General features: G+C 64.4%; 43 protein-coding genes and 1 pseudogene (2 of these 44 cut by a window edge). 25 read left to right on the forward strand and 19 right to left on the reverse strand.

All coding sequences use genetic code 11. From position 1 onward, the window contains the following. Window positions 1-1,181 carry the 5' portion of an ABC transporter substrate-binding protein gene (locus tag IVB54_RS09000; RefSeq protein WP_085351926.1) on the reverse strand. The gene continues 34 nt to the left of window position 1, outside the view, so 1,181 of the gene's 1,215 nt are visible here — the first part of the coding sequence; the start codon lies at window positions 1,179-1,181; its stop codon lies off the left edge, out of view. Window positions 1,182-1,533: 352 nt separating this feature from the next. Here IVB54_RS09000 and IVB54_RS09005 point away from each other — a divergent pair, with 352 nt between their 5' ends. From IVB54_RS09005 to IVB54_RS09060, 13 genes are all read left to right on the forward strand, one after another. Continuing rightward, window positions 1,534-2,835, forward strand: coding sequence for an MFS transporter (locus IVB54_RS09005; RefSeq protein WP_204512143.1), 1,302 nt, complete (start codon window positions 1,534-1,536; stop codon window positions 2,833-2,835). A gap of 195 nt (window positions 2,836-3,030) precedes the next feature. Further along, window positions 3,031-4,380, forward strand: a complete 1,350-nt coding sequence (locus IVB54_RS09010) for an extracellular solute-binding protein (protein ID WP_247295053.1) — start codon at window positions 3,031-3,033, stop codon at window positions 4,378-4,380. Between the two features lie 55 nt (window positions 4,381-4,435). Next, complete coding sequence (locus tag IVB54_RS09015; RefSeq protein WP_085361515.1) at window positions 4,436-5,353, forward strand: ABC transporter permease; 918 nt, start codon at window positions 4,436-4,438, stop codon at window positions 5,351-5,353. Further along, entirely contained in the window at window positions 5,350-6,252 is a 903-nt protein-coding gene (locus tag IVB54_RS09020) for an ABC transporter permease (protein ID WP_018454025.1), read from the forward strand. Before IVB54_RS09015 ends, IVB54_RS09020 begins: the two co-directional genes overlap by 4 nt. An 8-nt stretch (window positions 6,253-6,260) precedes the next feature. Next, window positions 6,261-7,367 (forward strand): ABC transporter ATP-binding protein, encoded by a 1,107-nt coding sequence (locus IVB54_RS09025; protein WP_085395710.1) that lies wholly within the window; start codon window positions 6,261-6,263, stop codon window positions 7,365-7,367. A 21-nt stretch (window positions 7,368-7,388) separates the two neighbouring features. Next, the gene (locus tag IVB54_RS09030; RefSeq protein ID WP_247295051.1) at window positions 7,389-7,880 is read left to right on the forward strand and encodes a (2Fe-2S)-binding protein; all 492 of its coding nucleotides are present in this window, start codon (window positions 7,389-7,391) and stop codon (window positions 7,878-7,880) included. Window positions 7,881-7,882: 2 nt separating this feature from the next. Further along, on the forward strand, window positions 7,883-10,270 hold the full coding sequence (locus IVB54_RS09035) for a xanthine dehydrogenase family protein molybdopterin-binding subunit (RefSeq protein WP_247295049.1): 2,388 nt from the start codon (window positions 7,883-7,885) through the stop codon (window positions 10,268-10,270). Window positions 10,271-10,281: 11 nt separating this feature from the next. Continuing rightward, window positions 10,282-11,079 (forward strand): xanthine dehydrogenase family protein subunit M, encoded by a 798-nt coding sequence (locus IVB54_RS09040; protein WP_247777169.1) that lies wholly within the window; start codon window positions 10,282-10,284, stop codon window positions 11,077-11,079. A 17-nt stretch (window positions 11,080-11,096) separates the two neighbouring features. Continuing rightward, complete coding sequence (locus tag IVB54_RS09045; RefSeq protein ID WP_085352025.1) at window positions 11,097-12,587, forward strand: amidase family protein; 1,491 nt, start codon at window positions 11,097-11,099, stop codon at window positions 12,585-12,587. A gap of 240 nt (window positions 12,588-12,827) precedes the next feature. Further along, window positions 12,828-13,289, forward strand: coding sequence for an Hsp20 family protein (locus IVB54_RS09050; RefSeq protein WP_018454031.1), 462 nt, complete (start codon window positions 12,828-12,830; stop codon window positions 13,287-13,289). A gap of 133 nt (window positions 13,290-13,422) precedes the next feature. Next, window positions 13,423-13,755, forward strand: coding sequence for a hypothetical protein (locus tag IVB54_RS09055; protein ID WP_085395707.1), 333 nt, complete (start codon window positions 13,423-13,425; stop codon window positions 13,753-13,755). Further along, on the forward strand, window positions 13,755-13,880 hold the full coding sequence (locus IVB54_RS41435) for a hypothetical protein (protein WP_018454033.1): 126 nt from the start codon (window positions 13,755-13,757) through the stop codon (window positions 13,878-13,880). The genes IVB54_RS09055 and IVB54_RS41435 overlap by 1 nt, the downstream gene beginning before the upstream one ends. A 27-nt stretch (window positions 13,881-13,907) precedes the next feature. Further along, complete coding sequence (locus IVB54_RS09060) at window positions 13,908-15,020, forward strand: trypsin-like peptidase domain-containing protein (protein ID WP_018454034.1); 1,113 nt, start codon at window positions 13,908-13,910, stop codon at window positions 15,018-15,020. A 105-nt stretch (window positions 15,021-15,125) separates the two neighbouring features. Here IVB54_RS09060 and IVB54_RS09065 read toward each other — a convergent pair whose 3' ends face one another. Next, window positions 15,126-16,025 (reverse strand): LysR substrate-binding domain-containing protein, encoded by a 900-nt coding sequence (locus IVB54_RS09065; RefSeq protein ID WP_018454035.1) that lies wholly within the window; start codon window positions 16,023-16,025, stop codon window positions 15,126-15,128. Window positions 16,026-16,223: 198 nt separating this feature from the next. On the opposite strand from IVB54_RS09065, the gene IVB54_RS09070 reads away from it, so the two are divergent. Next, window positions 16,224-17,021, forward strand: coding sequence for a fumarylacetoacetate hydrolase family protein (locus IVB54_RS09070; protein ID WP_085361511.1), 798 nt, complete (start codon window positions 16,224-16,226; stop codon window positions 17,019-17,021). Between the two features lie 186 nt (window positions 17,022-17,207). On the opposite strand, the gene IVB54_RS09075 is transcribed toward IVB54_RS09070, so the two are convergent. Further along, window positions 17,208-18,059 carry a CoA ester lyase gene (locus IVB54_RS09075; protein WP_162496395.1) on the reverse strand — a complete coding sequence of 284 codons (852 nt, stop codon included), beginning with the start codon at window positions 18,057-18,059 and terminating at the stop codon, window positions 17,208-17,210. Continuing rightward, complete coding sequence (locus tag IVB54_RS09080) at window positions 18,059-18,562, reverse strand: MaoC/PaaZ C-terminal domain-containing protein (RefSeq protein WP_018454038.1); 504 nt, start codon at window positions 18,560-18,562, stop codon at window positions 18,059-18,061. The genes IVB54_RS09075 and IVB54_RS09080 overlap by 1 nt, the downstream gene beginning before the upstream one ends. Window positions 18,563-18,741: 179 nt before the next feature. Here IVB54_RS09080 and IVB54_RS09085 point away from each other — a divergent pair, with 179 nt between their 5' ends. After that, window positions 18,742-19,908 carry an acyl-CoA dehydrogenase family protein gene (locus IVB54_RS09085; RefSeq protein WP_007613843.1) on the forward strand — a complete coding sequence of 389 codons (1,167 nt, stop codon included), beginning with the start codon at window positions 18,742-18,744 and terminating at the stop codon, window positions 19,906-19,908. A 69-nt stretch (window positions 19,909-19,977) separates the two neighbouring features. On the opposite strand, the gene IVB54_RS09090 is transcribed toward IVB54_RS09085, so the two are convergent. From IVB54_RS09090 to IVB54_RS09100, 3 genes and pseudogenes are all read right to left on the reverse strand, one after another. Then, entirely contained in the window at window positions 19,978-21,564 is a 1,587-nt protein-coding gene (locus IVB54_RS09090) for an AMP-binding protein (protein WP_247295044.1), read from the reverse strand. Between the two features lie 33 nt (window positions 21,565-21,597). Then, the gene (upp, locus tag IVB54_RS09095; RefSeq protein ID WP_018454040.1) at window positions 21,598-22,233 is read right to left on the reverse strand and encodes a uracil phosphoribosyltransferase; all 636 of its coding nucleotides are present in this window, start codon (window positions 22,231-22,233) and stop codon (window positions 21,598-21,600) included. A gap of 214 nt (window positions 22,234-22,447) precedes the next feature. Continuing rightward, window positions 22,448-22,915: pseudogene (locus IVB54_RS09100) on the reverse strand (hypothetical protein). Between the two features lie 488 nt (window positions 22,916-23,403). Here IVB54_RS09100 and IVB54_RS09105 point away from each other — a divergent pair. The 6 genes from IVB54_RS09105 to IVB54_RS09130 all read left to right on the forward strand — a co-directional run bounded on the left by IVB54_RS09105 (window position 23,404) and on the right by IVB54_RS09130 (window position 31,552). After that, window positions 23,404-23,493 carry a K(+)-transporting ATPase subunit F gene (locus IVB54_RS09105; protein WP_018454042.1) on the forward strand — a complete coding sequence of 30 codons (90 nt, stop codon included), beginning with the start codon at window positions 23,404-23,406 and terminating at the stop codon, window positions 23,491-23,493. Between the two features lie 31 nt (window positions 23,494-23,524). Next, window positions 23,525-25,228 (forward strand): potassium-transporting ATPase subunit KdpA, encoded by a 1,704-nt coding sequence (gene kdpA, locus IVB54_RS09110; protein ID WP_247777170.1) that lies wholly within the window; start codon window positions 23,525-23,527, stop codon window positions 25,226-25,228. A gap of 49 nt (window positions 25,229-25,277) precedes the next feature. Further along, the gene (kdpB, locus tag IVB54_RS09115; RefSeq protein ID WP_247295038.1) at window positions 25,278-27,392 is read left to right on the forward strand and encodes a potassium-transporting ATPase subunit KdpB; all 2,115 of its coding nucleotides are present in this window, start codon (window positions 25,278-25,280) and stop codon (window positions 27,390-27,392) included. A gap of 110 nt (window positions 27,393-27,502) precedes the next feature. After that, on the forward strand, window positions 27,503-28,105 hold the full coding sequence (locus IVB54_RS09120) for a K(+)-transporting ATPase subunit C (RefSeq protein WP_018454045.1): 603 nt from the start codon (window positions 27,503-27,505) through the stop codon (window positions 28,103-28,105). 37 nt (window positions 28,106-28,142) lie between these two features. After that, the gene (locus IVB54_RS09125; RefSeq protein ID WP_247295034.1) at window positions 28,143-30,866 is read left to right on the forward strand and encodes a sensor histidine kinase KdpD; all 2,724 of its coding nucleotides are present in this window, start codon (window positions 28,143-28,145) and stop codon (window positions 30,864-30,866) included. Then, window positions 30,863-31,552 (forward strand): response regulator transcription factor, encoded by a 690-nt coding sequence (locus tag IVB54_RS09130; RefSeq protein WP_018454047.1) that lies wholly within the window; start codon window positions 30,863-30,865, stop codon window positions 31,550-31,552. Before IVB54_RS09125 ends, IVB54_RS09130 begins: the two co-directional genes overlap by 4 nt. Window positions 31,553-31,696: 144 nt before the next feature. Here the strand turns inward: IVB54_RS09130 and IVB54_RS09135 are convergent, their stop codons facing one another. After that, on the reverse strand, window positions 31,697-32,581 hold the full coding sequence (locus tag IVB54_RS09135) for a Ku protein (protein ID WP_018454048.1): 885 nt from the start codon (window positions 32,579-32,581) through the stop codon (window positions 31,697-31,699). Window positions 32,582-32,697: 116 nt separating this feature from the next. On the opposite strand from IVB54_RS09135, the gene ligD reads away from it, so the two are divergent. Further along, complete coding sequence (ligD, locus tag IVB54_RS09140; protein WP_085361508.1) at window positions 32,698-35,385, forward strand: DNA ligase D; 2,688 nt, start codon at window positions 32,698-32,700, stop codon at window positions 35,383-35,385. A gap of 103 nt (window positions 35,386-35,488) precedes the next feature. On the opposite strand, the gene IVB54_RS09145 is transcribed toward ligD, so the two are convergent. After that, a complete protein-coding gene (locus IVB54_RS09145; RefSeq protein WP_007595743.1) occupies window positions 35,489-35,653 on the reverse strand; it encodes a DUF3309 family protein in 165 nt (54 codons plus the stop codon). A 184-nt stretch (window positions 35,654-35,837) separates the two neighbouring features. On the opposite strand from IVB54_RS09145, the gene IVB54_RS09150 reads away from it, so the two are divergent. After that, window positions 35,838-36,155 carry a polyhydroxyalkanoic acid system family protein gene (locus tag IVB54_RS09150; RefSeq protein ID WP_085351913.1) on the forward strand — a complete coding sequence of 106 codons (318 nt, stop codon included), beginning with the start codon at window positions 35,838-35,840 and terminating at the stop codon, window positions 36,153-36,155. Window positions 36,156-36,158: 3 nt separating this feature from the next. Here IVB54_RS09150 and treY read toward each other — a convergent pair whose 3' ends face one another. The 6 genes from treY to IVB54_RS09180 are packed head-to-tail and all read right to left on the reverse strand — an operon-like array spanning window position 36,159 to window position 50,162. Further along, complete coding sequence (gene treY / locus IVB54_RS09155) at window positions 36,159-38,945, reverse strand: malto-oligosyltrehalose synthase (RefSeq protein ID WP_247295031.1); 2,787 nt, start codon at window positions 38,943-38,945, stop codon at window positions 36,159-36,161. A gap of 1 nt (window position 38,946) precedes the next feature. Beyond that, window positions 38,947-40,701 carry a malto-oligosyltrehalose trehalohydrolase gene (treZ, locus tag IVB54_RS09160; RefSeq protein WP_247295029.1) on the reverse strand — a complete coding sequence of 585 codons (1,755 nt, stop codon included), beginning with the start codon at window positions 40,699-40,701 and terminating at the stop codon, window positions 38,947-38,949. After that, window positions 40,698-42,776: a glycogen debranching protein GlgX gene (gene glgX / locus IVB54_RS09165; protein WP_085351910.1), complete on the reverse strand. Its 2,079-nt coding sequence runs from the start codon at window positions 42,774-42,776 to the stop codon at window positions 40,698-40,700. The genes treZ and glgX overlap by 4 nt, the downstream gene beginning before the upstream one ends. Before the next feature lie 3 nt (window positions 42,777-42,779). Next, window positions 42,780-44,918: a 1,4-alpha-glucan branching protein GlgB gene (gene glgB / locus IVB54_RS09170; protein WP_247777171.1), complete on the reverse strand. Its 2,139-nt coding sequence runs from the start codon at window positions 44,916-44,918 to the stop codon at window positions 42,780-42,782. Further along, the gene (gene treS, locus IVB54_RS09175; RefSeq protein WP_085351909.1) at window positions 44,911-48,204 is read right to left on the reverse strand and encodes a maltose alpha-D-glucosyltransferase; all 3,294 of its coding nucleotides are present in this window, start codon (window positions 48,202-48,204) and stop codon (window positions 44,911-44,913) included. Before treS ends, glgB begins: the two co-directional genes overlap by 8 nt. A gap of 11 nt (window positions 48,205-48,215) precedes the next feature. After that, entirely contained in the window at window positions 48,216-50,162 is a 1,947-nt protein-coding gene (locus IVB54_RS09180; RefSeq protein ID WP_247295027.1) for a maltotransferase domain-containing protein, read from the reverse strand. 204 nt (window positions 50,163-50,366) lie between these two features. Here IVB54_RS09180 and malQ point away from each other — a divergent pair, with 204 nt between their 5' ends. Both malQ and IVB54_RS09190 read left to right on the forward strand, forming a co-directional pair. Then, window positions 50,367-52,328 (forward strand): 4-alpha-glucanotransferase, encoded by a 1,962-nt coding sequence (gene malQ, locus IVB54_RS09185; RefSeq protein WP_204512130.1) that lies wholly within the window; start codon window positions 50,367-50,369, stop codon window positions 52,326-52,328. A 42-nt stretch (window positions 52,329-52,370) separates the two neighbouring features. After that, window positions 52,371-54,173: a glycoside hydrolase family 15 protein gene (locus IVB54_RS09190; protein WP_247295025.1), complete on the forward strand. Its 1,803-nt coding sequence runs from the start codon at window positions 52,371-52,373 to the stop codon at window positions 54,171-54,173. A gap of 1 nt (window position 54,174) precedes the next feature. Here IVB54_RS09190 and IVB54_RS09195 read toward each other — a convergent pair whose 3' ends face one another. The 4 genes in view from IVB54_RS09195 to zwf are tightly spaced (at most 34 nt apart) and all read right to left on the reverse strand, a layout consistent with a single transcriptional unit that may run on beyond the window. Then, window positions 54,175-54,987 (reverse strand): HAD family hydrolase, encoded by an 813-nt coding sequence (locus tag IVB54_RS09195; protein WP_085351905.1) that lies wholly within the window; start codon window positions 54,985-54,987, stop codon window positions 54,175-54,177. 34 nt (window positions 54,988-55,021) lie between these two features. Continuing rightward, window positions 55,022-55,552 carry a gluconokinase gene (locus IVB54_RS09200; protein WP_026232661.1) on the reverse strand — a complete coding sequence of 177 codons (531 nt, stop codon included), beginning with the start codon at window positions 55,550-55,552 and terminating at the stop codon, window positions 55,022-55,024. Continuing rightward, complete coding sequence (gene pgl, locus IVB54_RS09205) at window positions 55,539-56,288, reverse strand: 6-phosphogluconolactonase (protein WP_247295023.1); 750 nt, start codon at window positions 56,286-56,288, stop codon at window positions 55,539-55,541. The genes IVB54_RS09200 and pgl overlap by 14 nt, the downstream gene beginning before the upstream one ends. Next, window positions 56,285-57,671: the 3' portion of a glucose-6-phosphate dehydrogenase gene (gene zwf, locus IVB54_RS09210; RefSeq protein ID WP_018454061.1), read on the reverse strand. Its footprint extends 125 nt past the window's final position; 1,387 of the gene's 1,512 nt are visible here — the last part of the coding sequence; its start codon lies beyond the right edge, outside the window; the stop codon is at window positions 56,285-56,287. The genes pgl and zwf overlap by 4 nt, the downstream gene beginning before the upstream one ends.

The raw sequence follows: 57,671 nt of genomic DNA on the forward strand, positions 1-57,671 counted from the left end.
ACCGGGCGGAAGGCGTCCTCGCCCTTCACCGTCTTGATGATCTCCAAATAATCCCACGGTTCCTTGGACTGCTCGGGTGTTTTCACCTTGGCGAGATACATGTCGCGAATGACGCGGCCGTCCTCGCGCAAGCGTCCGCCATGAACGAATGTATCCTCGATCGGCAGCTCGCGCATCTTGGCCATCGCCTTGGCGGGATCATCGGTGCCGGCGGCCTTGATGGCCTTGAGATAATGCAGCACCGAGCCGTAGACGCCGGTCTGAATCATGGTCGGCATCACCTTGGTGCGCTCGTAGAATTTCCGCGACCATGCGCGGGTCGCCTCGTCCATGTTCCAGTACGAGGCCGTGGTCATGTAGGTACCCTGCGCGGATTTGAGGCCGATCGCGTGGACATCGGTGTCGAACATCAGGAGGCCGACCAGCTTCTGGCCACCCTGCACCAGGCCGAACTCGCCGGACTGCTTGATGGCATTGTCGGTGTCCTGGCCCGCATTGGCGAAAGCGACGACGTCCGATTTCGAGCTTTGCGCCTGGAGTGCAAAGGACGAGAAATCGGCCGTATTGGTGGGGTGCTTCACGCCGCCCAAAACCTTGCCGCCCATCTCGTTGATGAAGCGCGTGGCATCCTTCTCGAGCTGCTGCCCGAAGGCGTAGTCGGCGGTGATGAAGTACCAGGATTTTCCGCCTTCCTTGATCACGGCGGAGGCCGTCACCTTCGACAGCGCGTAGGTATCGTAGGTGAAGTGCACGGTGTTCGGGCTGCAAAGCTCGTCGGTCAGCGAACTCGCGCCGGGCCCGGAGAGCAGCGCAATCTTGTTGCGCTCGCGCACCATATTGTGGACGGCGATCGCGATGCCGGAATTGGGGATGTCGACGACGGCATCGACCTTGCCGTTGTCGAACCAGCCGCGCACAATCTGCACGCCAACATCGGTCTTCATCTGGTGATCGGCGCTGATGATCTCGATCGGCTTGCCGAGCACGGTGGGCCCGAATTCCTCCAAGGCCATTTTCGCGGCCTCCACGGAGCCCGGCCCGCTGTTGTCGCGGCCCCAGCTCGACAGATCCGTCAGCACGCCGATCCGCACGGCGTCGTCGGAGATTTGCGCGTTCGCAACGGTGGTCATGGCAGCCGAAGTCATGGCCGCGAGCATGGCGCAGGCCAAAAACCCTCTCATCGTCGTTCCCTCTCGTTTATGGGCGCGCTTGGCGCGGCCGGTTATTGTGGCAGCAAGTTAGATATTAGCAAATAAGTTTGTCAATGGAGAATAAAGGCTCCGCGTCGTCTTGGCGAAGGCCGGGACCCATACCGCGTGATCTCTCGAAGTCGGGCGGTCGCAGTACCGGGGCGCCGGTCTTTGCCAAACTCCTCCCTGTGATTATGGGTCCCGGCCTTCGCCGGGACGACAGTGAGGAGGCAGTGGCGCGAAAATCTCGCATTCTGATCTTGGGAGAACTAACACTCCCGCAAGTTGCAACCGCCACAACGATTGGCCATCATGTCGCCCAGGAATCTTGGGGCGGATGGCAATGACGGCAGCATCGGGAGTCTCCACTGCGGCGGAGAAATCGACGACGGCGCATGTGGTGTGGGCAGCCGCGCTCGGCACCGCGATCGAGTGGTACGACTTCCTGATCTACGGCACGGCGGCGGCGCTCGTGCTGAACAAGCTGTTCTTCCCGAGTTTCGATCCCATGGTCGGCACGCTGGCGGCGTTCTCGACCTATGCGGTCGGCTTTGTCGCGCGGCCGATCGGCGGTGCGATCATCGGGCATTACGGCGACCGGCTCGGCCGCAAGAAGATGCTGGTCGCGACCATGTTCGCGATGGGACTGGGCACGTTCCTGATCGGTTGCCTGCCGACCTACAGCCAGATCGGCGTCTGGGCGCCAATCTTCCTCGTCATTTTGCGCTTCGTCCAGGGCATCGGGCTCGGTGGGGAGTGGAGCGGCGCGGTGGTCATGGTGGCCGAGCACGCCGGCAACCGCCGCGGCTTTTACGGCAGTCTGGTGCAGATCGGCTTCCCCGTCGGCGTCGCCGCGTCCACCGGCATTTTCGGTCTGATGACGCAGCTGCCCGAAGCGGACTTCCTGAGCTGGGGCTGGCGCGTGCCGTTTCTGATCAGCATCCTGCTCGTCGGTGTCGGCTTCATCGTGCGGCTGAAACTCGCGGAGACGCCGCACTTCAAGGAGGTGCTCGAGCGCAAGGAGGTGCTGGCGCAGCCGGTGCTGGAAGTCCTGCGCCGCGACTGGCGCAGCTTCCTGCTGGCGATCGGCATCACGGTGTCCGAAGTCGGGCTCGCTTATCTCCTCACTGTTTTCACCGTGGTCTATGCCACGACGCAGCTCGGCCTTCCGCGGCAGGTGATCCTCAACGCGGTGGTCTATGCCGCGCTCGTCGAGCTCGCGACGCTGCCCCTCGCAGGCTGGCTGTCCGACATCTTCGGCCGCAAAGCGCTGTATCTCGCCGGCGGCGTGTTCTCGGTGGCGCTGGCGTTTCCGTTGTTCTGGTTCCTCGACACCAGGGAGCCTGCGCTGATCACGCTCGCGCTCGTCGTGACGATGACACTGACGCATGCGCTGTTGTTCGGGCCGAAGGCGGCCTTCATGCCGGAGCTGTTCCGTACCCAGGTGCGCTATAGCGGCGCATCGCTGGGAGCCAACGTTGCCGCCGCGCTCAGTGGCGGCTTCTCGCCGCTGATTGCGACGGCACTGCTTGCATGGGCCGCCTCGTACCGGCCGGTGTCGGTGTATATCATCGCACTGTCGGTCATCACCATCATCGCAACGTTGATAGCGCCGGAGACCGCGCGGGACTCGCTCAGGTCCTGAGGGCCGCCTTCATCTTATGCGCGTTGCCAAAAGCCGGTGCAGCGGGGCGAATCATTAGCCGCGTTTATGCAGCGAATTTTTACTTCCAATTTTACTTCACGACCTCCCGCCCATAGCCTCCCTCGCAATTGATCACATCCGCAGCCGGTCAATGGCGACCGGTGCGCACGTTCATTGTAGCCAACGAGGGTTGCCATGCTTGACAGGGACAAGGGGACATCCACTGCCAATCCGGCGGGGACGAGCGACAAGTCTGCGAAAAAGCTGAGCAGGCGCACGCTGTTGAAGGGCGCCGCGGCGGTGGCCGGCGCGGCTGCAGGATCGGACGCGATCCGCGGATTCCCAACCATCTGGGCGCAGGAGATCAAGGACATCGAGCTGCGCCATGTCGGCGTGTCCTATTCGGTGGTGAAGGCGATCGGCGACCAGGCGGCCAAGGATCTCGGCTTCAAGGTGACGATGCAGAACCTCGACACTTCCGCCGCCATCAACCGCTTCATAAGCCAGCCAAATACGGTCGATATCGCCGATCTCGAGGGCTGGCAGGCCAAGCTCGCTGCCAAGCGCGGCGTGATCCAGGGCATCGAGGTCAAGAAGGTCAAGGAGTTCGACAACATCCTGCCGATCTTTACCAAGGGCGAGATCGACGGTCACAAGATCCCGCGCCAGGGCATCTCGCCCTACGAGGCCATGTATATCGCCAAGCCCGATTCGACCGATTTGAGCGACGGCGTGACCGAATGGGCGACCTTCCTGCCGCAGGTCTACAACGCCGACTCCATCGGCTATCGCCCCGACCTCGTCGGCCATGAAGTCACGGAATGGAAGGATCTGATCGATCCGAAATTCAAAGGCAAGGCCGCGATCCTCGACGTGCCCGCAATCGGCATCATGGACGCCGCGCTCTGCTTCGAAAGCGCCGGGCTGATCAAGTACGGAAACAAAGGCAACATGACCAAGGAGGAGATCGACTTCACCTGCAACAAGCTGATCGAGCTCAAGAAGCAGGGCCAGTTCCGCGCGACCTGGACCACCTTCGACCAGTCGGTGCAGCTGATGGCGGCGGGCGAAGTGGTCATCCAGTCGATGTGGTCGCCGGCGGTTGCCGCGGTACGCGTGAAGGAAATCCCCTGCGTCTACGCGCCGGTCAACATCAAGAACGGAAAGGAAGGCTATCGCGGCTGGTGCAACGGCATGGGCCTGATGAAACATCTCTCCGGCAGGAAGCTGGACGCGGCCTACGAATATCTCAACTGGTATCTGTCGGGCTGGCAGGGCGGTTTCGTCGCGCGCTACGGCTATTACAGCCCGGTCCCTTCGACTGCGAAGAAATTCCTCACGGCGGCCGAATGGGCGTTCTGGTACGAGGGCCAGCCCGCGCCCGAGGTGGTCAACGACCCCTATGGCGTGCCGATGGAGAAGAGCGGCACCAAGCGTGACGGCGGCTCGTTCCTCGACCGCGTCAAGAACATCTCCTGCTGGAACACGCTGATGGACGAAGCCGCCTACATGAACAAGCGCTGGAACGACTTCAAGGTGGCCTGAAACCTGCTTTCCCTGACGTGAACGAAGCGCCGGCGCGGCGATGCGCCGGTGCCAAATGACCGACTTCGAGGCGTTTGCCGACATGCAGCCAAGTCTTAGTCCAGCTCAAACCCCACCACGCGCAAATCTCGCCGGCTGGCTCTACGTGTCGCCGCTCGTGCTGGTGCTTGTACCGTTCTTCGTGGCGCCGATCCTGGTCGTGCTGGCCGCGAGCTTCTTCGCCACCGACGGCTTCGGCGGGCTGACGCCGGGCTTCACGCTCGCAAGCTATGTCGAGGTGCTGCATTCGGCGCTGACGCTGAAGCTGTATCTGGCGACGATCAAGTTCACGTTGCTGACCTGGATCTTCACGCTGATCATCGGCTTCTTCGTCGCATACTTCCTGGTTTTCCACGTCCGCAACCAACTACTGGCGATTGGCCTGTTCCTGCTCTGCACGGTGCCGTTCTGGACCTCGAACATCATCCGGATGATTTCCTGGATTCCGCTGCTCGGCAAGGAAGGCCTGATCAACCAGGCGCTGCTGGGACTCGGTGTGATCCGCCAGCCGCTTGAGGTGCTGCTGTTCTCCGACCTTGCGGTGGTCATCGCCTATGTCCATCAGCTCACCATTTTCATGATCGTGCCGATCTTCAATTCCATGGCACGGATCGACAAGAAGCTGATCGAGGCCGCGATCGATGCCGGCGCCAGTCGTTTCGACATCATGCGGCTGATCGTGGTGCCGATGTCCAAGAGCGGCATCGCCCTCGGCACCATCTTCGTCGTCTCGATCGTGATGGGCGATTTCTTCGTGGTCAAGGTGATGTCCGGCGGCGGCTCGGCCTCTGTGGTCAGCGCCTTCTACGAGGATGTCGGCGTGCTGCAATATCCGACCGCGGCGGCGAGCGCAGTATTGCTGACGCTGGTGCTGGTCGCGATCGTCTCGCTGATCCTGCGCACGGTCGACATCAGGCAGGAGATCACGCGATGAGTGCGGTTCTCGCCGACATGCCCAAGGCTGATGTGTCAAAGGCGATCGCGCCGGTGACAAAGGCGATTGCGCCGAGCAAGGGCGGTCGGCCGTGGACGTTCTATGTTCTGGCGACACTGTTCGCGTTCTATGTGATTGCGCTGTACGGCCCGATGTTCTGTATCTACGTCCTGTCGTTCCAGGACATCCGTGGCGGCCTCGTGTTCCCGATGAAGGGCACTTCGCTGCACTGGTTCGTCGATCTCTTCACCCAAGTGCGGACCGGCGACGTCAAGGGCTCGTTCGATCGTTCGATCAAGCTCGCGATCATCGTCACTATCATCACAGTGGTGGTGTCGTTCCTGGCCGGGCTCGGTTTTCGCAAGCGCTTTCGCGGCGACACCGTCGTGTTCTACATGATGATCGGCAGCCTGGTCGCACCGGGACTCGTGCTCGGCCTCGGTACCGGTCTGTTGTTCCAGGCCCTCGGCCTCAATGCGAGCTGGTACACCTCGGCGCTCGGCGCGCAACTGTCATGGACGCTGCCGTTCGGCGTGCTCGTGATGTTCGCGGTGATGTCGCGCTTCAACCACGTCTGGGAGGAGGCGGCCTACGACCTCGGCGCCAGCCGTTGGCAGTCGATCCGGCTGGTGATGATCCCGGTGCTGGCACCCGGCCTGGTGGCGGTCGCGCTGTTCGGCTTCACGCTCTCCTACGACGAGTTCGCCCGCAGCCTCCAGACCGCGGGCTCGCTCAACACGCTGCCGCTGGAGATCTGGAGCATGACGCTGAACGTCACCTCGCCTTCGCTCTATGCGCTCGGCACCGTGACTACCATCGTCTCCTTCATTGTCATCGGCGCGAGCCTGGGCAGCATCGTGCTGATCCAGAAGAAGCGCGGCAGCAGCACAAAGGGTTGAGCTGGGAAATGAAGAGCGATCGCGGCGATATCGAACTGGCGGGCGTCTGCAAGAGCTTTGACGGAGTCGGCAATGTGGTCGACGGCGTCAACCTCAAGATCGCCGACGGCGCCTATTGCTGCTTCATCGGCCCCTCCGGCTGCGGCAAGACCACGATACTGCGCATGATCGCCGGCCACGAGGACCCGACCGCCGGCGAGATCGTGATCGGCGGCCAGAACGTCGTCGGGCTCGCGCCGGTGCAGCGGCGCACCGCGATGATGTTTCAGTCCTACGCGTTGTTCCCGCATCTCACCGTGCGCGAGAACATCGCCTTTGCGCTCCGCGTGCGCGGCATGTCGAAGGCCGATCGCCTCCGCGCAGCCGATGCCATGATCGAGAAGGTGCATCTGACGCAATTCGCCGACCGCCTTCCAGCGCAGCTCTCCGGCGGCCAGCAGCAGCGCGTGGCGCTGGCGCGTGCCGCGATCACCGAGCCGAGGGTCCTGTTGCTCGACGAGCCGCTGTCCGCGCTCGACGAACAGCTCCGCGTGCAGATGCGTCAGGAGCTCAGGCGAATGCAGCAGGAGCTCGGCATCACCTTCGTCCACGTGACCCACACCCAGCTCGAGGCGATCGCGCTCGCCGATCTCGTGGTGGTGATGGAGCAAGGCAGAATCAAGCAGGCGGGCGCGGCACGCGATGTCTACGCCCATCCGCATGATCGTTACGTCGCCGAGTTCATGGGCGGGCAGAACGTGCTGTCGGGACGGGTCGAGAAGGTCAACGGTTCGACCTTTACGCTCGCACAGGCCGCGCCTGATGGCATCGAGGTCCCGCTTCAGGCGCGGTCCACGGTCAGCGTCGGCGACAAGATCGACATCGCCGTGCGCCGCGACGATGTCGCGCTGGTCCGGCCGGGCAGGGCGCTGCCGCCGGGCTGCTCCACCTCGCTGCCGAGTCGCGTGCTCGCGATCGAATACCAGGGCTATTTCGTCAAGGTCATGCTCGACACCGTGCCGGACGACGCGTTCGTGGCCTACGTGCCGGAAAAGACTTTCTTCGCGGATCCCTTCACCGTCGGCGATGTCGTGATGGCCACATGGGCCACCGGCAGCGCGCTTCCACTCGCCTAAAGACCCGTCGCGCACAGGAGTATGATCGTGCAGATATCCTTCACACTCAACGGACGGCCGACAACTGTGGATGTCGAACCGGCGACGCTGGTCGCCGAGCTGCTGCGCGAGCGGCTCAACCTCACCGGCACCCATATCGGCTGTGACACCAGCCAGTGCGGCGCCTGTGTCGTGCACCTCGACGGCCTGCCGGTGAAGAGCTGTACGCTGCTTGCGCCCGCGCTCGACGGTGCGACGCTGCTCACCATCGAGGGCCTGCAAGGTGTGCCGGGTTCGAACCGGCTGCATCCGATGCAAGAGGCATTTCGCGAGCATCACGGTCTGCAATGCGGCTTTTGCACACCCGGCATGCTGATGACGGCGGTGGCGCTCGCGGCCGAGAAGCCGAACCTGACGGAGGTCGACGTCCGTCACGGCCTCGAAGGCAATATCTGCCGCTGCACCGGCTATCAGAACATCGTCATCTCGGTCATGGCAGGCGCCGCCGCCATGAACGTGGCCAAGGGAGAGTGACCATGGGCCATGTGATCGGGATCGGCGCTTCACCTAAACGGAAAGAGGACCAGCGCTTCCTCACCGGACGCGGCAGTTACGTCTCCGACATCAAGCGTCCGGGCATGACGGCGGGTGTGTTCGTGCGCTCGCCGCACGGACACGCGATCCTGCGCGGCATCGACAAGAGTGCGGCCCTGGCATCGCCCGGCGTCATCGCGGTGCTGACCGGCGAGGATGCCGCCGCCGACAAGCTGGGCTCGCTGCCCTGCGGCTGGGGTATCTCGGATGCCAAGGGCGTGCCGATGAAGGAGCCGCCGTTCCCGATGCTGGCGCAGGGCAAGGTGCGCTTCGTCGGCGACATGGTGGCTTTCGTCGTCGCGGAGACGCCGGCGCAGGCCGGCGCGGCAGCCGAGCTGCTGACAGTCGATTACGAGGTGCTGCCCTCGGTGGTCGGCGTGCTCGAAGCCGTGCGGCCCGGCGCGCCGCAACTGTTCGACGACGTTCCGAACAACATCTGTTGCGATTGGGAGCTCGGCGACAAGGCCGCGGTCGAGACCGCCTTCCGGAAGGCGGCCCATGTCGCAAAGCTCAGCCTCGTCAACAACCGGTTGATCGGCAACCCGATGGAGCCGCGCGCGGCGATCGCCGAATACGAGCCCGGCACGGATCGCTTCACGCTTTGGACCACCAGCCAGTTCCCGCATGTCGTGCGCTTCCTGATGGGCGCGCTGGTGCTGAACATTCCGCAGCACAAGCTACGCGTGGTCGCGCCCGATGTCGGCGGCGGCTTTGGCGTCAAGCAGTTCCACTACGGCGAAGAGGCCGTGATTACCTGGGCCGCCAAGCGCGTGATGCGGCCGATCAAATGGGTCGCGAGCCGGTCGGAAGGCTACGTCTCCGATCGCCACGGCCGCGATCACGTCACCGAGGCCGAACTCGCACTGGACGAGACCGGAAAATTTCTGGCCTTCCGTGTCAACACGCTCGCCAATATGGGCGGCTATCTCTCGACCTTCGGACCGAACATCCCGACCAATCTCTACGGACCGCTGCTCGGCGGCGTCTACACCACGCCAGCGATCTACTGCAACGTGAAGGTGGTGTTCACGAACACGGTTCCGGTCGACGCGTATCGCGGCGCGGGCCGACCCGAGGCGACCTTCGTGCTGGAGCGCATCGTCGACGTCGCAGCCAGCGAGATGGGCATCGACCGCGTCGAGATCCGCCGACGCAACATGATCCCGAAGGGGGCCTACCCGTATCAGACGCCGGTGCTGGTGCAGTACGATTCCGGCGATCCGATGGGGTGTCTCGACGGCGCTCTTGTCGCGGCCGACGTCAAGAACTTCGGTATCCGCAAGGCGGAGTCGGCGCGCAGGGGCAAATTCCGTGGACTCGGCTACTCGACCTATGTCGAGGCCTGCGGCCTCGCGCCGTCACGCTTCGCGGGGCGATTGGGCGCGCGTGGCGGGCTCTATGAGAGTGCCACCGTGCGGGTGCATCCGACCGGCCAGGTCACGGTCATGATCGGCACGCACAATCACGGCCAGGGCCACGAGACGACGTTCGCGCAGATCGTCTCGGAAAAGCTCGGCGTCGCGTTTGACAATGTCGACATCGTGTTCGGCGATACCGATCGCGTGCAGTTTGGCATGGGTACCTATGGCTCGCGATCGCTGGTGGTCGGCGGCGCGGCGCTGTCGAAGGCGACGGACAAGGTGGTCGCGAAAGGCAAGAAGATCGCGGCGCATCTGCTTGAAGCGGCCGAAGTGGATATCCAGTTCGAGGCCGGAAAATTCTCGGTCGCGGGCACCGACCGCATGAGGACGTTCGAGGAGATCGCGGGCGCCGCCTACGTGCCGCACGACTATCCGCTCGAAGTGCTGGAGCCGGGGCTCGAAGAGCAGGCTTATTATGATCCCGTCAACTTCACCTATCCCGGCGGCTGCCACATTGCCGAGGTCGAGATCGACCCGGAGACCGGCACGGTGACGCTGGTCAATTACACCGCGGTGGACGACGTCGGCACTGTCATCAACCCGATGATCGTGGAGGGCCAGTTGCACGGCGGCATCGTGCAGGGCGTCGGTCAGGCGCTGTACGAGAACGCGGTCTATGACGAGGGCTCGGGCCAGCTGCTATCGGGCTCGCTGATGGACTATTGCATGCCGCGCGCCGACCACATGCCGATGATGAACATCGCGACCCATTCGACGCTGTGTACGCACACGCCGATGGGCGTGAAGGGCTGCGGCGAGGTCGGCACCATCGGTTCGCCGGCCGCCGTCATCAACGCGGTGGTCGATGCGCTGTCGCATCTCGGCGTCACCCATGTCGACATGCCGGCAACGCCGAACCGGATCTGGCGCCTGCTGCAGAACGCGTCGCTGCCGGTCGCTGCGGAATAGGGAGGATGACAATGAAGCCGTTTGCCTATCACCAGCCGGACCGGATTCCCGACGCTGCCAAACTGCTGACCTCGATCGAAGACAGCAAGCTCCTCGCCGGCGGCATGACGCTGATCCCGACGCTGAAGCAGCGGCTCGCCAGTCCGCCAGCCCTAGTCGACCTGTCGAGGCTCGGAGATCTGAAGGGCATCACCAACGACGGCGGCACCATCACCATCGGTGCAATGACGCCACATGGCATGGTAGCAGCCTCGAAGCTGGTGCAGACGAAGATCCCGGGTTTCGCCGCGCTGGCCTCGATGATCGGCGATCCCGCCGTACGCATCCGCGGCACTATCGGTGGCTCCGTCGCGAACAACGATCCGTCGGCCGATTATCCGGCAGGTGTGCTCGGATTGGGCGCGACCATCGTCACCAGCACGCGCGAGATCGCGGCCGACGGGTTCTTCCGTGGTCTGTTCGAGACCGCGCTTGAACCTGGCGAGATCATCACGGCGATCCGCTTTCCCGTGCCGCTCAGGGCGGGCTACGCCAAGTTCAAGGCGCCGGCGTCGCGCTATGCGCTGGTCGGCGTGTTCGTCGCGAAATTCGCCGATGGTGTTCGCGTGGCCGTGACCGGCGCGGGCTCCGGCGTATTCCGCGTTCCCCCGATGGAAGAAGCACTGTCGCGAAATTTCGATCCGTCCGCGATCGCGGCGATCAGGATCGACACCGACGGTCTCACCTCCGATGTCCACGCCGAAGCCGACTACCGTGCACATCTCGTCACGGTCATGGCCAAGCGCGCCGTCGACGCGGCGCTCAGCTAGCTCTTTTAGGGTTGATGATGACTGATGGTTCCGGCCGAACGGCCTTCCCGCCGGTGCCGACTGGCCTTGGCTCGCTTTCCGCAACCGAGATCCTGGCCGGCTACCGGCGCAAGGCGTTCACTCCGCGCGATGTCGTCGACGACACCATTGCCGCACTGGAGGCGACGAACGAGGCCTGCAACGCGGTGGTGACGCCGATGTACGGGCAGGCGAGGGCGGAGGCCGACCGTCTCACCAGGGAGATGCGCGCCGGCGAGACCAAGGGAGCGCTCGCCGGTGTCCCCGTCACGATCAAGGACCTGGTCTTTGTCGCGGGCGTGCCGGCCTATGGCGGCTCACCGATGAACAAGGCGTTCGTGCCCGATGTCGACGCGGCGGTTGTCTCAGCGCTGAAGGAAGCGGGTGCGATCGTCACCTGCAAGACCACGACCTGCGAGTCCGGTTACAAGTTGACGGCGGACAGCCCGGTCACCGGCACCACGCGCAATCCCTGGAACCCGGGTCGCACCAGTGGCGGATCGAGCGGCGGCGCGGCGGCGGGCGTTGCCGCCGGCTGCGGTCCGATCGCGATCGGAACCGATGGGGTCGGCTCGATCCGCGTGCCCTCGTCCTTCTGCGGTGTGTTTGGCCTGAAGCCGACCTTTGGCCTGGTGCCCCGTTCGCCCGGCTTCTCGCCACCGTCCTGGGGCTCGCTCGCGCATACTGGGCCGATTACGCGCACGGTCGCGGATGCCGCGCTGACGCTGGAGATCATCGCTGCTTACGATCTGCGCGATCCCGCGAGCCTGCCGGTGGCGGCGCGTCGGTTCGATACGAAGGCCGCGCCGTTGAACGGCATTCGCATCGGCGCCAGCGTCGATCTCGGCTACGCCGCGGTCAGCCCCGATGTGCGCGCGGCGTTCGGCAAGGCGCTGGCCATTCTCGATGCCTGCGGCGCGCAGGTCACCATGGATGGTCCGGGCCTCGATCCCGGGATCCTGGAGCACACGCTGAAGCCGATCGCCTTTACCGAACAGGCGGGCGCGGTCTCGAGCAAGACCACGGCCGATCTCGCCAGCTCCGAAGCAGATTATCTTGACGTCATCAGTGCCGGCAGGCGCTACAGCGGCACGGACTATATCGAAGCAGGGTATCGCCGCGCCCAGGCTCGCAGCAGCTTCCTGAAGCTGTTCGAGCGCGTCGATGCGCTGGTGACGCCGACCGTCGCGGTGACCGCGTTCGAGGCCGGCCGCCTCGGCGTCGACACGATCGACGGCGGCAATGTCGATCCGCATCTCGGCTGGTCGCCCTTCACCTGGCCGATCAATCTCGCCGGCCTTCCGGCCGCGACGCTGCCCTGCGGCTTCGATCGCGATGGGCTGCCGATCGGCTTGCAGATCGTCGCTCCCTGGCTCGACGAGCCCACGATCTTCCGCATCGCCGCTGCGTTCGAAGCGGCCCAGCCATGGGCGGCGTTCTGGCCGCAGCTGGCGTTGCGCGAACCGGATCGTGCCCGCGCGAAGGCGTGAGCCGAACCCGGCCTGGAGCGGGCCGGCCGCGTCCTGCCGGTCGGCCTCTGCGCCCGAAAAATTTTTCGAGGGGCCCTCTTGAAGTCGACTTGCGTTCTTCTAAGTCATTTTCGCCGCGAGAGCGGTGTGCCGGGTGCCCGCGAGGGGCCCGGAGCGGGCGCCGGGCCGGTGTCTTTGGACCCGTCTAAAACCCTGTCCTGCGCTCCTTCGTATCCATCTTGCTCTTTGGAGGACTTGGTTATGAGGACCACGTTTGACTTCGCGCCCCTGTGGCGCTCCACCGTCGGCTTCGATCATCTGGCGGGTCTCGTCGACAGCGCGCTGCGCCAGGCGAGCGAAGACAACTATCCCCCCTATAACATCGAACGCTCCGGCGAAGATCACTACCGGATCAGCCTCGCTGTGGCGGGCTTTGGCGTCAACGATATCACGGTGACGGCCGAACAGAATGCGCTGACCGTCGAGGGCAAGAAGCCCGAAGGTGCGACGGGCGAATATCTGTACCAGGGTATCGCCGCACGGCCGTTCCGGCGCGTGTTCAACCTGGCCGATTATGTCCAGGTGAAGCAGGCGTCCTTCCAGGACGGCCTCTTGATCATCGACCTCGTCCGTGAGGTTCCGGAAGCGATGAAGCCGCGCCGGATCCAGATCGCGGGCGCGGCCTCTCCTGCAACTCAGATCGAGCAGAAGAAAGCAGCCTAAGCGCTCGATCGAGGGGAATGGTGGAACGCGGCGCTCAGATATGCGCGCCGCGCTCCCACATGCATGAGAGAACGGCCATTCGATCATCAGCACATCCATCCCTTCGAAAGGAGCGTCAGGGGAGGCCCAACCGATGACAAACGTGAATACGAATTCCGGAAATCTCAACCCGCTGTTTCATCCCGCGGTTCACTACGGTTCGCCCGCGGATGTCCTGAATGCAAAGGAGCTCTCCACGCCGGAGAAGCGGATCATTCTGTCGTCATGGGCGTCCGACATGTACGCCGTCGAATCCTGTCCCGCTTTGCGTGAAATTCCCGGCATGAACCGTACGATTCGGCTCGCCGATATTCTCGCGGCCCTGCGCCGGCTCGACGGCGACAATGACGACGACCCGCCGCGCGGCGGCGGCGTCCCGATGCGCTTGCGGCGGCCTTGGGCCGCCGCAGAACGGCGAGGCGCGTGATGCTCACGCAGGCCGTTCTTGCTCTGGTGCTGGTCGGCCAGGTCTCCGCGGCCTGGGCCATTCCATTTCTAGCCTTGCAAGGCTGGCTCGACGTGCCGCCAGACAAACGTGAAGCGGCTCTCTGATTTCAATCTCAGACGATGCGACTGGTCATGAAGACGATTGCTATGCGTTCGTTCTCGCTTGCGTTGCTGGTGCTGATACTGACGGCGTCACATCCCGCCGCAGGCCAGATCCCCGATCTGAAGCCGGGCGGCTCGGTGCCGACTTTGGCGCCTCTGGTTCGGCAGGTGACGCCGGCGGTGGTCAACATCTCGGTGCACGGCCGGGTACGCGAGGACAATCCGCTCTATCGTGACCCGCTGTTCCGCGAATTCTTCGACGTTCCGAGGCAGATCGAGAAGGAAGTCAGCGCGACCGGCTCCGGCGTGATCGTCGATGCCCGGAGCGGCTACGTGCTGACCAACAACCACGTGGTCGAAGGCACCTCCGCCCTCCAGATCACGACCAAGGACGGCCGGCAGTTTTCCGCAAAGGTCGTCGGCCGCGACTCGCCGACGGACGTCGCCGTGCTCCAGATCCAGAATCCGACCGGACTGAAGGCGCTTCCCCTCGGTGACAGCGACGCACTGGAAGTCGGGGACTTCGTGCTCGCGATCGGCAATCCCTTCGGCCTCGGCCAGACGGTGACGTCGGGCCTCGTCAGCGCCCTAGGCCGAACCGGCCTCGGCAAGCAGGGTTATGAAGACTTCATTCAGACCGACGCCGCTATCAATCCCGGCAATTCCGGCGGCGCGCTGGTCAGCCTGCAGGGCGAACTGGTCGGCATAAATTCGGCCATCATCTCGCCCGCTGGCGGCAATGTCGGTATTGGCTTTGCCATTCCCGTCAACATGGCGCGCAAGGTGATGGAGCAGATCATCGCCACCGGCAGGGTCGAGCGCGGTCGCATCGGCATTTCGCTGAAGGACCTCCACCCGTCCGTCAACAAGGGACGCACCGAAGGCGCGCTCATCGCCGAAGTTGCCGCGGATTCGCCGGCCGAGAAGGCTGGCCTGCACAAGGGCGACATTGTCACCACGGCGGAGGGCCGCCCGATCCGCACCGCCGCGCAGCTGCGCAATACCATTGGTCTTGCGCGGGTCGGCGACGAGGTGAAGCTCGCTCTGCTGCGCAACGGCACACCGCTCACGGTCCTCGTCCGAGTGGCTCCAGCAACCGAGCCGCGCAATGCCAATGCAGGAAGCAACCGCCTCGTTCGCTAGGCCAATCAAAGAGGATATCACCGCAGCAAGCCGGTCGCTCTTTGTCTGCGATCGTGGACCCGGGACGCAGTTTGGGACGACCGCTGCGCGAACGTCCGGATGGCTTTATCCCAGCTCGATCGGCTCGCCGCGGCCGCTGAGCTCCTCGTCGAGGCGCAGATAGTGCGCGAGATAGTCGTGCAAGGCGGTCGCCGCCTTCGAGGTCGCGCCGCTCGACTTGTAAAGCAGCAGCTCGATCTTCGGCAGCGGCGGCAGGCCCTCGTTCGGGCCGATCTCGCGCATCGCCGGCACCAGCGCGCTGCGGCCGAGTACGGTCACGGCCATGCCGGCGAAGGCCGCCGCCTGGAGGCCGCCGACGCTTTCGCTGACGCAGGCGATGCGCCAGCGCAGATTCGCACGTTCCAGCGTGTCAATCGCGTAGTCGCGATAGATGTTGCCGGGCGGCAGCAACGCCAGCGGGATAGGCCGTTCCTGGTGCGCGGAGGACTGCTCGCCGGTCATCCAGACCAGTTGCTCGCGCCGTACCACCTGGCCGCCCGTAAAATCGTTCATGCGGGTGACGAGCGCGATGTCGACATCGCCGCGCTTGACGAGGCCCACCAGCGGCGTCGAGAGCGCGCAATTGAGCTCGACCTGGACGCGCGGGAATGATTTTCGGAACACGCTGAGGATCTGCGGCAGCATGAAGGCGGCATAGAGGTCGGGCGTGCCGAGCACGACCTGACCCTCGATCTCCTGTGACGCCAGCTGCGAAATCAATTCGTCATGCAACCTCAGGATGGATTTGGCGTAGGTGAGAACCGTGGTGCCGTCCTCGCTCAGCGTGAGCCGGCGCCCGACATGCTCGAACAATTGCTTGCCGGTGAGCTCCTCCAGCCGCTGCAATTGCAGAGTGATCGCCGGCTGAGTGCGGCCCAGCCGCCGCGCGGTCTCGGTGATGCTGCCGGTCTCGACCACGGAGATCAGCGACCGGAGCATGCGGATATCGAGGCTGATGAGGTTCATGCGGCGTCCATGTCGCCCAGAATTTATGCAAGTTCCATGCTAGGGTGAAAGGGAGCCGGTTCGGAAGGCTCGGCTGCAGCCGGCCTGTTCTAAATTAGTCGACGTGCCGGTCCAGCATTGCTGGCATACTGAATATTGATTATCAGGCGGCTCGGCGCGCATTATGCGCCCAACGAACATAAAAAGGGAGCACAAGCCATGAAAGAGACATCAGCAACGCGACGGGAGCTGCTCGCAATTGCCGCGGCGGCAAGTGCTGCCTCAATCGCGGAAGTTGCGCCGGCCGCGGCGCAGGCCGGCCCGAAGCCGATCTTTCCAGTGCCGATGGTCACCATCCCGATCGTCGGCGAAACTCAGGTGTTCCAGGTCCGCCGCATCTACTGCATCGGGCGCAACTACGCGGCGCACGCGATCGAGCGCGGCTCGGACCCGAACCGCGAGCCGCCGTTCTTCTTCCAGAAGCCCACCGACGCGATCCAGAACGTCGCCGTGGGCGAAGTCGCCGATCATCCCTATCCGTCGCTGACCAAGAACTATCACCACGAGGTCGAGCTGGTCGCCGCGCTGAAATCCGGCGGCAGCAACATCCCGGCCGAGAAGGCGCTCGACCACGTCTATGGCTACGCGCTCGGCCTCGACATGACCCGGCGCGATCTCCAGAACGGGATGGCCGCGGAGAAGAAGCCGTGGGAGATCGGCAAGAGCTTTGACCACGCCGCGGTGATCGGCCCGATCCACCCGGCCAGCAAGACCGGGCATTTCGACAAGGGCGCCATCTCGCTGGCGATCAACGGGACGGTGAAGCAGAGCTCGGATCTCAGCAAGATGATCTGGAGCGTGGCCGAGCAAATCGCAAAACTGTCGGAAGCGTTCGAGCTGAAGGCCGGCGACATCATCTATTCCGGCACGCCGGAGAATGTCGGCCCGGTCGTGAAGGGCGACGTGCTGTTGTGCAAGCTCGACGGCTTGCCGGATATGTCGATCAAGATCGTCTAACGCTCCCCTCTCCCCGCCTGCGGAAAGTGAGGGGCCGGACGTTTCGCTTCGTCATGCCCGGGCTTGTCCCGGGCATCCACGTTTTGGGTGCCGGTTGCGTGGAAGCCCTGGATGGCCGGGACAAGCCCGGCCACGACGACGCTGAGAGTGGCTTCGATCCCATCTGTCGCAGCGCGGCGTCCTGATCTAACTCTGGCCGAGGATCTTCTTTGCGGCGCGAAGATGCGGCTTGTCGATCATCTGGCCGTCGAGGCGCAGCGTGCCGGAGTTCGGATTGCTCGCGAACGCCGCGATCACCTTCTCGGCCCAATTGCGCTCGGCTTCGGTCGGCTCGAACGCCGCGTTGACCACGTCGACGTGCTTGGGATGGATCAGCGCTTTCGCCGAAAAACCGTCACGCCGCGCCGCGCGCGTTTCCTGTTCGAGTCCGGTGAGATTGTCGATGTCGGTATAGACGGTGTCGATCGGCGCGACCTCGGCCGCGGCGGCCGCCATCAGGCAGAGATCGCGGGCCAGACGATAAGGGCTGTGGAACACGCCGCCCGCCGCTTTCTCAGTCGCGCCGAGCGAGGCCGAGAGATCTTCCGCGCCCCACATCAGGCCCGCGAGGCGAGGAGAGCAGCCCTTGTAGCTGCCGAGCCCGAAGATCGAAGCTGCGGTTTCGGTCGCGACGCAGACGATGCGTGTTGAGCCAATGGCGATACCAGCCGCAGCTTCCAAAGCTTCCAGCCAGGTCGCGACCTGTCGCACGTCGTCGCCGCCCTGCGATTTCGGCAGCACGATGCCGTCGGGCTGGCCCGGAATCACCGCGGCAAGGTCGGCGAGCGTCATGCCGGTGTCGAGCGCGTTGACGCGGACATAGAGCTGGTGGGGCTTGTTGCGGCCCTTCAGCATCGTCAGCGTCAACCCGCGCGCCTCCGGCTTCTTGTCGGTGACGACGGAATCTTCGAGATCGATGATCAGCGCGTCGGCGTTGCCTTCGCTGGCCTTCTCGAATTTGCGCGGGGAGTCGCCCGGCACGAACAGCATCGAACGCATCAGACCGGCCTCTTGTGCATCATCGCCATGCGGCGGCATTTGCCGACGATCTCGTCGTTCTGGTTGAGAGCGTGGTGCTCGAACTCGACGATGCCCGCCTTGGGGCGCGATTTGGATTCCCGCAACGAAAGCACCTTTGTCGTCGCCCGCAGCGTATCGCCATGGAAGACCGGTTTCGGAAAAGTGACGTCCGTCATGCCGAGATTGGCAACGGTGGTCCCCATGGTCGTATCATAGACCGTCATGCCGATCATGATGCCGAGGGTGTAAAGGCTGTTGAAAATGCGCTGGCCGAACTCGGTCTGGGCCGAAAAATGTGCGTCGATGTGCAGCGGCTGCGGATTGAGCGTCAGCAGGCTGAACAGGGTGTTGTCCATCTCCGTGACGGTCCGCGTCAGGGGATGCCTGAACTCCTGGCCCACCGAAAACTCCTCGAAATAAAGTCCGGCCATCGCGGTTTCCTCCCTGCGAAATAACGGCGCGCTCGCATCCTCGCGCCGCATGACCCTATGCATGCTACACACAGTTGATAGGGAAATTCACGTATCTGTACCCTGCTTTTCAAGTTAAAGAACGCAAGCGAAGGCACGTTCGGGCGCACCAATCCGCCACGGCCTTCGCGTGGGGAACGCGACGAGGGGGAGATTGCGCGTTCGCTTCTCCCAAGAAGGAGATCAAGAATATGGATTTCGCGCTCACCGCTCAGCAGGAAGCCATTCGCGACGCCGTCGCAAAGGTTTGCGAAGACTTTCCCGACGCCTATTGGCTGAAGAAGGACCACGACGGCGGCTTCCCGCACGACTTTCACAAGGCCATGGCGGACGCCGGCTGGCTCGGCATCTGCGTGCCGGAGGAATATGGCGGCTCCGGCCTCGGCATCACCGAAGCCGCGATTATGATGCGCGCCATCGCGGAATCCGGCGCCGGCATGTCCGGCGCCTCCGCGGTGCACATCAACGTGTTCGGTCTCAATCCCGTGGTCGTGTTCGGCACCGAGGAACAGCGCAAGCGCATGCTGCCGCCGATGGTCGAGGGCCGCGAGAAGGCGTGCTTTGCCGTGACCGAGCCCAACACCGGCCTCAACACCACACAGCTCAAGACCCGAGCGGTGGCCAAGAACGACCGCTATATCGTCAACGGCCAGAAGGTGTGGATCTCCACCGCGCAGGTCGCGCACAAGATCCTGCTGCTGGCGCGCACCACGCCGCTGGAGGACGTGCGCTCGCCGACGCATGGGCTGAGCCTGTTCTATACGGACTTCGACCGCAACAGGATCAAGGTCCACGAGATCGAGAAGATGGGCCGCAAGGTCGTCGATTCCAACGAGCTGTTCTTCGAGGACTTTGAAATCCCGATGGAGGATCGCATCGGCGAAGAGGGCAAAGGCTTCCAGTACATTCTCGAAGGCATGAACCCCGAGCGCATTCTCATCGCCGCGGAAGCCGTCGGCCTCGGCAAGCTCGCGCTGTCGCGCGCGACCGAATACGCCAAGACCCGCGTGGTGTTCAACCGGCCGATCGGCAAGAACCAGGGCATTCAGCATCCGCTGGCTGTAAACTGGGTCGAGCTCGAGGCGGCCTGGTTGATGGTGATGTCGGCGGCCTGGCAATACGACAAGGGCATGCCTTGCGGTGGCGCCGCCAATGCCGCGAAATACATTGCGGGTGAGGCCGGATATCACGCCTGCGAGCAGGCGGTGATGACCCATGGCGGTTTTGGCTATGCCAAGGAGTTTCACGTCGAGCGTTACTTGCGTGAAGTTCTGATTCCGCGCATCGCGCCGGTCAGCCCGCAGCTTGCGCTGAGCTTCATCGCGGAAAAGGTGCTTGGACTGGCCAAGTCATACTAAGCTCGAACACGTACCATTGCCGGGCGCCGCGATATTCGCGCCCGATCACCGTGACGCGCTACGGCAGAGCTATTCGGCCGCGATCCGGTCCATCGCCATGGCCCGAAGCCGGGCGCGCTGGATCTTGACGCCGTTCGCGCTGTCGGTGACGGGGAAGGCCTCCACGACGTAGATCCGAGCCGGGACCTTGTAGCCGGCGAGCCGCTCGCGCAGGCGCGCGATCAGCGCGTCCTGCCGCGGCGGCTCGTGGTGGGTTTCCCGAGCGGGGATCACGAAGGCAACGCAGCGTGCGTTTCCCTTCAGATCGACCGCGACGACCTGGGCGTCGGCCACGCCAGCGCACGATTTGAGTTCGTCCTCGATCTCGCCGGGCGCAACCAGGAAGCCGCCGAGCCGCATGGCGTCGCCCGCGCGGGTTTCGTAGACGAAGGAGCCGTCGCCGCGCAGCTGGCCGATATCGCCGGTGCGGAAGAAGCCGTCCGCGGTGAAGGCGTCGCGCGTCGCGTCGGGATTGTTGTAGTAGCCGAGAAAGAGTGACGGCGCACGGATCTCGATCTCGCCGGAGACGCCGCGAGGGGCGAGTTCGCCGGTCTCGGTGTCGCGCACCCGGACCTTGGCCTCCGGCGACATCGGCCAGCCGCCGCCCTCGATGCGATCGGCGAAGCCATCACTCGAGCGTGCGATCGAGAACAGCGCCTGCACCTCGCTCGAACCGTAGAGGCCGTGCAACGGCATGCCGCGCGCTTCGGCCTCCGCCGCAAGCTCGCGCCAGCCGGGCTGGAACGCGGCAAAGCCGCATGCCTCGAGATGCGGAAATGGATGCGGCGCGTCGGTGAGGGCGAGGATGCGGCGGAACATCTCGTCGGAACCAAAGGCGTGCGTGATCCCGCACTCGCGGAGAATCTTCAGCGCCGGCGCGGCCTCGAAGGCGTCGAGCGCATGGACGGCCGCGCCCGCTGCGACGAAGCCGAGCAGGCTCGTCATGCCAAAAGTGCCGCAGAACGGCAGCATCGCCAGCAGCGCATGGCGCTGCGGCGAGAGTTTGAGCGCCTTGGCAACGGCGGCGGCGTGCGTGGCCAATGTTCGCTGTGAATGCGCGACAAGCTTCGGTCCCTTGGTGGTGCCCGACGTCGTGTAGAGCAGCAGAGGCAGACCGACGTCCTCCTCCTCCGGCGTAGCCGGCGGATAAGGCTTGTCGAAGGCGTCGAAGCGTACGCATGGCCATTGGGCGGGAATCTCATCCGCGCCGACCACCGCGAGTTCTCGCAGCGCGGGCACCTCGTCCTTGGCGACGTCGGCGAGAATAGCGGCAAAGTCGATCGAGCGGAACGCGGCTTCGATCACCATCACACGGGCGCCGGACAGCTTCAGGAGATGCGCGACCTCCGCGCTGCGGTAGCGTGTATTGACGGCGGCGACGATTGCCCCACGCCGGGCGGCGGCGAACAGCAGTGCGATCCATTCGATCCGGTTGACCAGCCAGACCGCGACGACGTCGCCCTTGCCGATACCGCGCGCGGCAAGCCAGGCGGCGGTCTGCTCGATCTGTTCCGAGAATTCGGCGCGCGAAACCAGCGTGCCGTCGAACACGAAGGCGGGATCAGCGGCCGCCTCGGCCCGGATCAGCGATTGCAGCGAGAATTCATTGGCGCTCATGGCAACCGGACTAACCCGACCGCGCGAACCTGTCTACTTGGTGCCGAACATCCGGTCGCCGGCGTCGCCCAACCCCGGCACGATGTAGCCGTGGTCGTTGAGCCGCTCGTCGATCGCGGCGGTCCAGACCGGCACGTCCGGATGCTCGCTCTGGAACTGCGCGATACCTTCAGGCGCGGCCAGAAGGCAGACGAAGCGGATGTCGCGGGCGCCGCGCGCCTTCAGCAGCGAGGCGCCGGCGCAGGCCGAGTTGCCGGTCGCCAGCATCGGATCCATCAGGATCACGGTGCGATCCGACAGGTCCTGCGGCGCCTTGAAGTAATACTCCACGGCCTGCAACGTATCAGGATCGCGGTAGAGCCCGATATGAGCGATGCGCGCCGAGGGCATCAACGCCAGCATGCCGTCGAGGAAGCCGACGCCGGCGCGCAGGATCGGCGCCAGCGTGAGCTTCTTGCCGGCGATCTTGGGCGCCCGCATCGGCGCAATCGGCGTCTCGATCTCGACCAGCTCCAGCGGCAGGTCGCGCGTCACCTCGTAGCCGAGCAGCATCCCGATCTCGTTCAGGATTTCGCGAAAGCTCTTGGTCGAGCGGTCCTTCTCCCGCATCAGGGAGAGCTTGTGCTGGACCAGGGGATGGGCGACCACGTTGACGTTGCTGATGCTCATGAAACCGATCTACACGGTTCCGTGAAACTGCGCCAGATCGGCCGAGTGTTTTTGGTGTGGGAGACGTGCCCTCAGCCGGGCGTCGCGACCGCGCTGCGGAGCCGGTTGCTCGCCCCGTAGGCAGCCATGGTCAATTCGCGGTCGATGGGCGTGACGGTTTATGCTCCGAGCCCGCGCGCCACGAGTGTGATGACGAGCGTCAGGACCGCGCCCACTAGCCGAAATTTTCGCAGCCTACCGGCTCGTAGAGCGGGTCAGGCGCGGGGCGAACAGTGGGAACACTCGGACGCGAAACTTCCAGGGCCAATGCCTGAACCTCGATGAAAGCCGACAGCAGTGCGAGCGCGAGATCGGAGTAGCGCGCCTCGACCGCGGCGTCGAGCCAGTCCGGCAATTCGCGCTCGCGCGAGAGAGCGCAATGCCATTCACCCTCGTCATAGGCGATGCGGCGGACTTGCCAGAGCGGCAGCTCCAGCTCCATCAGTGCGCGGCATCGGCCCAGGCCTCTGCTTCGATCAGGCGCGTGACGCGCGCGGTGGGCTCGATCTGTCCGAGCTGAAGGGAAGTGCCGACACGCCTTGTCGATGATCTCGAGCATCAGCGGTTGCGTCATCACCTGCGCATTGCGCAAGCGGTTGCCAAGTGACGGTGGATCGTAGTGTCGGAGAGCGGCGGTGGTCATGTCAGGCCTCCTGGAGGTGGCGTCGGTCAGTCGGCCGGCCTCTCCAAGATGGCCAAAACGGCATTTGAAAACGAGATGGGGGCGGGGCGGGAGATATAGGGATTTCATAAGTGCGGGATGGGGGCGGTCGCGCGCCATTCTCCGCCTTCGCCGGGACGACGATGTGATGTGCCTCGCGAGCGTTGTCCGACCAGGCCAGCCTCGGCCTTTTATGAGATTCCTATAACTTCGCCACGGCCCTCGTCTCGAAAACCTATGCCTGGGGTGGCACTTCAGCACGGTCAAAGGTCCCGGTGGGCGCGGTGGAAATGCACTGGCATTTCCTTTCACGCGCCGACCGGGTCTCCCGAGAAACGGTTGCGTCCAAATCAATGGCGCAACGAGGAGTATCTCCATGATGGACATTCTGATGCTGGCGCTGGGCTTCGGCTTCTTCGCCCTTGCGATTGGCTACACCTACGCCTGCGAACGGCTTTGAAGGAGCGGCCATGATCTTCGATTATTCGCTCGCCGGCGCCGTTTCGCTCGGCCTCCTGTTCTACCTCACTTACGCGCTGCTGCGGCCCGAGCGGTTCTGACCGTGCTCACGAAGCCTGAAGGGTTGATATCATGACTATGATCGGTTGGCTCCAGATCATTCTCTTTTGCGTCATTACCGTCGCGCTCACAAAACCGCTCGGCTGGTACATGACGCGCGTGTTCAACGGCGAGCGGACCTTCCTGTCTCCGGTGCTGCGTCCGATCGAGGCCGGCATCTACCGGTTCGCCGGCGTCGACGAGAAGCGCGAGCAGCATTGGCTGACCTATACGGTCGCCATGCTGTTGTTCCATGTCGGCGGCTTCCTCATCATCTACGGCGTGATGCGGTTGCAGGCCGTCCTGCCGTTCAATCCGGCCGGCCAAAGCGCTGTCGCCGCGGATCTCTCCTTCAACACCGCGATCTCCTTCATCACCAACACCAACTGGCAGAATTACGGTGGAGAGAGCACGCTGTCCTATCTCGTGCAGATGCTCGGCTTGACGCACCAGAACTTCTTGTCGGCGGCAACCGGCATCGCGCTGGCGGTCGCCCTGATCCGCGGCTTCTCGCGCGCGTCGGCGCGCACCGTCGGAAATTTTTGGGTCGACGTCACCCGCTGCAGCCTCTATGTGCTGTTGCCAATCGGTATTGTCTATACGCTGTTCCTGGTCTGGCAGGGCATCCCGCAGACGCTCGGTGACTATGTCGAGGCCACCACGCTCGAGGGTGCCAAGCAAACCATCGCGGTCGGCCCGGTCGCCTCCCAGGTCGCGATCAAGATGCTCGGCACCAATGGCGGCGGCTTCTTCAACGCCAATGCGGCGCATCCGTTCGAAAATCCAACCGCGCTGTCGAACTTCGTGCAGATGCTGTCGATCTTCGTTCTGGGTGCGGCGCTGACCAACGTGTTCGGCCGCATGGTCGGCAACCAGCGCCAGGGCTGGGCGATCCTGTCCGTGATGGGTGTGCTGTTCGTCGCCGGTGTCGCCATCACCTATTGGGCGGAAGCCAACGGTACTTCGACCCTGCACGCGCTCGGCCTGACCGGCGGCAACATGGAAGGCAAGGAGGTTCGCTTCGGCATCGTCGCGTCCTCCCTGTTCGCGGTGATCACGACGGCCGCCTCCTGTGGCGCGGTCAACGCCATGCATGACAGCTTCACGGCGCTCGGCGGCATGATTCCCCTGATCAATATGCAGCTCGGCGAAATCATCGTCGGCGGGGTCGGCGCCGGCCTTTATGGCATGCTGCTGTTCGTCGTGCTCGCGATCTTCGTGGCAGGCCTGATGGTCGGCCGCACGCCGGAGTATGTCGGCAAGAAGATCGAGGCGCGCGAAGTGAAGATGGCGATGCTCGCGATCCTGGTGCTGCCGCTGATGTATCTGGGATGGACCGCGGTCGGCGTGGTCTATCCGGCGGCGGTCGCCTCGATGGCGAATGCCGGGCCGCATGGCTTCACCGAGGTGCTCTATGCCTTCACCTCGGCGACCGGCAACAACGGCTCGGCCTTCGCGGGCCTCACCGGCAACACCTTCTTCTACAATCTCACGCTCGCAAGCGCGATGTTCGTCGGCCGCTTCTTCATGATCATCCCGGCGATGGCGATCGCGGGTTCGCTGGCCGCCAAGAAATCGATCCCGCCGTCCGCGGGCACCCTCCCGACCACGGGCGGGCTGTTCGTCGGCCACGTCGTCGGCGTGATCCTGATCATCGGCGGCCTCACCTTCTTCCCGGCCCTCGCCCTCGGCCCCATCGTCGAGCATCTCGCGATGAACGCCGGCCAGGTGTTCTGAACGACTAGTGTTCTGATCGACCGCCTTCTGATTGTTTGGAGTGACCTCCATGGATACCACGAAACTGCAAAAACGCGCGTCCGTCTCGGCGATGCTCGATCCCAAGATCGTCGTGCCTGCGATCCGCGCGTCCTTCATCAAGCTCGATCCGCGCTTGATGATCAAGAATCCGGTGATGTTTGTGGTCGAGATCGTGGCCGCGCTCACCACTGTGATCTTCCTGCGCGATCTCCTCACCGGCGGTGAGAATCTCGGCTTCACCTTCCAGATCATCGTCTGGCTCTGGTTTACGGTGCTGTTTGCCAACTTCGCCGAAGCGGTAGCAGAAGGCCGCGGCAAGGCGCAGGCGGAATCGCTGCGCAAGACCCGCACCGAGAGCCAGGCCAAGCTACTGACCGGCTCTGACCGCACCTTCAAGTTGGTGCCCGGCACCAGCCTCAAGGTCGGCGACATCGTGCTGGTCGAGGCCGGCGATACCATTCCCTCCGATGGCGAGGTGATCGAGGGCGTCGCGTCCGTCAACGAGGCCGCCATCACCGGCGAGTCCGCACCCGTGATCCGCGAATCCGGTGGCGACCGTTCGGCGGTGACCGGCGGCACCCAGGTGCTGTCCGACTGGTTTCGCGTGCGGATCACGGCAGCGCAGGGCTCGACCTTCATCGACCGTATGATCAAGCTGGTCGAGGGCGCCGAGCGGGCGAAGACTCCGAACGAGATCGCGCTCAACATCCTGCTGGCGGGCCTCACCATCATCTTCGTGTTCGCCACCGTCACCATCCCGAGCTACGCGGCCTATGCCGGCGGCTCGATCTCGGTGGTTGTGCTGGTCGCGCTGTTCGTGACGCTGATCCCGACCACGATCGGCGCACTGCTGTCGGCGATCGGCATCGCCGGCATGGACCGTCTGGTCCGCTTCAACGTGCTGGCGATGTCCGGCCGTGCGGTCGAGGCCGCCGGAGACGTCGACACGCTACTGCTCGACAAGACCGGAACGATCACGCTCGGCAACCGCCAGGCGACCTCCTTTCGCCCGGTGCGCGGGGTCACCGAGCAGGAGCTCGCGGACGCGGCCCAGCTCGCCTCGCTCGCCGACGAGACCCCGGAGGGCCGTTCGATCGTGGTGCTGGCCAAGGAAAAATACAGTATCCGTGGCCGCGACATGGCCGAGTTGGGAGCCACCTTCATCCCGTTCACGGCGCTGACCCGCATGAGCGGCGTCGATGCCGGCGGCTCGTCGGTGCGCAAGGGCGCGGTCGATGCGATCCTCAACTATGTCGGTGGCGGTGCGCCGCTGGTGGTCGCCTCCGGCAACACGGCTCGTTCCATCCAGCCCGCCGGGCTCTCGGACATCGGCCGCGAGATTCAGACCATCGCCGACGACATATCGAAGGCCGGCGGCACGCCGCTGGCGGTCGCCCGGGACGGCAAGCTGCTCGGCATCATCCAGCTCAAGGACATCGTCAAGGGCGGTATCCGCGAGCGCTTTGCCGAGCTGCGACGCATGGGCATCCGCACCGTCATGATTACCGGCGACAATCCCATGACGGCGGCCGCGATTGCAGCGGAAGCCGGCGTCGACGACTTCCTGGCGCAGGCAACTCCCGAGGACAAACTCAAGCTGATCCGCGACGAGCAGGCCAAGGGTAAGTTGGTGGCGATGTGCGGCGACGGCACCAACGATGCGCCGGCGCTCGCGCAGGCAGATGTCGGTGTCGCCATGAACACGGGCACCCAGGCGGCTCGCGAGGCCGGCAACATGGTCGACCTCGACTCCAATCCGACCAAGCTGATCGAGGTGGTCGAGATCGGCAAGCAGCTACTGATGACGCGCGGCGCGCTGACTACATTCTCGATCGCCAACGACGTCGCGAAATATTTCGCGATAATCCCGGCGATGTTCCTGGCGTTCTACCCCCAGCTCAATGTGCTCAACATCATGAATCTGTCGAGCCCGCAGAGCGCCATCCTGTCGGCGATCATCTTCAACGCGCTTGTTATCATCGCGCTGATCCCGCTGGCGCTGAAGGGCGCCGCCTATCGCGCGGTCGGGGCCGGCGCACTGCTCCGGCGCAACCTGCTGATCTACGGCCTCGGCGGAATCGTCATTCCCTTCATCGGCATCAAGGCGATCGACCTCGTGGTGACCGCTTTGCATTTGGCCTAACCCCGTCATTGCGAGCGAAGCGAAGCAATCCAGAATTCTTGCCGCGGCTGAGAGACCGGATTGCTTCGTCGCTTCGCCCCTCGCAATGACGAAAGAAATAGGAGAAACACATGCTCAGAGAAATCCGCCCCGCCATCGTCCTGCTGCTGGTGCTCACCGCCATCACTGGCTTAGCCTATCCGCTCGCGATGACCGCTATTGCCGGCGCGATCTTCCCCGCGCAGGCGCAGGGCAGCCTGATCGAGCGCGACGGCAAGGTGGTCGGCTCCGCCCTGATCGGGCAGGAGTTCAAGGACGACAAATATTTCCACGGCCGTCCCTCGGCGACGGTGGCGCCGAATCCGAACGATTCGACCAAGACGGTACCGGCGCCCTACAACGCCGCGAATTCGGGTGGCTCAAATCTCGGCCCGACCAGCAAGGCGCTGGCCGACCGGCTGCAGGAAGACGTGGACAAGCTCAGGGGCGAGAATCCGAATGCCGCCGTGCCGGTCGACCTCGTGACGACCTCAGCCAGTGGCCTCGATCCGGATATCTCGCCGGAAGCGGCGCAATTCCAGGTGCCGCGCGTCGCGAAGGCGCGAAACGTGCCGGAGGATCAGGTCAAGCAACTGGTGGCTTCCAACACCCAGGGCCGCCTGCTCGGCCTGATCGGCGAGCCCCGGGTCAACGTGCTGACTCTGAATCTCGCGCTCGATCGTGCCACGAAGTAGTCTAGGCTAGGTCCGCGCGGATGATTATATTGATCTGATGGTCCGAGAGCGCCGCGATCCCGAACAACGTCCTTCGCCCGAGGCGCTGCTGGAGGCCGCGCGCCGGGAGGAGGGCGTGAGCGGCAAGCTGAAAATCTTCGTCGGCGCCGCTCCCGGCGTCGGCAAGACCTACGAGATGCTGCAAAGCGCCCACGCCAAGCGCAAGGCCGGCATCGACCTCGTGGTCGGCTTCGTCGAGACCCATGGCCGGGCCGAGACAGAGGCGCTGGTGCGTGGGCTGGAAGTGATCCCGCGCAAGAAGCTCGACTACCGCGGCCAGATTGTCGAAGAAATGGATCTCGACGCCGTGATCGCGCGCCGCCCGAAAATCGCGCTGGTCGACGAGCTCGCCCACACCAATGCTCCCCTTTGCCGCCATCCAAAACGCCATCTCGATGTCGAGGAGCTGCTGTCCCACGGCATCGACGTCTACACCGCCGTCAATATCCAGCACATCGAGAGCCTGAACGACGTTGTCGCGCAGATCACCCATGTGCGGGTGCGCGAGACCGTGCCGGATTCGGTGTTCGACCGCGCAGACGCCATCGAGCTGATCGACCTCACGCCCGACGACCTGATCCAGCGCCTGAAGGAAGGCAAGGTCTATGTCCCCAGGCAGGCCGAGCGGGCGCTGGAGCATTATTTCTCGCCGGGCAACCTGACCGCGCTGCGTGAACTCGCGCTGCGGCGCACGGCCGAACGGGTCGACGAGCAGCTACTCAGCCACATGCAGGCGAACGCGATCGCCGGTCCCTGGGCCGCAGGCGAGCGCATCCTCGTCTGCATCAGCGAAGATCCGCGCGCGGCCAGCCTCGTGCGTTACACCAAGCGGCTGGCCGACCGGCTGCACGCGCCGTTTATCGCGGTGTCGATCGAGACGCGGCGGTCCCTGCAAATGTCCGATGAGGAGCGCGACCGGCTCGCCGATACGCTGCGGCTCGCGGAATCGCTCGGCGGCGAGGCACTGACGATTCCGGGCGTCGGCCGCCGCCTCGCCGACGACGTGGTCAACTTCGCGCAGGGCAACAACGTCACCCAGATCGTGATCGGAAAGTCCACGCGCTCGCTCTGGTTCGAGATGACGCGCGGCTCCGTCGTGCACGATCTGGTGCGCCGCGCCGGTAACATCAGCGTGCATGTCATCCCTGGCGACGAATTCACGAACGAGCCGCCGCCGAAGACGGCGGTACAGACCGCAACGCGATCGGACCCGTTCGATGGGCGGCCCTATCTGAAGGCGGTCGGGATCACCGCGCTTGGCCTCGCTGCCGCCGTGGCGATCAAGCCGTATTTCGGCATTGAGAACGTCGACCTGATGTTTCTGACCGCCGTGGTGACGGTTGCCGTGCGCTACGGATTGTGGCCGTCGTTGCTTGCGAGTGTCGCGGCGTCCCTCGCCTACAATTTCTTCTTCCTGCCGCCGGTCTATACCTTCACCATTACCGATCCGACCAATGTCGCGGCGTTCTTTTTCTTCATGCTGATTGCGTTCGTGGTGTCGAATGTGGCGGGGCGGGTCCGCACCCAGGCTGATGCTGCGATCGGCCGCATCCGGACCACCGAGCAGCTCTATGCTTTCAGCCGCAAGCTCGCCGGCACCGGCACGCTCGACGACGTGCTGTGGGCGACCGCCTACCAGATCGCGCTGATGCTGAAAGTCCGCGTGGTGCTGCTGTTGCCGGACGAAGGGCTGCTCACGGTGAAGTCGGGCTATCCGCCCGAGGACGATCTCGATCAGGCCGACCTTGCGGCCGCCAACTGGGCCTGGAGCAATGACCGGCCTGCAGGCCGCGGCTCGGACACGCTGCCTGGTGCAAAACGGCTATTCCTGCCGATGCGCACCGGGCGCGGCCCGATCGGGGTCATCGGAATCGACAACGACCGCAGCGGTCCCTTGCTGACGCCGGACCAGCGCCGGCTGCTCGACGCGCTGGTCGACCAGGGCGCGCTGGCGATCGAACGCGTGCTGCTGGTCGAGGACGTCGATCGCGTCAAGCGCTCCGTCGAATCCGAGCGGCTGCGTTCCGCATTGTTGACCTCGATTTCACACGACCTGAAGACGCCGCTCGCATCCGTGCTGGGTGCGGCCTCGACCATGCGCGATCTCGCCAGCGCGCTCTCCGACACCGAGAATCGCGACCTGCTCGCGACGGTCATCGACGAATCCGAACGGCTCAACCGCTTCATCGCCAATCTGCTCGACATGACCAAGCTCGAATCCGGCGCCATCGTGCCCAACGCTGCGTTGCACGATCTCGGAGAGATCGTCGGCAGCGCGCTCCGGCGGGCAGCCAAGATCCTCACCGCCCACAAGGTGGAGCTGGAGTTGGCCGCAGACCTTCCTATGCTCCAGCTCGATGCGGTGCTGTTCGAGCAGGTGCTGTTCAACCTGCTCGACAACGCCGCCAAATATTCGCAGCCCCACGCGACGGTCTCGATCCGCAGCCGGCGCGACAGCGATCATGTGGTGCTCCAGATTGCCGACGAGGGCGACGGCATTCCGTCTGAGGAGCTCGAGAGGGTGTTCGACAAGTTTTATCGCGTGCAGAAGGGCGACCATGTCCGTCCCGGCACCGGGCTCGGGCTCGCCATCTCCCGCGGCTTCGTCGAGGCGATGCGTGGCACGATCTCGGCGGCGAATCGCAGCGACCGGAGCGGCGCGGTTCTGACCATCCGTCTGCCCATTCCCGCCCGGACCCGTGCATTGGATACCGCCGCATGAGCGCCGCCCCGATCAAAGTGCTGGTCATCGACGACGAGCCGCCGATCCGCAAATTGCTGCGGATGGGGCTCTCGACGCAAGGCTATGAGATCCTGGAGGCGTCGAACGGCAAGACCGCGCTGGAGAAGCTCAGCGAGGATCCCGCGCTGATCATCCTCGATCTCGGCCTGCCCGACATCCAGGGCCATGAGCTGTTGCGTACCATCCGCGCCCGCAACGAAGCTGTGCCGATCGTGGTGCTGTCGAGCCGTGGCGATGAGGCCGGCAAGGTGCAGGCGCTGGATCTGGGTGCCGACGATTACCTGACGAAGCCGTTCGGCATGGACGAGCTGCTGGCGCGCCTGCGCGCCGCGCTGCGCCACCAGCTTCAGATCCAGGGCGAACGGCCGGTGTTTCGTGCCGGCGATCTCTCGGTCGATCTGGTGCGCCGGGTCGTCAGGGTCGGCGAGCGCGACGTCAAACTGTCGCCGAAGGAATATGACCTCCTGCGTGTGCTGGTGCAGCACGCCGGCAAGGTGCTCACCCACCGCTTCCTGCTGAGGGAGTTATGGGACGAGCTGACCGACGCGCAATATCTCCGCGTCTATGTCCGCCAGCTCCGGCAAAAGATCGAAGCGGATCCGGAACGGCCGCAACATGTGCTGACGGAGACGGGGATCGGCTATCGGCTGAAGGCGGGGGATTGACGCTGCATCCCTCATCCTGAGGAGCGCGGAACGCGCGTCTCGAAGGATGAAGGTCCCGACTGTTGCAGCGAGGCCTGCATGGTTCGAGACGGCGCTTCGCGCCTCCTCACCTTGAGGGAAGAGAGTGAGGTGCGCGGTGGAGAGCTAACCCGCCTTCCTCTGCCGCGCTGTCGACCGATGCGTCTTCTTCGCGGCGCCCGTTCGCCCCGACGCCCGGCGCGCATGGGACTTCGCCGCCGTCTTCTTCCCGCCGCGTCCCTTCAAGCTCTGCTTCAGCGCATCCATCAGGCTGACCACATTGCTCGGCTTCTCCTCGGGCTCCGGCAGTTCGATTGTCTTGCCGCTGGCCTTGCGCTTCACCAGGGCCTTCAGCGCGGTCTCGTAGTCGTCCTTGAACTTGCTGGGATCGAAATGGGAGGTCTTGGTCTGGAGGATATGGCCGGCGAGCTCAACCATGTCCTTGGTGATCTTCGGGCTCTTGATGTCGTCGAAGAACTGGTCCTCGTCGCGCAGTTCGTAGGGGAAGCGCAGCGTGGTGCCGAGCAGGCCCTTGCCGAGCGGCTCGATCGCGATGATGTGCTCGCGATTGGTGAGCACGATCTTGGCGAGCGCGACGCGATCCTGGTCCTTCATGGCGTCGCGGATCACGGCAAAAGCATCGACCGCGGCCTTGCCGTCGGGCGCGATGTAGTAGGGGTGGTTGAGATAGCGCTGGTCGATCTCGTCGCTCGGCACAAAGCTCTCGATGTCGATGGTGTGGTTGCTCTCGATCTGGACCGCTTCGAGCTCCTCCGGCTCGATCTCGACATATTTGCCCTTGCGCAGCTCGTAGCCGCGCCCCTTCTGGTCGCTCTCGACGACGTCGCCGGTCTCGGCGTCGATCATCTGCTGCTTCAACCGGTTGCCGGTCTCCCGGTTGATCATGTGAAACCGCGTCTTCTCGGCCGCGGTGGTCGCCGGATAAAGCACAACGGGGCAACTGACCAGCGAGAGCTTCAACGTTCCCTTCCAATAGGCGCGCGGTGCCATTCCGTTCTCCAGCGTCTGCGAGTCATTTTGGAACCCCAACCGTCCCGCGGGGTTTTGGTTCCGGGTGGGATGCGGGCCGTGATAGGCTTCACGCCAAAGAGAATCCGGGACCAGTCGTGCTGCAAAAGCTCTCCAAGTATCGACAGAAACGTGATTTCGAGAAGACGCCCGAGCCATCGGGCAAGACCGCGGTGGCGCCGTCGAAGCAGCGCCGCTTCGTGATTCAGAAGCATGACGCTTCGCGGCTGCACTACGATCTGCGGCTCGAGTTCGATGGCGTCTTCAAGTCCTGGGCGGTGACAAAAGGGCCCTCGCTCGATCCGCACGACAAGCGGCTGGCCGTCGAGGTCGAGGACCATCCGCTCGACTATGGCGACTTCGAAGGCACGATTCCGGAAGGCCAGTACGGCGGCGGCACGGTCATGCTGTGGGATCGCGGCACCTGGGAATCCGATGATCCCGAACGCGGTTTCAAGAAGGGCGATCTGAAGTTCACGCTGCACGGCGAGAAGCTGCACGGCAGCTGGGTCCTGGTGCGCATGCGCAACGACCGCACCGGCGGCAAACGGACCAATTGGCTCCTGATCAAGCATCGCGACGAATATGTTCGCGAGGGCGCAGACAACGACATTCTCGAGGAGGACAAATCGGTCGCCTCCGGCCGCGCGATGGATCAGATCGCCGAAGGCAAGGGCCGTGCGCCAAAACCGTTCATGCTGGCGAAGGGCACCAAGGCCAAGGCCGACGCGGTCTGGCAGTCCAACCGGGCGGACGAGGCGAAAGAGCGCACGGTCAAGCCGGCGCCCCGCGCGGCGTTGAAAACCGGCAAAACAGTCAAGAAGAAAGCGACGACCGCGACGACCGCGAACAAGGCGGCGGAGATGCCGGATTTCGTGGCGCCGCAGCTCTGTACGTCGGTCGAGCGCCCGCCGAGCGGCGACGGCTGGTGCCACGAGATCAAGTTCGACGGCTACCGCGTGCAGCTGCGGGTCGAGGGCGGCAAGGCGACGTTGAAGACGCGCAAAGGCCTCGACTGGACCGAAAAATTCGCAACTATCGCGAAGGAGGCGGGCGCGCTGCCGGATATGATGGTCGACGGCGAGATCGTCGCGCTTGACCACAATGGAGCACCCAATTTTTCGTCGCTCCAGGCGGCGCTGTCGGACGGCAAGACCGAGGAGCTCATCTTCTTTGCGTTCGACCTGCTGTTTGCGGAAGGCCTCGATTATCGCCGGCTGCCGCTCGGCGAGCGCAAGGCGCGCTTGAAGGAGCTGCTGGAAGCGCGTAAGCGCAAATCGAGCCAGATTCGCTATGTCGAGCATTTCGAAAGCGGCGGCGACGCCGTGCTGCAATCCGCCTGCAAGCTCGAGCTCGAGGGCGTGGTGTCGAAGAAGCTGGACGCGCCCTATCGTTCGGGGCGGACAGAAAGCTGGACCAAAGCAAAATGCCGCGCCGGCCATGAGGTCGTGATCGGCGGTTACAAGACCACCAATGGCAAATTCCGTTCGCTGATGGCCGGCGTGCACCGCGGTGATCATCTCGCCTTCGTCGGCATGGTCGGCACCGGCTTCGGCGCGGACAAGGTCAAGCGCATCATGCCGTCCTTGAAGGCTATGGAGGCGAAGCAAAGCCCCTTCGGCGGCAAGAACGCACCGAAAAAGACGCGCGAGGTGCACTGGCTGAAGCCGGAGCTCGTGGCGGAGATCGAGTTCGCCGGCTTCACTGCCGACGGCAATATCCGCCAGGCCGCCTTCAAGGGTCTGCGGCAGGACAAGCCGGCGGAGGAGGTCGAGGCCGAGACACCGGTCGATACCGAGCTTGCCGAGCCCTCGACGAAGCAGCGCGCGAAGCCGCGCGCGCAAGCGAAGACCGGTGCACGAACAGCGCAAGCCGGCACTGCCGAAGTGATGGGTGTCGTGCTCTCGAAGCCGGACAAGGCGCTGTGGCCGGACGACGGCAATGGCGATCCCGTTACCAAGCTGGATCTCGCGCGCTACCTCGAAGCCGTCGGCGAATGGATGATCGTGCACCTCAAGGGCCGGCCGTGCTCGCTGATCCGCGCCCCTGATGGCATCAAGGGCGAATGCTTCTTCCAGCGCCACGCCATGCAGGGCACCTCGAACCTTCTGGAGCTCGCGCGGGTCTCCGGCGACCGCAAGCCCTATTTGCAGATCGACCGCATCGAAGGGCTCGCGGCCGTGGCGCAGATCGGCGGCGTCGAGCTGCATCCCTGGAATTGCGCGCCCTACGCCTACGATACCCCGGGCCGGCTGGTGTTCGATCTCGATCCCGCGCCCGACGTCGTCTTCGCCGAGGTCGTCGAGGCCGCCAAGGAGATGCGGCAGCGGCTGACCGACATCGGCATGGACAGCTTCTGCAAGACCACCGGCGGCAAAGGTCTGCACGTCGTGGTCCCGCTGCGTCACGGCGCGCGCGACCAGGTGAGCTGGAAGGAGGCCAAGGCCTTCGCGCAAGGCGTCTGCCAGTGGATGGCGGACGACGCTCCCGAGCGCTATCTGCTCAACATGTCGAAGAAGCTGCGCAACGGAAAGATCTTCCTGGACTATCTGCGCAACGATCGGATGTCGACGGCGGTGGCGCCGCTGTCGCCGCGTGCGCGAGATGGTGCGACTGTGTCGATGCCGGTCACGTGGGCGCAGGTGAAGAGCGACCTCGATCCGAAGCGGTACACGGTGCGGACGGTGCCCGGCTTGCTGGCGCGATCGAAGGCGTGGGATGGTTATGACGATGCAGCGGCGTCGATCAAGGCGGCGATCAAGAAGCTCGCCGGGAAAACGAAGTAGGGTGGGTAAAGCGAAGCGTGCCCACCATCTTCTCTCAGCCGAGCAAAAAGGTGGGCCCGGCGCATTCCGCCTTTGCCCACCCTACTAGATCTTCGTTTGGTGGCTAGATCCGTCCCAGCAGGAGCAGGATCAGCAGGATCACGATGACGAGCCCGAGACCGCCGCCGCCGTAATAGCCGGTGCCGTAGAACGGGCCGCCGCCGATGCCGCTGAAGCCGCCGAGCAGCGCGATGACCAAAATGATCAGAATGATCGTACCGATAGACATGCGGAAATCTCCTCCAGCCCTTCGTTAGAAGGGTCGTTTGCAACCTGTCCCGTGGTGCGAGGGCAACTTGCCGCAGGTTCTAAAGTTCCGCCAATGAAACACCGTGCACGCGCAACTTGCATGGAACCTTTGTGGTACCGCCGGGCATGACTATGTGAGGTTCAATCACTAACCGGGCAGAGCCATGTCAGCACCGCTTGTCGTCTCCATTCCCCACCGCTTGGGCCGCGAGGAGGCGGTGCGCCGGCTCAAGACTGGGCTAGGCCGTGCTGCGGCGAGCATTCCCGTGATGCAGGTCGAGGAGGAGAGCTGGAGCGGCGACAGCATGAATTTCCGCATCCGCGCGCTCGGGCAGATCGCGACGGGGCAGGTCGACGTCGCCGACGACCATGTCAAGGTGCAGGTGGTGCTGCCCTGGCTATTGCAGCGCTTTGCGGAGATGGCGCAGGCCACGATTCGCAAGCGCGGCCAGCTGCTGTTGGGCAAGGACGGGAAAAGCTAGCGTTCAAGCGCGGGTGCGCTGTCGCACCGGCTTCGCCGCGCCCGCTGGGCGCGCGGGGATGACCGAAGCGGGAAAACCGCGAAGCGCCTGCGCGAGCGGCAGATCGTTGCCGGCGAAACCCGGCACATTATAGCCCGTGACGTCAATAGTGGCGTCGGCCCCATCGAACGCCGGCCATTCGCGGCCTGCTTGCGTGAAAGGTGCGAACTGGCGCCCGACCACGACGATCGCCGCAGCCCGGCCGTGGCGGCGGGCAAACGCTACGACATGGTCGGCATGTGCGCCCCGCACCTGAAGCGGCTGGTAGTCACCTCGCGCGAAGACGTCGGGCAGCTCGTTGCGCAGCTTGAGCAGGTGCCGCGTCCAGGCCAGCTTGAGCTGACCGTCCGGCCAGCTCTTGATCAGATGATTCCAATCCGGGTTGTCCAGCGTGCCCAGCGCCGCGTGTCGCGCGGAAAAATCCACCGGGCGGCGGTTGTCGGGATCGACCAGCGACAGATCCCAGAATTCGGTGCCTTGGTAAAAGTCGGGCACGCCCGGCAGTGTCGCCTTGAGCGTGAGCTGGCTCAGCGCGTTCAGCGCGCCGAGCAGCGCGACGCGGCGAGCCAGCGTGTTCAGCGCCTCCAGGAATTCGCCTGATTGCGCGGGATCGAGGATCTTCGCGATGAAGCTCTTGACGCCGTTCTCATAGGCCTCGTGCGGGTTGAGCCAGCTGGTCTCCTCCTTGCCCTCGCGCGCGGCCTTGAGCGCATAGGCCTGGATACGCGCGACGAAACCGGCATCGGCCGGCTCCACGAGCGGCCAGGCGCCGAGCAGGGTCTGGTAGAGCATGTATTCGAACGTGGCCGACGGAGCGCGCAGATTGCCGTCGAGCGCGAGGTGCGGTGCGTTCAGGACTTTCCAGCGTGCCACAGCGCTGGTCCATTCGCCGGGAATTTCACTTAAGGCAGCGATCCGCGCCCGGGCGTCCTCGCCACGTTTGGTGTCGTGCGTGGCGGTCGCCGTCATCCCTTGCGGCCATTCCCTGGCGCGGGCCTGCATGGTCTCGTGGAAAGCGGGAATGGTGAGGCCCTTGCTCGCGGGATCGCCGCCGACTTCGTTCAGGGCGAGCAGCCGGTGAAATTGATAGAAAGCAGTGTCCTCCAACGACTTCGCCATCATCGGCCCGGTGAATTGCTGCACCTTCAGCGCAAAGCGGCGCACCCGCGGGGCACTGTGCGGGGGACGGCCAGGCTTGAGCAGGTCCATGGTGAGGGCGTCGCGCAGGAAGTCGAAAATGCCTTCGTCCGCGGCGAACCATTCCCGGCGAGCGTGCTCGATGGTGTTGTCGATCAGCTTACGATCGTTCGCCGTTGGCGCGCTTGTCGTCAAATAGGTGCGGTACACCGGAAAATGCAGCACATAGAGCTCGAGCGCCTGCCGCAGGCTGTCAGCGGAAAAGTCGCGGGTCGAGTAGTGCCCGTTGGCGATGCGCGCAAGCAGGCGCGTCAGAACCGTGAATTCGCTGGTCAGCAGCGTCTCCAGCACGCGCCGTTTGGCATCCTTGACGTAAGGCGCGAGCCGCGGCGGCCGGTTGCTGATCTGTCGCCAGGTCTCGTCCATGGCCTCCAGCCCCTTGGCGTCGACCAGAACGTGAGTGATGGCATTCATCCACTCATAGCCGGTGGTGCCCTGGACGCCGGCGAAATGCGGCAGGCGCTCGTGCTCGCACAGGATTTTCTCGATCACCGTATAGAACGGCTTTGTGGTGCCCTGAGCGTCGCGCACCAGCCGGCGCAGCCGCTGGCAATATTGCGCGGGATCGCGCAGGCCGTCGATATGATCGAGCCGGATGCCTTGCAGTTTGCCGTCGGCAATGAGTTGCTTCACCAGCCGGTGCGTGGCGGCGAACGTGCCGGGATCCTCGACGCGCATGCCGGCGAGCCCGTTGACGTCGAAGAAACGTCGATAGTTGATGTCGCTGGAGGCAAGCCGCCAGTGCCCCAGCTTGTAGTGCTGGCGCTCCAGCAAATGATGCAGCGCCAGCGTCTGCGCGGGACGGTCCTTGGCCGCGCGATAGGCGCCGAGGCCGCGCCCGATGATATCGGCGCTGCCTGCGATCTCCCTGAGCTCCGCCTTGAAGCCGGGTGCTTCCTTGCGGTTGGGGCGGCGCAGTCCCGTGTAGCGCGCCGCGAGCGACAGCAGGCGCTTGCCCGTCTCGGTCTCGGCGGCGTCGGCGTCCTTCACGATCATCCGCAGCACCTCGCCATAGCGCTCCGGCGCGATCGGCAATCGATGTTCGAAATACCAGGCGGAAAAACTACCTTCGTTGGGATCGTAGCGCAGCTCGATATCGCCGCTCTCGAGCGCTTCGCCATAGGACGCTCCGAGGATCGGCAGCAGCACGCCGCCGCGGGCGCGGAAGGCCAGTTGATCCCAGTCGATATCGAAGGAGACGGCGTGCGGCGAGGCCTGGCCCCATTCCAGCACGTCCAGCCACCAGGGATTGTCGGCGAAGTGCACGCCGACATGGTTCGGTACGAAGTCGATGATGAGGCCGAGGTCGTGTCGCGTCAGCGCCTCGCTCAGCCGCGCGAAGCCGGCCTCGCCGCCGAGCTCCGGATTGAACTGGCTGTGGTCGACGGTGTCATAGCCGTGCGTCGAGCCCTTGCGGGCCTTCATCACCGGCGAGGTGTAGAGATGCGTGATTCCCAGCGCCTTCAGGTAGGGCACCACCGCGGCGGCCTTGTCGAAGTCGAAATCCGCGGTGAGCTGAAGCCGGTAGGTTGCGAGAGGAATGGCTGGAGGCATCTCAACCTCCGAGGCGCCAGACCACCGACCAGGGCGCAAGCCGGTCGCCGGTTGCGCCGCCCCAGATCAGGGTCCCCACACCGCCGTCGGAACACGCGATGTCCTTGTCGGAGAGATTGGCCACGAGGCGCAACGTCGCGCCATCTCCCATGTGCCAATGTGCGGTGAGCAGGCCGCTATCGGCCACGGCGGCATCACCGAAGCGCGCACCTTTCAGTCGTGGCGCGATCTCCTTGTGGCGGAGTGCGAGCAGCTCCCGCACCAGCGCGAGACGCGCATCCTGCTCCGGCGTGTGGTCGGTCCAGTCGAGCACGGCCGATTGCAGTGTTGCCGGATCGAGCGGGTCGGGCACCTCGTCGCCGTACTTTTCATAGGCCCAGGCGTATTCCTGCCTGCGCCCCCTGCGGACGGCATCAGCCAGTCCGCCCTGGAAGTCGCAGAAGAACGGGAAGGGCGCGATGGAGCCCCACTCCTCGCCCTGGAACAGCATCGGCACCATCGGTGCGAGCAGGGTCACCGCGAGTGCGGCTTCGATCTGCTCGGGCGATGCCAGGCTTTCGAGCCGGTCGCCAAGCGGCCGGTTGCCGATCTGGTCGTGGTTCTGCAGGAAGTTGACGAAGGTTGCCGGCGGCAGCTCGCCGCTGTTCTCGCCCCGCGGCTTCTTGCCCCAGAATTCCGAGATCTCGCCCTGATAGACGAAGCCGGAGGCGAGCGCGCGTGCGAGATCGAGCCGCGGCGTTTGATAGTCCGCATAATAGCCGGCGAGTTCGCCCGTCAGCATCACGTGCCAGACGTGGTGGTAGTCGTCGTTCCACTGGCCGCGATATTTGCCGTTCGGAGGCTCCTGCGCCGCGTCGAGCAGGCTCGCGCGGTTGTCGCCGTTCTCCAGCACGAGATGGATATGGCGCTCCGTCGCCTTGGCAAGCTCGCCCGCGGCGACGCTAAGGTCTTGCAGCATCGATTGCTCGCCGGGGATCGCCATGATGTGATTGGCGGCATCGAGCCTCAGGCCGTCGAAGCGATAGTCGCTGAGCCACGACAGCGCGTTCTCGACGGCAAAAGCGCGAACCTGCGGCACGCGATAATCGATCGCACTGCCCCATGGCGTGTGCGCGTCGGTGAAGAAGGCCGGCGCGTAGCGGCCGAGGTAATTTCCCTCGGGGCCGAAATGATTGTAGACGACGTCGAGGAACACCATCAGCCCGCGCAGATGGGCTTCGTCGATCAGCGTCTTCAATTCATCGGGATGACCATAGGCGCTGTCGGGCGCGTACCACAGCACGCCATCATAACCCCAGCCGCGGCGACCGGCGAAGTCAGCCAGCGGCATCAGTTCGATCGCGGTGATGCCGGTCGCGACGAGATGATCGAGCTTGTCGATCATGGCACGATAGGTGCCTTCCGCAGTGAAGGTGCCGACATGCGTCTCGATCAGCACCGTCTCTTCCCACGGGCGGCCGCGCCAATCGGATGCGCGCCAGGCGAAGGCGTCATGATCGATCACCTCGCTCGGGCCGAACACGTCGTCGGGTTGGAATGCAGACGCCGGATCGGGCACGTCGATCTCGTCATCGATCCTGAATTTGTAGTTGCTGCCGACGGGCAGATTGGCAATCTCGGCGACATACCAGCCATCCTGCCGGCGCTGCATCGCGTGTCGTCTGTCGAGCAGGAGATCGACACGGCGCGCGGCAGGCGCCCACAGCCGGAACGATACGCCGTCCCTCGTCGGCCTCGCCCCGAAGGATGGCCTCATAGCGCCCCCGCGAAAGCGAGCACGGAGCGCGGCGGCGCCTTGCTGTCGCTCCCGGGCTGGAAGTCGATCGTATTCAGCTTGGCGTCGGTCGTGTTCAGGATCTGCTGCCAGCTCTTGTATTCAGTCATTTTTGGCAATTTGAATGCGATCTCTTCGGGGGCTGCGTTGAGTACGATAAAGATCGCGGCGCTGCCCGGTTCCATCGGCCCCATCACATAGGAGAGGAACCGCCCTTCCGGGAATTTCCAGTCGCTTTCCGTCATTTCGTCGCCGGCCGGCGTCAGCCACAGCGCGCCATAGGAGATGCCGTCCTTGGGGCGGCCGTCGAGCCAGCGATGGCTGCGAAGCTGCGAGAACCGGCGGCGGATATCGGCGAGTTCGGCGACAAAACCGACCATGTCGTCGCCGTCCTTGCCGAGATTGTCCCAGCCGACCCAGCCCACCTCGTTGTCCTGGCAATAGGCGTTGTTGTTGCCTGATTGCGAATTCCCGACCTCGTCGCCTGCGAGGATCAGCGGAATGCCCTGCGCCAGCATGAGGCAGGCCAGTACGTTCTTGCGAAGCTGCCGGCGCAAGCTGACGATTTGGGGATCGTCGGTCGGACCCTCGACACCGCAATTGTTGCTGTGGTTGTCGTTGGAGCCGTCGCGATTGTCCTCGCCATTGGCCTCGTTATGCTTCTCGTTGTAGCTGAAGAGATCGGCCAGGGTGAAGCCGTCATGCACGGTGATGTGGTTGATGCTGGCGCGCGGCCGCCGTCCGTCGTGGTTGAACAGGTCGGAGGACGCCGTCATGCGGCTGGAGATATCGCCGATCAGGCTGCCTTCGCCGCTCCAGTAGCGGCGCATGGCGCTGCGGTAACGGTCGTTCCACTCCGACCATTGCGAGGGAAATGCGCCCACCTGATAGCCGCCAAGGCCGAGATCCCAGGGTTCGGCGACGAGCTTGACGCTCGCCAGCACCGGGTCCTGGCGGATCGCGGTCAGGAACGAGCTGCCTCGATCATAACCGTTCGGTCCGCGGGCCAGCGTGGTGGCGAGGTCGAAACGGAAGCCGTCGACGTGGCAGACCTCGACCCAGTAGCGCAGTGAATCCATCACCATCTGCAGCACGCGCGGGTGGGTGAGGTTCACCGACGAGCCGCAGCCGGTAAAATCGTCGTAGTAGCGCGGGTTTTCGCGGTTCAGCCAGTAATAGGAGGCGTTGTCGATGCCGCGATAGCACAGCGTCGGACCGAGATGATTGCCCTCGGCGGTGTGATTGTAGACGACGTCGAGCATCACCTCGATGCCGGCATCGTGCAGACGTGCGATCGTGGTGCGGAAGGAATCGAGAGCGTTGTCCTGGGCGTAGCGCTGCTCGGGCGCGAAGAAGGACAGGGTGTTATAGCCCCAGTAGTTGACGAGCTTCTTCTCCACCAAGATGCGGTCGTCGACGAAGCTGTGCACCGGCAGAAGCTCTACCGTGGTGACGCCGAGCTTCTTCAGGTGCTCGATCATCGCGGGCGAGGACAGGCCGCCATAGGTGCCGCGCAAATTCGGCGGCACGTCGTCGCGCTTCTGTGTCAGTCCCTTGACGTGGGCCTCGTAGATGATGGTATCTTCCCAGGGAATGTTGGGCCGGATCTCGCGGCGGCCCCAGTTGAAGGTCTCGTCGACGACGACGGCCTTCGGCATGCCGCGCGCGTTGTCGCGCCGGTCGAACGACAGGTCTTCGCGCGGGCTTCCGGTGCGATAGGCGAAATGCGCGTCACTCCAGACCAGCCGCCCGGAAAGCCGCTTGGCATAGGGGTCTAGCACGAGCTTGTTGGCATTGAAGCGGTGGCCGTGCTCCGGCTCGTAGGGGCCATGCACGCGGTAGCCGTAGAGCTGGCCGGGCGAGACGTCGTTGAGATAGCCGTGCCAGACATCCTCGGTGCGCTCCGGCAGCTCGACGCGCTCGAGTTCGCGGCGGCCCTGCATGTCGAACAGGCACAGCTCGACCTTCTGCGCGTTGGCGGAGAACAGCGCGAAATTGGTGCCGCGTCCGTCCCAGCTTGCGCCGAGGCGTGCGGGCGATCCAGCAGTCAGGCGCATCGTTCAGCTTTCCGGAACGAGGAAGATCGCGGCGAGCGGCGGAATGGTGAGGCGGAGCTCGCCATTGACGGCGTGGACTTCGCCGATGTTGCCGACATTGCTGCCGCCGTAATGAGCGGAGTCCGAGTTGAACACTTCCTTCCACTTGCCACCGAACGGCGCGCGAACGCGGTAATTGCGATAGACATTGGGTGAGAAGTTGACGATCACCATGCACCGGGCGTGCTCGTCAAATCCCTTGCGCAGCCAGGCGAACACGTTGCGGTTGGCGTCGTCGGTGATCAGCCATTCGAAGCCGGCCTGCTCGCAGTCCATCTGGTGCAGGGCGGGCACCGCGCGATAGAGCCGGTTGAGATCGCGGATCAACGCCTGGATGCCTGAATGGGGCTTGTACTCGAGCAAGTGCCAGTCGAGCGATTGGTCGTGATTCCATTCTCGGCTTTGCGCGATCTCGGCGCCCATGAACAGCAGCTTCTTGCCGGGATGGCCGAACATGAAGCTGTAATAGGCGCGCAAATTCGCGAAGCGCTGCCATTCGTCGCCGGGCATGCGCCCGAGGATAGAGCGCTTGCCGTGCACGACTTCGTCGTGCGACAGCGGCAGGACGAAGTTCTCCGAGAAGGCGTAGTGCAGGCCGAACAGGATGTCGCCGTGATGATGCTTGCGGTGGATCGGGTCCTTGCTGATGTAGTTCAGCGTGTCGTGCATCCAGCCCATATTCCACTTGTAGCCGAAGCCGAGCCCTCCGAATTCGACCGGGCGCGAGACCTGCGGCCAGGCGGTGGACTCTTCGGCGGCCGTGGTCGCCTGCGGGAAACGCGCGAACAGCTCGGTGTTGAAGCGGCGCAGGAACGCGATCGCCTCGATGTTCTCCCGGCCGCCATGCTGGTTCGGAATCCACGCGCCGGGCGGACGGCTGTAGTCGAGGTAGAGCATGGACGCGACGGCATCGACGCGCAGTCCGTCGATCGCGTAGCGCTCGAGCCAGAACAGCGCGTTCGAGACCAGGAAGTTCGTCACTTCGGTGCGGCCGTAATTGTAGATCAGCGTGCCCCAATCGAGATGCCGGCCCTGGAGCGGATTGGCGTGCTCGTACAGCGCTGTGCCGTCGAAGCTGCCGAGCCCGTGCGGATCGTCCGGGAAGTGGCCGGGCACCCAGTCGAGCAGCACGCCGACGCCCTCGCGGTGGCAGGCATCGACCAGCGCGGCAAAATCCTCCGGCGTGCCGAAGCGGCTGGTCGGCGCATACAGCCCCGTCGGCTGATAGCCCCACGAGCCGTCGAAAGGATGCTCGCTGACGGGGAGGAATTCGAGATGGGTGAAGCCCATGTCGCGGGCGTAGGCCGGCAGCTGCTCGGCCAGCTCGCGATAGGTCAGCCATTCATTGCCGTTCTTGCGCCGCCATGAGCCGAGATGGACCTCGTAGATCGACATCGGCGCGGACAACGCGTTGATGCCGTCGGGCGCCGGTCGCGGCCGGGGCAGATGTGCTTCGTCGAACACGATAGAAGCGGTCTTCGGGCGCACCTCGCTTGCAAAAGCCATCGGATCGGACTTCAGCGGAAGCAGATGGCCATGCGGTCCGACAATTTCGAACTTGTAGTGGTCGCCGGCCTTGGCGTGCGGGATGAACAATTCCCAATAACCCGCGCCGCGCACCCGCATCGGATGGCGCCGTCCGTCCCAAAAATTGAAATCGCCGACCACGGAGACGCGCCGGGCGTTGGGCGCCAGCACCACGAAGCCGATGCCATCGATGCCTTCGAGCCGCATCGGATGCGCGCCGAGCTTGTCGTAAAGGCGCTGGTGGGTGCCTTCGCCAAGCAGATAGAGGTCGAAATCGGTCAGGATCGGCGGAAAGCGATAGGTGTCCTCGAATTCGATGACGTTGTCGCCGAACTTCGCGCGGAGCTGGTAGTGCTTCGCGCCGTTCGGCAGAGCTCCGATGAACAGGCCGGCATCATGGACGCGATCGAGCTTCGCCACCTCGCCGTGCTCGCCCACCGCCTCGACGTTGGAAGCATCGGGAAGAAACGCGCGCACCACGCTCTTGTCGCCCTCGGGATGCAGCCCGAGATAGTGGAACGGATCGGAGTGGCGACCCTCGATGATCGCATAGGCCTCGGCAGGGAGTTTAGGCATGGGCTTCGCTCTCGATACTGGACAGAATGCGAAGCAGTCCGGACAGCGGCGCATGGAGCCCCTCAGGCCGGTGGGACAGCTCGTACTCTACTTCCTCGAACGCTTGATCAAGCAGGAAAAACCTTAACAGGCCAGCCGCAGATTGCGGATCTTCCGGCCACAGCCGCCGATCGGTCATGGCTTCGCGGTAGGCGGTGAGGAACGTCGCGGTGGTGCGCTCGCGCCATTCGTCGAGCGCTGCCGTGAGACGGCCCTGTTCGTCGGAGGCGCCCGTGAGCGCGCGGTGAAGCGCCGCGTTAACCGAAAGATCAATCGAGCGGATCAGGCCGGCAACGTCACGCGCCGCAGGCAGCTTGCGCCGCTTGTCGGCCAGCGGCAAACGCGGATCTCCGTCGAAGTCGATGATGAAGATATCGTCCTTCACAATCAGAGTTTGCCCGAGGCGGAAATCGCCATGATGACGGATGTTCAACCCGCCGAGCTCGGAAGGTAAGAGCGCGTTGAGCCGGCCGGACAGGGTCGCGCGCTCCGCGGCGAGCTGATTGATCAGCGGTCGGTCCACCTCCCGCAGGCGGTCGGTGCTGGCGGCCAGCCGCTCGAAAACCCGCTCGGCCCGTGTCTCGAGCTCGGATGACCAGCGCTTGACGTGTGCGGAGCCAATGGGCTCCGGCGCGAGATCTCCGGGCTTTGCAGCGGCCAGAGCCACATGCAGCTCGGCGAGCCGTCGGCCGATCTGCGTAATGAAGTGCAGATAGGGCGCTTGCTCCTGGGTCTCGCGGGGCATCTCGCCCGGTGGCAGCACCCGTTGCTCGTCGATATAGCGGTCGAGATAGCCCGCGGTGACGCCCCAGCCGTCGCCCTGGTTCTCGACATAGGCGTGCAGCACGCCGACTGCGCTGCGACGGTCGTCTTCGACCAGCTCGACGCTGCCGAGCAGTGCCGGCGTATTGGCAAAGCGGGCGATCTCGGTGAGGTAGGAGCCGATCTCGATCTCGGGATTGATGCCGGCTTCGAGCTGACGATAGATCTTGGCGACATACTGGTTGTCGACCAGCGCGGTGCTGTTCGACTGCTCGATCGTGCGGATGCGTTCGGGCTCCTTGATGGTGTACTCGGCAAACCGGCTGGTCGCCTTGAACTCCAGCCGCAGATTGTTTTCTTCCACCACCAGGTTCTGCGACAGATTGCGCAGGAACAGGCCGATGAAGATCTGCTCGGTTGCCACGTCCAGCAGCGTCCCTTCGCGGGCCCCCTGACGCACGGCGGCGAGCGCCCTGGGATTGAAGCGTTCGCGGTCGAAGCGCACCCATTCGATCTGCATCGGCAGCACGTAGCGCGTGGTGACGTCGCCCTGCGCCGCCTCGAAGAACGCGATCCAGGGCCTGTTGTCGCCGATGTCGCAGAACGGCACCGCCGAGGTCAGCGTCGGCTTGATGTGCTTGGGATTGTGCTCCGGATACCAGCGCGTGCGCGACAGGAATCCCGGCAGCACCTCGTGCTCGAACACGCCGCGCTCGCGCGCCAGCGACACCCAGGTCGAGTTCACCGGCACCACCAGCGTCTCGAATTCGGGCACTGCGCGCGGCGTCACCGGCTCGGACTTGTCGCGCTCGGTGAGCTGGAACCAGTAGAAGCCATAGGGCCCCAGCGTGACCATGTAGGGCAGTTCGCCGATCGCCGGAAAACGCGTGCGGCCGAGCATCTCCTGCGGGATGCGGTCCTTCCAGGGCGACAGATCGAGCTCGGTCGCCTGGGCCGCGCGCGACAGATTGGCGACGCAGAGGATCACCTCGTCGCGGTACTGCCGGACATAGGCCAGCACGGCGCGGTTGGCCGGGCGGATGAAGGTCATGGTGCCGCGGCCGAAGGCGAGCGTCGATTTGCGCACCGAGATCAGACGCTTGGTCGCGCTGAGCAGCGAGGACAGGCTGCGCGACTGCGCCTCCACGTTCACCGATTCATAGCCGTAGACCGGATCCATGATCAGCGGCGCGTAGAGGCGGGCCGGGTCGCAGCGCGAGAAGCCGCCGTTGCGGTCCGGGCTCCACTGCATCGGCGTGCGCACGCCGTTGCGGTCGCCGAGATAGATGTTGTCGCCCATCCCGATCTCGTCGCCGTAGTAGATGATCGGCGTGCCGGGGAAGGACAGCAGCAGCGAGTTCATCAGCTCGATCTTGCGCCGGTCGTTGTCCATCAGCGGCGCGAGGCGCCGGCGGATGCCGACATTGATGCGGGCGCGCGGATCGTTGGCGTAGGTGGTCCACAGATAGTCGCGCTCGACGTCGGTCACCATCTCCAGCGTCAGCTCGTCATGGTTGCGCAGGAACAGCGCCCATTGGCAGCTCGCCGGAATATCCGGCGTCTGGCGCAGGATGTCGGTGATCGGGAAACGGTCCTCCTGGGCGATCGCCATGTAGATGCGCGGCATCAGCGGGAAGTGGTAGGCCATGTGGCACTCGTCGCCGCGGCCGAAATATTCCTGCACGTCCTCCGGCCATTGATTGGCCTCGGCCAGCAGCAGCTTGCCCTTGGAGTAGGAATCCAGCTCGTGGCGGAGCCGCTTGATGATGGCATGCGTCTCGGGGAGGTTCTCGTTCGAGGTGCCTTCGCGCTCGCAGAGATAGGGAATGGCGTCCAGACGGAAGCCGTCGACGCCGGCATCCAGCCAGCGCTTCATCACCTGGATCAGCGCGCTGACGACGCGCGGATTGTCGAAATTGAGATCCGGCTGGTGCGAGAAGAAGCGGTGCCAGTAGAACGCGCCGGCCTCGTGATCCCAGGTCCAGTTCGACTTCTCCGTGTCGGTGAAGATGATACGGGTGCCCTGGTATTTCTGGTCGGTGTCGCTCCAGACATACCAGTTGCGGGCGCTCGAGCCTGCCGGGCTGCGGCGAGCACGCTTGAACCAATTGTGCTGGTCCGAGGTGTGGTTGACGACGAGCTCGGTGATGACGCGCAAGCCTCGCTTCTGGGCCTCCTGGATGAAGCGCTTGAAATCCTTCATCGTCCCGAAATCGGGATTGACCGAACCGTAGTCGGCGATGTCGTAGCCGTCGTCGCGGCCGGGCGAGGGATAGAACGGCAGCAGCCAGAGCGCGGTGACGCCGAGCTCCTGGAGATAGGGCAGCTTCTCGGTCAGCCCGGCGAAGTCGCCGATGCCGTCATTGTTGCTATCGGCAAACGCCTTGACGTGAAGCTGATAGATAATGGCGTCCTTGTACCAGAGCTCGTCCACGATCTCGGCAGCCTCGGCTTTCTTGGTGTCGACGGAAGACAATACGTTCATGGCGTGCGCCCTTACGCCAGGCAGCGGAACAGCAGCGCCGGATCGCGCTCGGGATCGATACGCAACCTGATCCCGCCCCATTCGATGCGGGCCTGTTCGCCGGTGAGGAGGTTTTCGAGTGCCGACACATGGTGTCGCTGCCCGCCGGCGTCAACCGTGACGTCGCCGAGCGGCAACCAGAATTCGCGCACGTGGCACGAGAGCGCAACCACGGCCACGACGATGTTGGCCGGGTCGGTCGCTTCCTTGACGAAGGCGATCGTCTCGCCGTCTTCGATGCCGAGGAAGCGCAGGTTCGCCGTCTGCTGAAGCGCAGCATTCTCGTTGCGGATGCGATTGATCTCCGTGATGTAGGCCTTGATGTGGCCGGGCTTGTTCCAGTCGCGCTGCTTGATCTGGTATTTCTCGGAGTTGAGATATTCCTCGCGGCCGGGGATCGCGTCGTGCTCCAGCAGCTCGAACCCGCTGTAGACGCCGTAATTGCCGGACAGCGTCGCCGCCAGCGCGACGCGCGATTTGAACGCCCATGTCTCGCCGCCCTGGAGATGATAGGGCAAAAGATCGGGCGTATTCACGAACAGGTTCGGCCGATAGAAGTCACGTTCGGGATAGCGCGTCAGCTCGCCGAGATATTGCTCCAGCTCCCACTTCGCCGTGCGCCAGGGGAAATAGCTGAACGATTGCGCAAAGCCGAGCTTGGCGAGGCCCTTCATCAGCTTCGGGCGCGCGAACGTCTTGGAAAACAGGATCACCTCGGGATGCCGGCGGCGGATGTCACGGATCAGCCACTCCCAGAAGGCGAGCGGCGCGGTGTCGTGATTGTCGATGGCGAAGATGGTGACGCCGTGGTCGATCCAGAACAGCATGGCGTCGCGAAACGCGTTCCACAGTCCAGCCCGGTCGACGGACGCGAAATCGGGGATGACGATATCGGAATAGGGCCCGTCAGCCGTCCGCACCGACCGATCCGGGCGCCATTTGAACCATTCCGGATGCTGCGTCAGCCACGGGTGGTCCGGCGAGCATTGCACGGCGAAGTCGAGCGCGAGTTCGAGGCCGTATTCCAGGCAGGTCGCGACCAGCGCGCGAAAATCCTCGATCGTGCCGAGTTCGGGGTGCAGCGCGTCGTGCCCGCCCTCGATGGCGCCGATCGCATAAGGCGAGCCGGGATCGCCGTCGCCCGCCACCGGCATGTTGTTGCGGCCCTTGCGCCGGGTGCGGCCAATGGGATGGATCGGCGTGAAGTACAGCACGTCAAAGCCCATCGCGGCGATGTCGGGCACGCGCGCGATGCAGTCGCGAAGCGTGCCATGCTGTCCTGGCACCACGCTCTGGCTGCGCGGCATCATCTGATACCAGGCGCCGAAGCGTGCCTTGTCGCGGTCGACGAACAGTGGGAATAGCGCCGAGCGCGTGAGATCAGGCCGCAACTGGCTCTCGGCCATGGCTGCGCCGAGCTCGGTTGCCAGCAGCGGGGCAACGTCGCCGGTCTGAAGATAGTCCTCGCATCGCCTGACGATGACGGCGGCGGCGTCCTGCTGCGCGCCATGCGCCTTGGTCAAAAGGCCGGCGCCCTCGATCGCATCGAGCGTGACGTCGGCACCGGAGCGCTGCTTGCGCGCGACCGCGTGCGACCAGGTGGCGAATTCGTCGGTCCAGGCTTCGATCGCATAGACATATTTGCCGGGCTCGACGGGTGTGAACGCGCCGGACCAGCGGTCATTGCCGTGAGGGATCATCGGCTCGCTCTGCCATTCGCGGTCCTGCTCCTGTCGCCAGATCAGCGCTGCGCCGATCACGGCGTCGCCGTCCCGGTAGATGTCGGCCCAGACCTCGACCGGTTCGCGCGCGATCCGCTTCACGGGGAAGCGCCCGCCGTCGATCAGGGGATAGACGTCCTCGATGAGGAAAGTGCTGCCGGCTGCGGCACTCTCGACAGTTTGAATTGTCTTGTTCACGGTGATGCCATTGACAAGAAAGCAGGAGCCCGTTTCCCTTGCCGGGAACCTACGCTTGATACCACTATAGAAAGCCGCTTGTGTGTCATTGGTTCCCTGGGGAACGGCAGGCGCGGCTCGCGAGTTAACCCTGACTAACTTCTTCCGCGACCTCGTTAAAATCGATGCCCCCGGCCACAAAATGGCCTGCAAGCTGCGTGCCGAATGGATCTTTTAGCTCAAGCCCGGATCAAGGGCGTTCAATCCGAATTCGTCGATGCCCTCGGAAAGCTGCGGGTCACCGATCCCGTGGCCCTCAAATCCATCCTCGACGCCTTGCCGGAAAAGCGGGTTTACCGCTTCGTCAGCGGGCCTGTGGTGGTACGCGCCTTGGGCCATCCGCGCACCGAATTGGTGACGATCGGTGCGCCGCCGCTCAAATGGAAGATGACCGGCAACGGCAATTTGATCGCGCAAGGTGAGACGCGCGAGCCCGTGATTGCCTGGCCGGCCGGCCTGCCGCTCGGCTATCACCGGCTGACGCTGACGGATGCCGGAGGCGTGACGGAAGAGGTGCCGATGATCGTGGCGCCGGAGCGGGCCTTCGGCGGCGATTTCGACCGGGGCTGGCTGCTTGCCGTGCAGCTCTACAGCGTCCGCTCGGACCGCAATTGGGGCATCGGCGATTTCACCGACCTCGCCGGTCTGGTCCGGCTCGCGAAGCAGTTGGGCGCCGACGGCGTCGGGCTCAATCCCCTGCATGTGTTGTTCGATGACCATCCGGCCGATTGCAGCCCCTATTCGCCGAACAGCCGGCTGTTTCTCAATCCGCTCTATATCGACGTCGAGGCGATCCCGGAATTTTCCCCCGACCTCGTCCCCGATGCGGCCGCGACCGCCGCGCGGCTCCGCGACGGTGATCGTGTGCCCTATCCGGACATGGCGGCCTTGAAATGGTTGGCCTTGCGTGCCGCCTTCGACAGCTTCGTGAAAACCGCGAGCGGCGTCCGCCGCAACCAGTTCGACGCCTTCCGGGCGGCTCGCGCGCCGCTGTTGTCCCGTTTTGCCTGCTTCGAGGTGCTACGCCATCGCTTTGCGGCGCCGTGGTGGGAATGGCCGCAGGAATGGCAACAGCCGGATGAGACGAAATGCGCCGAGCTGCGCAACGGCCCGGACAAGCACGAGGTCGAGTTCGTCGAATTCGTGCAATGGACCGCCGATAGCCAGTTGCATGCGGCCAAGGAGCTGGCCGGCCAGCTCGGCATGCGGGTCGGGCTCTATCTTGACGTTGCCGTCGGCGTGCAGTCGAACGGCTTCGATGCTTGGAACGAACAGGGGGCGATCTCCCGTCATCTCGCCGTCGGCGCGCCGCCGGACGTGCTCAATACCATTGGCCAGGATTGGGGCTTGGCCGGCTTCAATGCCGGCGGCCTGGAGGCGCAATCCTTCGTGCCATTCGCCGATATGCTCGCGGCTTCGATGCGCCATTCCGGAGCCATCCGTCTCGATCACGTGCTCGGCTTGAAGCGGCTTTATCTGGTGCCGCGCGGCTTCAAGCCCGACAACGGCGCCTATGTGCAGATGCCGTTCGAGGCGCTGCTGGCGACCGTGGCGCGGGAGAGCGCGGCCCATAAGTGCATTGTGATCGGCGAGGACCTCGGCACGGTGCCGGAAGGTTTTCGCGAGACCATGCAGGATTTCGGCATCTGGTCCTACCTCGTCATGATGTTCGAGCGCGACGATGCCGGTCACTTCCGGCCCGTCGATCACTACCGGCCCAACGCGCTGGTGACGTTGAACACGCATGATCTGTCGACCTATGCCGGCTGGCGCTCTTTCAGCGATCTCAGGATGAAGCGCTCGCTCGGGCTCGATCCGGGCGAGAACGATCAGGCCCGCTGGGATGCGCTCGGCCTGCTCGACGAGATCCTGCGTGCCAACGGCATCCGTGCCAATGATGTCTATTCGGTGCTCGCCTTCCTGTCGCGCACGCCGTCGCGGCTGCTTGCGGTGTCGCTGGAGGATCTGCTCGGCGTGATCGACCAGCCCAACATTCCCGGTACGATTGACGAGCATCCGAACTGGCGCCAGCGCCTGCCTGTGACGCTCGACAAGATCGTTTCGAAGGTCGATGTCGCAGCCTTGAAGGCCGCGACACGGGAACGCTCGTTACCCGGCGGGCGTTGATCGCCGGGGTCTCCGGACGTCGTTTTCGAGGCTCGCACGACATTGTCTCAGAGGATTGAAGATTATGCGCTGATCGGCGACTGCGAGACCGCGGCGCTGGTCGGCCGCAACGGCTCGATCGACTGGCTGTGCTGGCCGGCCTTCGATTCCGACGCCTGTTTTGCAGCGCTCCTCGGCACGCACAAGAACGGCCGCTGGCTGATCGCGCCGGACGAGGGCGTCACCGCCACGTCGCGCCGCTATCTCGGCGACACCCTCGTCCTCGAAACGCGCTTTGAGACTGACGGCGGCACCGTTGCGCTGATCGACTTCATGCCGCCGCGCGGCAAGGCCTCCGACATCGTGCGGCTGGTCCGCGGTGTCAGCGGCACGGTGAAGATGCGGATGGAACTCGTCATCCGCTTCGGCTTCGGCGTCGACATCCCTTGGGTGCGGCGGATCGATCATTCCCTGCTGGCGGTCGCCGGGCAGGACATGACTGTGCTGCGGACACCGGCCAAGACCCGAGGCGAGGATCTGACCACGGTTTCCGATTTCGAGGTGAAGGCCGGCGAGACCGTGCCGTTCGTGCTGACCTACGGCCCCTCGCATCTCGAGCCGCCCGCGCCAATCGATCCGGAGGTCGCACTCAAGGAGACCGAGAAATTCTGGCAGGACTGGTGCAGCCACTGCAATCGCGATGGCGACTATCGCGACCTGATCGTGCGCTCGCTGATCACACTCAAGGCGCTGACCTTCGCTCCGACCGGCGGCATCGTCGCGGCGCCGACCACCTCGTTGCCGGAGAAGCTCGGCGGCGCCAGGAATTGGGACTACCGCTTCTGCTGGCTGCGCGATGCCACCTTCACGCTGCTGGCGCTGATGAACTCGGGTTACACCGAGGAAGCCTCGGCCTGGCACAATTGGCTGTTGCGTGCGGCGGCAGGCTCACCGGCGAACATGCAGATCATGTACGGCATCTGGGGCCAGCGGCGGCTGCTGGAATGGGAGGCCGGTTGGCTCGATGGCTACGAGGGCGCACAGCCGGTGCGCGTCGGCAATGCCGCGCATGCGCAGCTCCAGCTCGACGTCTACGGCGAACTGATCGACGCCTTCCACCAATCGCGGATGGCCAAGCTCAAGCTCGACGACGAGAGCTGGGCGCTGGAATGCGCCGTGCTCAAGCATCTCGCCGAAGTCTGGGACCAGCCCGATCACGGCATCTGGGAGCGGCGCGGACAGCCGAAGCACTATGTCTTCTCCAAGGTGATGACCTGGGTCGCCTTCGACCGCGGCATCAAGAGCGCCGAGACCTTCGGCTTCAAGGCGCCGCTGCTGCACTGGCGCACCTTGCGCGACGCCATTCATCGCGACGTCTGCAACCGGGGCTTCGACGCGGAGGAGAATGCCTTCGTGGAGTCCTACGGCTCGAAGCTGCTCGATGCCAGCGTGCTGCTGCTGCCGTCCGTTGGCTTCCTGGAAGCGTCGGATCCGCGCATTCGCGGCACCATCGCGGCGATGGAAAAGCACATGATGCCTGACGGCTTTGTGCTGCGGCACGATCCGCGCGAAGTGTCCGAGGAGAAGCAGCCGATCGAGGGCGCCTTCCTCGCCTGCAGCCTGTGGCTGGCCGATGCCCATGTACTGGCGGGCGATCTCGACAAGGCGCAAGCCTTGTTCGATCGCGTGGTCGGTGTCGCGAATGATGTGGGACTGCTGGCCGAGGAATATGATTCAGGCGCCAGGCGTCAGACCGGCAATTTCCCGCAGGCGCTGACTCATATCGCGCTGGTCAACACCGCGCATAACCTGTCGGCCGCAAGGCAGGGCAGCAAGAAGCCTGCAATGCAGCGGTCGAAGCAGTGACCTAGGCGACCTCGTTCCGCTTCAAAATCATCTCCATCGCTTCCGCAAAACCGTCGTGCTCGTTGGTCGCGGTGACGTGGGTGGCCTGGTCCTTGACGTTGTCGGCCGCATTGCCCATTGCGATCGAAACGCCGCTGACGCGAAACATCGCGAGGTCGTTCTGCATGTCGCCGATGGTGGCGACCGCGTCCGTTGAAATGCCGAGGCGCTTGGCCATGGCTTGCACGAATGTGCCCTTGTCGAAGCCGGGCGGGGTGATGTCGAGGTAATAGGTCTGCGAGCGCACCGCCATCGCCTCGCTGCCGAGCGCCTTCTGCATCGCCTTCTCGCAAGCTTCGAGGCCGGCTGCATCGGCGCTGGCCCCGACGATCTTGCAGGCGCTCGCGAGATACGGCGAGAAATCCGTCACGATGGTCGGGTCGGAGCGGATGGTGTGCTGCTCATGTGCCACGTATTGGCCATCAGGCTTGTCGATCAGCCATTTGTCGGTGGTGAACAGCCAGATGTCGGCGCCGAAGTCCCGCAGAATTTGCAAGCTTCGCTCGGCCGCCGCGGCGGGGATGAGATGCTGTTCGACCGGATTCATCTCGGGGTCGACGATCGAGGAGCCGTTGAACGGGCCGACCGGCAGCCAGAGCGCCAGCGGTTCGATCAGGAAACGCATGCCGATCGCGGGGCGGCTCGACGTAATCGTGAAGCCGATGCCGGCCTGGTGCAGACGCTGAACCGCGGACCTCGCGCGGTCGGTCAGCGTCTTGTCCTTGGTCAGCAGCGTACCGTCGACGTCGGAGACGACGAGCGAGATTTTTGTCATGACGGTCCCTTGGGTGTTTCTTGGGTGTTTGGCCTCAGCGTTTCGCGCCGCCCAGTTTCAACTGCCGCACCGCGCCGTCTACGATCGCTTCCACGGATTCGTCGATCGAGACTGTGATCACGTGCTCGCCAGCCTCCGGCGGCTCCAGCGTGTTGAACTGGCTCGTCAGCAGGCCGGGCGGCATGAAGTGCCCCTTACGTTGCGCCAGGCGTGCGGCGATCAGCTCCTTCGTGCCCCTCAGGAAGATGAAGCGGACGTCGTCGCGTCCGCGCAGGAGCACGTCCCGATAAGTATGCTTCAGCGCCGAGCAGGCGATGATGACGTGCTCGCCCTTGTCACAGACCCTCGCGATCTCGTCGGCAATGGCGTTGAGCCAGGGCCAGCGGTCCTCGTCGGTGAGGGGATGGCCGGCCCGCATCTTCTCGACATTGCTGGCGGGATGAAAGCTGTCGCCGTCCTCGAAACGCCAGCCGAGGCGCTCGCCGAGCGCTTTTGCAACCGTGCTCTTGCCCGAGCCCGACACGCCCATCACGATCAATGCACAAGGTGCTTCAACGCCGGCCACGAATTCCCTCCGGAAGCGCGGCCCGGTCGACCAGCCAGACGGTCTCGCCATTCGAGCGCGCGCGTACAGCCGGCAGAGTCTCGCCATTGAGCAGGCGCGTCAAGATCGGCTGCTTGTCGTGCCCCGCTATCTCGAACAGCATTTCGCGGCAGGACGCCAGTGCGGGCAGGGTGAGCGAGACCCGCGGCACGAAGGGGGCAACATTGGCCTTGGGGACGCCGACCACCCAGCGTCCCGTCTCCTCGATCGCGGGGTAGCCCGGGAAGAGCGAAGCCGTGTGGCCGTCCGGCCCCGCGCCCATCAAGACCATGTCGAACAGCGGCCGTGCCGGATCCAGGCTTTCCGCGCCGTAGAAAGACTGCAGCTCGCGCGCATAGGCCTCGGCGCTCTGATCAGGGTCGTCAGCCGTCGTCGGGATCGGGTGAACATGGCCGGAGGGCGCGTTGCGATCGAGAAAGGTCGCGCGCGCGACCGCCATGTTGTTGAGGGGATCGCTTTCGGGCACGAAGCGCTCGTCACCGATGAACCAGTGCACGCGCTCCCACGGGATTTTTTCGCGCCAGGCCTCGCTGCCCAGCAGCTGGTAGAGCCTCTTCGGGCTGGAGCCGCCGGTCAGGCAGATCGCAATGCGCCCGGGATTGGCCGCGATTTGCGCCATCACCCGTTCGGCCGCGCCTCGCGCGAGAGCCTCGGCGTCGGCCTCGACGATCAGCTTCGGCTGTCTCGCCGCCGTCACGAAAACTTACGCCAGCTTCGGCCGTCGCGGCGGAGCAATTCATCGGCGCAGGCGGGGCCGTCGCTGCCGGCTTGATAGGTTTCGATGCCGTTGCTGCCCGCGTTCTTCCAGGCGTCAAGGAACGGCTGCACCGCCTCCCATCCGGCTTCGATGCCGTCGGCGCGCTGGAACAGGATGTTGTCGCCGATCATGCAGTCGTAGATCAGCGTCTCGTAGCCGGTCGAGGGATCGGCCCGGAAATAGTCGCCATAGCGGAACTTCATCTCGACGCCGTCGATGGTGACGCTCGGCCCCGGGATCTTGGCGTTGAACTGGAGCTCGATGGTCTCGGTGGGTGCGATGCCGATCGTGAGGAAGTTTTGGGAGAGGCGATCGACAGCGGTGCCTGAGAACATCGACAACGGTGCCTGCTTGAACTTGATCGCCACCTCGGTGCGCTTGTGGCCGAGCGCCTTGCCGGTCCGCAAATAGAACGGCACGCCGGCCCAGCGCCAATTGTCGATCATCAGCTTCAGCGCGACATAGGTCTCGGTAGTGCTGCCGGGTTTGACATCCTCGGTCTTGCGATAGTCCGGGATCTCATCGTCGCCGATGCGCCCTGCGAGATATTGGGCGCGCACCGAGCTCTTCAGCGCTTCCTCTTCGCTCGGGCGCTGAATCGAGGTCAGAATCTCGGCCTTCTCTGAGCGCACCGAATGGGCGTCGAAACGCGCCGGCGGCTCCATCGCGACTAGCGACATCAGCTGGAACAGGTGGTTCGGCACCATGTCGCGCAGCGCGCCGGTGGCATCGTAGAAGCCGCCGCGATGGCCGACGCCGAGCTTTTCCTCCACCGTGATCTGGATGTGGTCGATATGGTTGCGATTCCAGATCGGCTCGAACATGCCGTTGGCAAAGCGCAGCACCAGGATGTTCTGCACCGTCTCCTTGCCGAGATAGTGATCGATCCGGTAGATCTGGTGCTCGTCCATGATCTTCAGCAGCTCGCCATTCAGCGCGCGCGCCGAGGCGAGGTCGGTGCCGAACGGCTTTTCGATCACCAGGCGCCGCCACGCCCCGTTCTCCTTCATCATGCCGGTGCGGCCGAGCTCGCGCGCGGTCGGCGCGAACGCAGCCGGCGGGGTCGCGAGGTAGAACAGCCGGTTGCCGCCGGTATCCTGCGCGCATTCCAGGGAATCCAGATGCTCGCGCAGGCGATCAAAGGATGGCGGATCCTTTGCGTCGGCTTCGACGAAGGTCACGCATTCCAGCAGCTTCTTGGCAATGTCGTCGTCCACCGGCCGGGTCGCGAACTGGCGCAAGCCCTTCAATAGGCTGTCGCGCAGCTCGTTGTCCGACTGGCCCCGGCGGGCGACGCCGACCACGCAGAACTTTTCGGGTAAC

The organism is Bradyrhizobium sp. CW1 (genome assembly GCF_023100665.1).
Classification (GTDB): domain Bacteria; phylum Pseudomonadota; class Alphaproteobacteria; order Rhizobiales; family Xanthobacteraceae; genus Bradyrhizobium; species Bradyrhizobium canariense_D.

Bases quoted from the DNA above. Each gene is read 5' to 3' on its own strand.
- IVB54_RS09005 (WP_204512143.1), top strand. From the start codon at position 1,534: ATGACGGCAGCATCGGGAGTCTCCACTGCGGCGGAGAAATCGACGACG.
- IVB54_RS09010 (WP_247295053.1), top strand. From the start codon at position 3,031: ATGCTTGACAGGGACAAGGGGACATCCACTGCCAATCCGGCGGGGACG.
- IVB54_RS09015 (WP_085361515.1), top strand. From the start codon at position 4,436: ATGACCGACTTCGAGGCGTTTGCCGACATGCAGCCAAGTCTTAGTCCA.
- IVB54_RS09020 (WP_018454025.1), top strand. From the start codon at position 5,350: ATGAGTGCGGTTCTCGCCGACATGCCCAAGGCTGATGTGTCAAAGGCG.
- IVB54_RS09025 (WP_085395710.1), top strand. From the start codon at position 6,261: ATGAAGAGCGATCGCGGCGATATCGAACTGGCGGGCGTCTGCAAGAGC.
- IVB54_RS09030 (WP_247295051.1), top strand. From the start codon at position 7,389: ATGATCGTGCAGATATCCTTCACACTCAACGGACGGCCGACAACTGTG.
- IVB54_RS09035 (WP_247295049.1), top strand. From the start codon at position 7,883: ATGGGCCATGTGATCGGGATCGGCGCTTCACCTAAACGGAAAGAGGAC.
- IVB54_RS09040 (WP_247777169.1), top strand. From the start codon at position 10,282: ATGAAGCCGTTTGCCTATCACCAGCCGGACCGGATTCCCGACGCTGCC.
- IVB54_RS09045 (WP_085352025.1), top strand. From the start codon at position 11,097: ATGACTGATGGTTCCGGCCGAACGGCCTTCCCGCCGGTGCCGACTGGC.
- IVB54_RS09050 (WP_018454031.1), top strand. From the start codon at position 12,828: ATGAGGACCACGTTTGACTTCGCGCCCCTGTGGCGCTCCACCGTCGGC.
- IVB54_RS09055 (WP_085395707.1), top strand. From the start codon at position 13,423: ATGACAAACGTGAATACGAATTCCGGAAATCTCAACCCGCTGTTTCAT.
- IVB54_RS41435 (WP_018454033.1), top strand. From the start codon at position 13,755: ATGCTCACGCAGGCCGTTCTTGCTCTGGTGCTGGTCGGCCAGGTCTCC.
- IVB54_RS09060 (WP_018454034.1), top strand. From the start codon at position 13,908: ATGAAGACGATTGCTATGCGTTCGTTCTCGCTTGCGTTGCTGGTGCTG.
- IVB54_RS09065 (WP_018454035.1), bottom strand. From the start codon at position 16,025: ATGAACCTCATCAGCCTCGATATCCGCATGCTCCGGTCGCTGATCTCC.
- IVB54_RS09070 (WP_085361511.1), top strand. From the start codon at position 16,224: ATGAAAGAGACATCAGCAACGCGACGGGAGCTGCTCGCAATTGCCGCG.
- IVB54_RS09075 (WP_162496395.1), bottom strand. From the start codon at position 18,059: ATGCGTTCGATGCTGTTCGTGCCGGGCGACTCCCCGCGCAAATTCGAG.
- IVB54_RS09080 (WP_018454038.1), bottom strand. From the start codon at position 18,562: ATGCGGCGCGAGGATGCGAGCGCGCCGTTATTTCGCAGGGAGGAAACC.
- IVB54_RS09085 (WP_007613843.1), top strand. From the start codon at position 18,742: ATGGATTTCGCGCTCACCGCTCAGCAGGAAGCCATTCGCGACGCCGTC.
- IVB54_RS09090 (WP_247295044.1), bottom strand. From the start codon at position 21,564: ATGAGCGCCAATGAATTCTCGCTGCAATCGCTGATCCGGGCCGAGGCG.
- upp (WP_018454040.1), bottom strand. From the start codon at position 22,233: ATGAGCATCAGCAACGTCAACGTGGTCGCCCATCCCCTGGTCCAGCAC.
- IVB54_RS09105 (WP_018454042.1), top strand. From the start codon at position 23,404: ATGATCTTCGATTATTCGCTCGCCGGCGCCGTTTCGCTCGGCCTCCTG.
- kdpA (WP_247777170.1), top strand. From the start codon at position 23,525: ATGACTATGATCGGTTGGCTCCAGATCATTCTCTTTTGCGTCATTACC.
- kdpB (WP_247295038.1), top strand. From the start codon at position 25,278: ATGGATACCACGAAACTGCAAAAACGCGCGTCCGTCTCGGCGATGCTC.
- IVB54_RS09120 (WP_018454045.1), top strand. From the start codon at position 27,503: ATGCTCAGAGAAATCCGCCCCGCCATCGTCCTGCTGCTGGTGCTCACC.
- IVB54_RS09125 (WP_247295034.1), top strand. From the start codon at position 28,143: ATGGTCCGAGAGCGCCGCGATCCCGAACAACGTCCTTCGCCCGAGGCG.
- IVB54_RS09130 (WP_018454047.1), top strand. From the start codon at position 30,863: ATGAGCGCCGCCCCGATCAAAGTGCTGGTCATCGACGACGAGCCGCCG.
- IVB54_RS09135 (WP_018454048.1), bottom strand. From the start codon at position 32,581: ATGGCACCGCGCGCCTATTGGAAGGGAACGTTGAAGCTCTCGCTGGTC.
- IVB54_RS09145 (WP_007595743.1), bottom strand. From the start codon at position 35,653: ATGTCTATCGGTACGATCATTCTGATCATTTTGGTCATCGCGCTGCTC.
- IVB54_RS09150 (WP_085351913.1), top strand. From the start codon at position 35,838: ATGTCAGCACCGCTTGTCGTCTCCATTCCCCACCGCTTGGGCCGCGAG.
- treY (WP_247295031.1), bottom strand. From the start codon at position 38,945: ATGCCTCCAGCCATTCCTCTCGCAACCTACCGGCTTCAGCTCACCGCG.
- treZ (WP_247295029.1), bottom strand. From the start codon at position 40,701: ATGAGGCCATCCTTCGGGGCGAGGCCGACGAGGGACGGCGTATCGTTC.
- glgX (WP_085351910.1), bottom strand. From the start codon at position 42,776: ATGCGCCTGACTGCTGGATCGCCCGCACGCCTCGGCGCAAGCTGGGAC.
- glgB (WP_247777171.1), bottom strand. From the start codon at position 44,918: ATGCCTAAACTCCCTGCCGAGGCCTATGCGATCATCGAGGGTCGCCAC.
- treS (WP_085351909.1), bottom strand. From the start codon at position 48,204: ATGAACGTATTGTCTTCCGTCGACACCAAGAAAGCCGAGGCTGCCGAG.
- malQ (WP_204512130.1), top strand. From the start codon at position 50,367: ATGGATCTTTTAGCTCAAGCCCGGATCAAGGGCGTTCAATCCGAATTC.
- IVB54_RS09195 (WP_085351905.1), bottom strand. From the start codon at position 54,987: ATGACAAAAATCTCGCTCGTCGTCTCCGACGTCGACGGTACGCTGCTG.